Source organism: Vibrio sp. 10N.286.52.F8 (assembly GCF_041468745.1).
GTDB classification, from domain to species: domain Bacteria; phylum Pseudomonadota; class Gammaproteobacteria; order Enterobacterales; family Vibrionaceae; genus Vibrio; species Vibrio crassostreae_C.
Map to the genome: position 1 here is coordinate 173,015 of NZ_JBFRJF010000007.1, position 57,671 is coordinate 230,685.

The window sequence follows — 57,671 nt, forward strand, 5'->3', positions numbered from 1 at the left end:
GTGCTGAAACGTCACCTGAAATTTTCAATATGCGTGACGTAGAAAAGTACGACTCTGATCTTCGAGTGCTGCATGCTGAACTGGTGTCGTTAAAAGCCGATTTACAAAAAGTAAATTGGGCGCAAGAGAAAAAGACCATTAGAGCTGAGTTTGATGGTCAGGTATCGATAGTGAATATTGCTGAAGGTTCTGTCATGGGTAACATGCACCTCTACAACACCAGCAAAAAGTTTCTTGAGATGCGTATTTCAGACCAAACTTATGGCTATGTTCAAGTAGGAGACTTCGCTGAGTTCTTCGTTGATGCATACCCAGGCCACGTGTTCCGAGCAAAAGTACACAGCTTTAATGCCGGTACCGGTGAGTCGAGTATTTCTCCACTTCAGGGGCCACAAAGCGTCGGTCAACACGTGGTAAGAAACGGCAATGGTTTAGGTCGTACTATCGTACTTGAGATCATTGAACCAGAAGGTTACAACATCCCTATTGGTGCAACTGGCGCGGCTTGGATCTCAGCTGAGAAGCCACATCCGTTCTGGGGCTTCATCGATGTAATCGGTGCAGCAACGGTTCGCCTACAATCTTACAAGTCATACTTAGGTGCTTGGTAAACGATTAGCTCTTGATAAGCAATTAAATATTCAATGATTTGGCTGTTATTCACTCGTATCACAGCCACTCATGAACTAGCGACTAATTGTAAAACAAATGCCCTGAATTTCAGGGCATTTTTGTATCTATTGCAAGCTCATTTACTAATTGATTTAGATCAAAATTAATCGCCAATACAATCGTTTATCAAACAAATCATCGAAAAAACGATAGATTGAAATATTATTAGCGCGTAGATAGCGACCTCCCCCACCTCTATCATTTGGCTCAAGAAATCCAATTCCTGTATCCAAATATAAGGTCACTACCATGACTAATACATTCAAAAAAATGGCGCTTCCTGTTGCTATTGCGAGCACTCTACTTGCTTCTGGTTTTGCATCTGCAACACCGATTGTCGAAGCGACATCGAAAATAGGCCAAGAACTTCAGACATCAAATGCTGCGCAATACCAAAACATTGACCTTGATGCTCGCTACAAAAGCGAGGTTCTATTCGAACACAAATCAAACATGTTCTGGGGCACAGGCGAGCGTACCCAAGTTGTTTCTAAAACTGGCCACTCTCTGGCCTACACAGAAGAATCTGACCACGTTCATCCAACTCTAACTAAGCATGGCCGAAAAATGGACCAAGCAATCATCAAAGTTGATGACAACATTTACCTTGGTTACGGTTTTGGTCTCGATACACCAGTAATGATCGAAGGTACTGACGGTATCATTATTGTTGATCCAGGTGAGTCGGTAGAAATGGCTCAATCGGTTAAAGAGCAGTTTCGTCAAATCACCGACAAGCCAGTTAAAGCCATCATCTACTCTCACAACCACATCGACCACATCTCAGGTGTGCGTGCATGGGTAACGGATGAAGAAGTGGCATCAGGTGAAGTGAAAATCATCGCAGAAGAAGGCCTAACCGCGGCAGTGGCTAACTGGTCTTCAAACCTAGGTACTCTATTTGGTCACCGTACTTCTTACACAGGCGCTAAGCACGTAGAAGAAGGCGAGCACGGCACAGTAAACGATGGCCTTGGTCCACGCTTCATGCAAGGTGCTATCTCGTTCATTGAACCAAACCTGCTTGTACCAAGCCAAAGCCACATCGAAATCGAAATTGCTGGCGTGAAAATGCACATCGAGAACGTGCCATCTGAAACCAAAGATGAGCTAGTGGTTTACTTCCCAGAGCAAAAAATCCTGCACGCGGCTGAAGTACTTCAAGGTGAGAACTTCCCTAACCTTCACACCATCCGTGGTACTAAATTCCGTGACCCATCAATGTGGTTCAAGGGCATCGACGTAATGCGTAAGTTCGACACTGAGATCATGATTAACTCTCACGGTCGCCCTGTTGAAGGTAAAGAAGCGGTAGCTGACGTATTAACGGCTTACCGTGATGCGATTCAATACACGCATGACCAAACAATCCGTTACATGAACAAAGGTATGACGCCAGACGAGCTAGTTGAAGTGGTTAAACTTCCTAAGCACCTTGCAGAACACCCTTGGTTAGGTGAGCACTACGGCACTGTTGCACACGCCGTTCGCCAGATTTACGTAGGTTACAACGGTTTCTTCGAAGCGGATCCATGGCAGCTAGAGCCAATGGCTTACGAGCAACGCGCTAAAGCATTCGTAGAGATCATGGGCGGTCGTGACAACATCATCGACACAGCAAAAGCGGCGATGAACGCAGAGAACTACACCTTTGCAGCAGAGATTCTTTCTTACCCAATCACGGTAAACAAAGATGACATGGAAGCACGCTTACTGAAAGCACAAGCTTACAAAGCATGGTCTGCAGATCAAGTGAACATCAACTGGCGCAACTGGGCATTGAATGCTGCAGCTGAACTAGAAGGTACTCGTGATTTCTCTAACATGATCAGCTTCGCTTCTGTAGACGTACTAACTGCGCTACCAAGTAAGCAAATCTTCGATATGATGACCTCAACGCTTATCGCAGAAAACTCGTTAGACGTAAACATGATGCTAACGTACAACTTCTCTGATACGAACGAAGCATTCACTATCGAAATCCGTAACGGTATTGCTCAGTTACACGAAGAAGCAGTGAAAGGTGCAGACGTTCAAATCGACACTACTCGTGCCGTACTGAACCAAATATTGATTGCGGGTCCAAACGCTCAACAAGTGATTGGTACTAACCTACAGTCTGGTGCATTCAAGTTCTCGAATGGCGACATCAAAGGCTTCGGTCAATTCATGAGCTACTTCGATAAGCCAATGACTCCAGAAGAGATCATGCTCATCGTTCGCTAATAATCAAAGGCTGCTAAGGATGGCGAGTCGATAACTTAGGGACCCATTGTGGTCCCTTTATCGTTTATTTATTGGTACAGTTCGCAACCTTAACTCAACGATCTAGGTCTATTGTTGGAGTAAGGAAACTGCCCTGCTTCTTTTAAGGTTCACACATGCTAAAACGTTTTGTTCTTTTGCTTTCACTCAGTTCTTCTCTGGTATTAGCTTGCGGATTACACCAAGAAACCGGATTTAGTTTAGTGACAGAGCCCGGTTCACTGGAGGTATTTGGCAATGTCATCACAGCAAGGCAAGATGACGAGTTCGGAAACCTAGATAAACCGGATCATTTCAAACTGTTTTCGATAAAGTCAGCACTCGCAAAGGCGCATCCGAGTAAGATTGAATTCAACTTATTTGAAGCGATTAAAGGTCACTACAGCCAAATCAGCATTGAAAAAGGCGTGAACATTTCAGGAAGAGACACTTTGCCGACAGAGAACGATTTATTGCTTATTACAGAGCTCGACGTGTTCGATGCATTAGCGAACGGAACGATCTCTTGGGATCAAGCGACACTGAATGGATTAGTGGTAATCAATGGCCCTCAAGACAAACGAGAGCAGCTTGAAGATTGGCTTAGTGATATTTTTGAAGGGTAATAGCTTAAAGCGGGACAGATAAAAAGTCGTCAAACCCTCGGACTTCAGAACATTGAGGGTTCAACGACAAACTTAAATCAAAAAAGCGTAGGCAGCGGAATCAGTTCGAGCCCTAGTACGCCACTGATGCCCATCACCACCAGCAGAGAGACCTTGAAAACGGTCTTTGACCACTGAATGTAGTTGAGGCAATCGACCTTGCGGAATGTCACTTTGGTCCACATAAAGCAAACGGCCGCCGACACCGCTAGGTATTCATAACCCGCCTCTCCGAGTAAGAACAACGCCAGAGCAACTGCGCCAAACGCTACTACATACGCTTTCATGTGCTGATGTGCTTTGTCGACGCCCTCTTTCACCGGTAACACAGGTATACCTGCATCGCGGTAGTCTTGAATGCGGAACATCGCAATCGCATACGAGTGTGGCATCTGCCATAAGCAGAACATGATGAACAGCAGAACGGCTTCTAAGCTCAAGTAATTCGTCACACCAAGGTAACCAACTAATGGCGGAACTGCGCCAGAAATACTGCCAACTAAAGTGCCGTACACCGATGTACGCTTGTACCACATGGTGTAGAAAAAGACGTAAAACACATAGCCAAGCAACACCATGACCGCAGAGATCGGATTAGCGAACTGAAACAGAAGCGCTGTGCCTAAGAGCAGTAAAACCAAGGCATAAACGAACGCGACGTCCGTATTGATGTTGCCCTGAACCAATTCTCGATTTTGTGTGCGCTTCATCTTTTGGTCGATGTCTCGATCAAAGATGTTATTCACCACACAACCTGATGCAATCACAAGTCCCACACCCGCTAATGTTGTCAGTAACAACATCGCATTGGCTGGTTCTGTTTTTGCGGCGAGGAAGAACCCCGCCGCAACAGAAATCAGGTTGCCGAAAATGATGCCCGGTTTGGTGATAGACAGATATCTTTTCAGCATACCTAGCCTACAACTTCATGTTGACGTTCATGTTGTAGATGATCCATACCGAGCCAGCGATAAGAATCAATACAACAATGGCGGTAAACATCAATGACACCAAGTTCCAACGCCCATCGGGAGATTTCGCTTCCATGTGCAAGAAGTACTTAAAGTGGACAAAGATTTGCACCAGCGCACAGCCGAACAAGATCACGTAAGTTTCCGTACTTGGTAGCGCATGTGCCCACACAATGTAGAACGGAATAATGGTGAGAATTAGTGAAGCAATAAAGCCTTTCACGTAATCCGTTGCACCGCTGTCTAGATGCTGTTCCATTACATCACCCCCATTAAGTACACGATGGTAAATACACAAATCCAAACGATATCAAGGAAATGCCAGAACAAACTTAAGCACTGGAAACGCATCGACATGTTGTCGTTCAAGCCTTTGGTTGAAAGTTGGTGATACGCCACCGCCATCCAGATAAGACCGAACGTTACGTGCAAACCGTGTGTACCAACCAAGGTAAAGAACGCTGAAAGGAACGCACTCTCTTGAGGACCATAACCTTCTGCAATCAAGTGGTGGAACTCATACACTTCCATACAGATAAAGGCTAAGCCCAATACGAAAGTCACTTTGATCCATCGCTTCAGTCCGGTCACGTCTTTGCGCTTCATTGCAATCATTCCAAAACCAAAGGTGATGCTACTGAACAGCAGCATCATGGTTTCGACAAACACGAACGGCAGTTCAAAGATGTCTTTACCTGTCGGCCCTGCAATTGATCCACTCTCAAGCACGGCATACGTCGCGAAAAGCGTGGCAAACAGGACACAGTCACTCATCAAGTAAACCCAGAAGCCAAACAACTTATTCCCCGCAGCTTCGTGGTGATGATCATGCGAGTGTGCAAGATCATAAGTGTGTGACGGAGTATTAGCTTGCATACGTCGTCTCCAAGTCATCTTTTTTGTCGTTGTTATCAGTGTCAGCGCTGTTACCACGACCAGAATGGTCGCCTTTCACTGACTGTTTCTTCGCTTCTGCAAGCTGTGCACGTCGAGCCGCTTCAATCGCTTTGATCTCTTCAACTTCCACGTAGTAGTCCACATCGTCGTTGTAGCTGTGTTGAATACACGTCACCACGATGCCTACTAAGCTTGCAGCCGCTAGCCACCAGATGTACCAGATCATTGCGAAGCCAAATGCCAACGCCCATGCAGACACATAAATGCCTGTCGGTGTGTTCTTCGGCATGTGAATACGTTCGTATTCTTCTTCCTGAGTTGGATCAAACTCACCACTTTGCTTTTGATACCAGAACGAATCGATCTCATCGCCCTTAGGCAATTTTGCAAAGTTATAGAACGGTGGTGGTGACGATGTCGCCCATTCGAATGTACGTCCGCCCCAAGGGTCACCCGTTAGATCTCGGTTTTGGTCGCGGTCACGAACACTCACGTAAATCTGAACGAACTGACACACCACACCCATCGCAATCACGCCCGTACCTGCAGCCGCAACCGCCAATAGTGGGAAGAACTCAGGGTTAATGTCTTGGCTCAAACGACGCGTCATGCCCATAAAACCTAGAGCGTAAAGCGGCAAGAACGCCATCAAGAAGCCGATGATCCAGCAGTAGAACGCGCGTTTGCCCCAAAGCTCGTTCAAAGTGAAACCGGTCGCTTTCGGGAACCAGTAACCAATCGCAGCGAAACAACCGAACACTACGCCACCGATGATTACGTTGTGGAAATGCGCAATCAGGAATACTGAGTTATGCAGAATGAAGTCTGCACCCGGTACTGCCATTAACACGCCCGTCATACCACCAACGGTGAAGGTGATAAGGAAGCCAACTGTCCACAACATAGGTGTTGTGAAACGGATACGACCTTTGTACATGGTGAACAGCCAGTTGAAGATCTTAACCCCGGTCGGGATAGAGATAATCATGGTTGCGATGCCAAAGAAGGCATTCACATTGGCGCCTGAACCCATGGTAAAGAAGTGATGCAGCCAAACCACAAACGCTAAAATAGTGATAGCCACCGTCGCCCATACCAGTGAGGTATAACCAAACAGTTTTTTGCGAGAGAAGGTTGCAGTCACTTCAGAGAACACACCGAAGATAGGCAAGATTAGGATGTACACCTCAGGGTGTCCCCATGCCCAAATCAGATTCACATACATCATCACGTTGCCACCAAGGTCGTTGGTGAAGAAGTGCGTGCCGATGTATCTATCCAACGTCAGAAGCGCGATGGTTACCGTTAGGATTGGGAAAGAGATGATGATCAGGATGTTGGCACACAGAGATGCCCAAGTGAATACTGGCATCTTCATCATTGGCATAGACGGAGTACGCATGCGCAAAATGGTCGCAAAGAAGTTCACACCCGTTAGCGTAGTACCCACACCGGATATTTGCAGCGCCCATATCCAATAATCGACACCCACCCCCGGGCTTGCCTCAATACCGGAAAGCGGCGGATACGCCAACCAACCCGTGCGGCCAAACTCACCTAAGCCCAGTGACATGTTGGTTAGGATAATACCCACCACAAACAGCCAGAAGCTCAGGTTATTCAGATAAGGAAATGCAACATCACGAGCACCGATTTGCAACGGCACGATGATGTTCATCAAACCGATAACCAAAGGCATCGCTACGAAGAAAATCATGATCACGCCGTGAGCCGTGAAGATCTGGTCGTAGTGATGTGGCGGCAAATAGCCCGTTTCACCGGCTGCAGAAAGCAATTGCTGGCTACGCATCATGACCGCATCGGCAAAGCCACGAACTAACATCACCATCGCTACCGCAATGTACATGAAGCCTAGTTTTTTGTGGTCTACAGACGTAAACCATTCATTCCAAAGGTATTGCCACTTACCGGCTTTTGTTACCGCATACACCACTAAACTACCCACTAAAGCGATCATGGTTAAGGTGATCAAAATAATGGGTTCGTGGTAGGGAATTGAGTCTAGAGTTAATCTTCCAAACATGACGATTATCCTTGGGTTTCCGGCAGACAGTTCATTGAACCAGGGTGCTGGGTCACGACATCAGTGAATAAAAATGGTGGGATACTAGAAAACAGCGTCACAGGTTCAGCCACACTTGGCGCGGCCAATGAAAGGAACTGCTCCCAATCTTCAATGCGATCAGGGCTTGCTTTCACTTTCTCCACCCAGTTTAAAAACGCCACTTGATCAGGCAGAGCTGATGCGGTGAATTTCATCTGTGAGAACCCTTTGCCACTGTAGTTCGATGCAAAGCCTTTGAAGTCACCTTCGTGGTTTGCAATCAAATTCAACTTGGTCACCATTCCCGGCATCGCGTAGATCTGCGAACCAAGACGCGGGATAAAGAATGCGTTCATGATGTTGTCTGAAGTCAGCTTAAACGTCACCGGAACATCTTTCGGGAACGCAACATAGTTAACCGTCGCAATGTTTTGCTCCGGATAGATGAACAGCCATTTCCAGTCCAGAGAGACCACTTCGATCACCATAGGCTTAACGTCACTCACCAGAGGCTTTGATGGCTCTAATTCGTGTGTTGTTCGCCAAGTGATGGTGGCTAGAATCGCGATGATGATGATTGGAATCGTCCATACCACCACTTCAATCTTGGTTGAGTGTGCCCAGTCAGGTGCATACTCTTCCGTGGTATTGCTCTCGCGGTATCGGTAAGCAAAGTAGATGGTCATCAGAATCACTGGGATGACGACAATCAACATCAGCAACAGAGCCGTGATAATCAGCTCTTTTTCCTGAACGCCAACGCTACCTTTTGGGTCGAGCAATGCGGAGTTACATCCTTCGAGCATCAGAACGGTTCCCAGCAAACCAATCTTCGACAAATTTGTCCTCGATAAAATGCGTTTATATCTTGAAGCTTCCATTAACTTTCTCGATGGTTATCCAGCCTCAGAACGAACGTCTGAGTACTGGTTGTCATGATCATTAGAATATTTATGTGTTGAGCATGTGAAACGCCGCATCTCAAAAAGCAATGCAATAAGGTTCGTTACTGCTGGGTTAAAACCACACAGAAAACATGACTTAATTGTTACACTTTGAAATACATTGTTACATTCGGCGCATTATGAAGAGTTGAAATTGAAAGCTCACCAAACAAACTTGGAAACTAACCTTCCATTTATGAAGACGAAAACTAAGAAGCAGTAAGCGATTAAGACACACATCAATAGCGTGCTACACAGATGGAGCCAGTACTGACAAGGGATTTAGAAAAAGTAGATAAACACTCGCGCGTCACCACTGCTCAGGGCAAGTTCAAGGTACATTAGAAAGAGCGAATAAATAGAAGTGTGACGCCCATCAAGATTGTGAATTCACATACCATTTACAAGGTATTCACTGGTTAGATTATTCAAAATACCCACTCATTCACCAGCAAGATAACCAAGCATTCATCGATGTACTACTGTGACGAATTGAAAGAATATTATGACTAACAGAAAGGATAATTTGACTAATTGAGAACGTTATAGCGGTGAAAAGAACAACACAATGGTAGGAATTGGGATGAATTTATCGAGAATAACAACACCATAATCGAGCCAGATACGGCTCGATTATGGGCAATTGAAAAGCAGTTAAATTAAAAAACAGTTATGCCGCTTGAGTCGCGATGGTTTTTCGCTGATTTCGAGTCATCAAGTGATAAACCACCGGCACAAAGTAGAACGAGATAAGCGTGGTTAATACCGTTCCGCCAACAATCGCGACCGCAAACGGAGGCCAGAAACCACCGCCAGCGATGATCAATGGCATAAAGCCGCCAACAGTCGTTATCGTGGTTGAGCTGATATGGCGAGTACACGACATCACAGCTTCAACGACTGCATCTACATTCCCGGAGGAAGCCTCTTTATCGAGTTTCAATTCGGTCAAAATCACAATGGCCGCGTTAATCGCTAAGCCCGCAATCCCAAGCATCGCGATAATCACCGTAAAGCCGAACGGATAACCGAAGATCCATACCGACAACAGCCCTAGTCCACCAGCCAACCCTGCTACCATGAAGATGATGCTACTCATTCGGAACGAGTTGAACGACATCACCACCACCAACACCATCAATACCACCACGACTGCGACATTCGAAATGAGACTGTTGACTGAATTATCTCGTTCAGCGGATTCACCACCAAAACCAATGGTGTAGCCTGATGGCATCTGATAGTTTTCTAGGCGTTTTTGGAATTCATTGAGCACGGTTTGAGGCAAGACACCCGCTTCAATGTAGCCCTCAATGGTATTCACACGTTGCCCATTTCGGCGGGTTATCGCGCCGCGACTGGTCGTCAATTCCAGTTCTGCCAGAGTCGAAACATTGATCCCCGTTGAGTAGACATCAGAACTGATTGGCAAACGAATATTGCTTAAATGCGCTAAGTTCTCACGCGCCTCATCTGCGACACGAACACGGATTGGTACCGACTCACTGCCTTCAATCACAGAACCACTTTCACGACCTGTCAGCGTAGTTTGCAGCATACCTGCGAACTGGTTCAATGAAATACCGTTGAGTTTCGCGGTATCTTCATCGACCTTCAACCACACCTTCGGCGTACCCGGTTGCAGCGTTTCCCTTGTGTGCGTCACATGAGGAACACCCGCCAAAATCAATCGCACATCCTCACCAATCGCTTTCAACGTATCGAGGTTTTCACCATACACTCGCAGTTCAACGGGCGCGGTAAATGGAGGCCCTTGGTTAAGCTTACGTACCAAGATTTGTGCTTCCGGCACCTCTTCATCCAACACCTTTTGCAACTGTGGAATTAGCGCATTGGCTTGGTCAAAGCTCTCTGTTTTCACCATCGCTTGCGAGAAGTATGGCGCATTATTTTGCCTTGCTTGCAGGTTGTAATAGAAAGATGGGAAGTTAGCGCCCACTAGCCAATCAATGCGCTCCACTTCAGGGTAACGATGAATGATATCGTCTATTTTCTCAGAGGTATTCTTCGTCGCATAAATGCTTGCTTGCGGCGGCATGTACACCTGAATCTCAAACATATCTCGGTCTGATGGCGGGAAGAATTGCTCAGTCAGCTGAGACATACTCCAGTAACCAGTAAACGGAACCAACAACACCAAAGCAATCGTGATGATTGGATGCGTGACGCCAAAGCGAACAGAAGATGAGAACCAGCGCGTCAAAGCAGGAATTCTCAAACCCGTCATGTACCAATGGTGCTGCCCTTTCTTATCGACATCACTGAGTTGTTTCGGCAATAGCTTGGTCGCTAAGCCTGCGATTAAGGTGTGCGAGATGATGTAAGAGCCGATCAATGAGAAAGAAACGGTAATCGCAATTCCCCCCACGAACTCACCTGATGCACCCGGCATCAAGATAATCGGGGCAAACGCCAACACGGTAGTTAAAGTTGAGCCTAATAACGGCACCCATAAATGCTTCAATGCATTCATGGTCGCTTCTGCTCGTTGTTGCCCTTTCAAACGATAAGCTTGAATGGTATCGACCATCACCACCGCGTTATCAACCATGATACCGAGCGCCACAATTAGGCCCGTCACCGACATTTGGTTAATCGGCACACTGGTCATTTTCATGATCGACAGGGTCAATAATGAGGTTAACGGCAGAGAAATGGCCACTAAGATCGCGGCACGCACGCCTAGAGTGACAAACAACACAATCAAAATCAGACCGAAACCGATCATCAAGCTTTTGCCTAAATCGTCTAAGCGAGTTTCGGTATAACCTTGCTGATTAAAGAGCACGGTCACCTTAACGTTACTTGGTAACTCTTGCTCAAATTTACCAATCAGAGCATTAGCTCGCGACGTCCAGTTATCGACTCGCAGATCAGGGTGCATTCTTGCCGCGACAATCACACCCGGCTCACCATCAATAATGGCAATCTGGTCTTGTGGGGTTTTTTCACCACGTTTCACAGAAGCAATGTCTTCCATACGGATGATGTGACCATTTCTGTCGGTGGCTATTGGCACTTGCTTAATACGTTCAATAGAATCGAGTTCAGATTTAATTTCTAAGCCAAAGCGAGAATAAGCACTGACCAATTCACCGGCGGAGTTCTTGGCGTCTGCCCCTTCTAGCGACTCAGCAATATTGGCACTTGAACGCCCTAAGGCAGCGGCATCGGCCGTACGTAAACTGATTTGAATCTCTTCTTGTGGCATCCCGTATTCATCAACGAATTCAGTACCCGACAAAGTTCTTAGTCGCTTAGCGAGTTCTTTGGCATAGCGCCCGAGTGTTAATCGGTCAGGTTCACCTGCACCAGACCAAGTTAGAGATGCGATGGTTGTGAAAGCATAAGTATGGTCGCTATCGAGATCGGGAGAATGAGAGCCCGCAGGCAAAATGGATTCGATGTCAGATAGCTTGTCGCGAGCTTGAGACCAAACCGGCTCAGGCTCGGTGATGGTGTCATTCAATTCTAAGGTGACAATAGACACGCCCGGCCTTGACGTCGAGCTCACGAGTTTAACTTCACTCAGCTCACGCAGCTTGTTCTCGATAACTTCTGTTACCAAGGTTTCAACACGCTCGGCACTGGCGCCGGGGAAACTGGTAGTAATGTTCGCGTAACGGTTGATGATCACCGGATCTTCTGCACGCGGCAACGTCATGAACGCAGAAATACCACTCACCATCAGCAGTGCAGTCATTAAGATAAGCAGTCGAGTGTTGGAAATAGTCTCTATGATTTTCATGCTATTTCCTATTCAGCAGTAACGCTTGCTGGCTTCACGGTTTGTCCCGGAACTAAACGATGTAAACTACTGGCAATCACTTGTTCACCGTCTTCAATCGCCCCACTCACGTACGCTTGTTGATTGTTAGCAAACAACACTTGAACACTTCGGCGCTCAACTTTGTTGTCTTCACCAATCACAAAGATGTTCCACACACCGCGCAATCCATCAATCAAACCCGTTAATGGCACCCAGTAGCCTTGGTCGTCAATCTGTTCGTCAAATTTCAGATAGGCAAGTTGCCCTTCTAATACCGCTGATTGTTCTGGAAACAAATAACGCAAACCGACACTGCGAGATTGGGTGTCGACCATTGCGCCGGGATTCAATAGCTCCACGGCATAATCTGTTCTCCCAACTCGGATGTTAGGCGAAGAAAGTGAGGTGACTTTTTGCATTTGGTGAGCAGGAATACCGATGAAGGCCTCTTTGCCCTCAGAAGCGAGCAGTGTAAGAGTTGGATTACCCACATTCACCACATCTCCGAGCGAAACAAAGCGCGTCGCGATGGTTCCAGAATAAGGCGCAAGCACTGTCGACTTCACCAATTTCAGTTCGTTGCCTTTTACCGATGCATCGATGCGCAACAAGTTCGCCTGCAATACGCGTTGCTCACTGGTGAGAGAATCAATCTCCGCTTCGGCACTGAAGCCTTTCGCTTTCAATGAACGTTGACGTTTAAGGTTCGCTGCCACCAAACTCAATTGAGCTTTGACCTCTTCAGCCTGCGCTTTCAGTTGGCTAGACTCGGTTTCCAAAAGTTGAGTATCCAATCGGATCAATGGCTGACCCGTTGTGACTGTGTCACCGACATCCACCAGAATCTCATTGACCTTACCCGCCAATTCAAAACCCAAATTCGCCTGCTGCCCGGCCTTTACCACACCGACATATTCACGCTGTACCGCATACGATGGAGAGCGTTCCAAAGCGACAGTTTCTACTGTTAAGACTGTCGACGCTGCACTACTCGATTCCACTGCAGCATTATCTGCATCGGATGCTGTCTCGGCTTGTGTATTTTCACCACACCCGACAAGAAGAGTCGACAACGCCACTGCTACTGCGCTTCCCTTCATCAATTTATACATACTTCCTGTTCCTATGCGGTACTCAATTATGTTCTTTTTTTAGACTAACCAAACCAAACTAGACTGTCTAGTTTGATTATGTTAAAAATAAGTTTCATGGTTAGTGTTTGATAAAACCATCACAAAAAGCATAATGCTTAGCGCCAAATGAGACACCTATAGCGGAGTATCAATAGGCACTAAGCAAAGAGACAAGCTAGGTAACGACCCAACACCAAGTAACGAGAAGCAAGCACGTGACTAAAATCATCAAGAGTGAACAGAAGAGATCGCAGATCTTAACCGCAGCCAGCCAACTTTTCTCTGAACATGGCTTCAAGATCAATATGGATCAAATAGCCAAAGCAGCGAACGTTTCCAAGCAAACGGTCTACTCTCACTTTAAAAACAAAGACGAGCTTTTCGAAACCTGCATGCAAACTAAGTGTGCCGAGCGCGAACTCAGCCCTTCTGCTTTTGATATGAATGCCACTTTGGAAGACGAATTGGTGAAGTTTGGTGTGAAGTTTCAAGATTTGTTACTTGATGAGCAGTCCAGACAGACCTTTCAAAATGCTGTGAGCCAATCCAACACGCACCCAGAGATCGCCTCTATCTATTTAGAAACTGGGCCTCAGAAAACCACCAAATTACTTGCTGATTATTTGCAGTCGAAAATAGACTCTGGTGATCTCACACTGTCGACATCAAGCTCGCCAGTCATTGCAGCACGCCAACTGTTGCTGATGTTTCACGGCAAATCGGCGTATTGGGGATTCTTCGGACACGACAGCGGAGAATCTGAAGAAGAAAGACTTCACTACACTCGCGAATGTGTCGCGCTATTCTTGAACGGCAACCAGCCTCGTTAATTGTAGCTCTATCTTTGAATAAAAAAGGCACAGAGAAATTCATCCTCTGTGCCTTATCAATCATCAGTCACTCTCAGCAATAACAGCGATCGGTTTATTGGGTATGTTCCACAACGATCAGCTCATCGGTATTGAAGCCACGCTCTTTCGACATGGCTTTAAACTTCTCCATCACTTCTGGTGAGACTTCAGGCGTTCTTGCGAGTAGCCATAAGTAATCAGTGTCGGGCCCAGAAACAAACGCGTATTGGTAGCCCTCTTTGTCTAATTCAAACACGACATAAGCGCCGTAGAAAGGGCCAAAGAAAGACACTTTCAAATAGCCTTGTTCAGAGCCCTCAACGAAGTACGCTTTTCCTTCCGCTTCGTTCCACTCACCTTCTTCCGCCGAATAACCACGGTTAATCACCTTCACGCCGCCATCATCACGAAGGCTGTATTCAGCGCTGATGTTGTCTAAGCCACGCTCAAACGAGTGATCCAAACGAGCCACTTCGTACCATTTCCCTAGGTATCGTTCCAACTCAAACTGTTGAACAGGCTTTACCGTTTCGGGCATGCCAACACAACCACCCAATAAGATCACGCTAAGCAGCAATAATATTTTTTTCATCCTAACCTCGACTTGTTTTTATTAGTAATGCGAGTAAGTCTCTTGAAAACATAAACTTACATCCTTGGTAATACGTTAAATCCATTTTTATAGCTCACTTAACTGTAATTTATTCAGAACCTTATGTGAATTGTTTAGTCTGCGAATGGATTCGCAATCCTTTATTGACGAGCTGTATTCCCACAACCACCTCAAAAGGCACTGGAATTACATTCAAACAAGAGAGCAACCAAGGACACTTTATTATTAAAAATTCACGATATGATTCTCGCCACTCGCTTTCTATACTTACTAAACCGTGGAACATGGAAGACATAATAATGAATAACAAGCTCACTCTGCCACGTACTGCATGGATAGCATTACTCACAAGCTTATCGGCCGTAGCGCCGGTGCTTGCACAAGCCAACACCGTTGCCCAAGCGCAAACAGCAGTTCAAACACAAACACCAGTTCAAGCGCAAACATCTGTTCATAACCAAAGTGCTGACCAGATCTTTATCAATGCTGATATATACGGGCATCGTGAGTCGGACTCGATCGTTACCCACAAAGGCAAGATCATCTTCATTGGTAACCAATCACAGGCGCAAACTTTTCAAGGGCAAAGCACTGATGTCATTGATTTAGACAATGCCTTTGTCCTTCCGGGATTTATTGATAACCATAACCATGTGTTTGAAGCCGCCTCAGAGCTGGGTGGCAATTGTGAACTCGACTCTGAAGCAACGTTAGAAGAGCAAATCCCCTACTTAGAAGCGTGTAAGATCAATGCTGATACCGATGGCAGAGGTTGGCTTATGGGCTATGGTTTTTCTTTGGAAGCGACGCTCGATAGCGACTCTGACTACACGCCACTAGAGATCATCGACAGTGTCTTCCCTAATCGCCCCGTGGTGCTTATGGAGCAGACTTCACACTCGATGTGGGTCAACTCAAAAGCACTAAAAATCGCTCGAATCAGCCAACAATCTCCAGACCCACAAGGCGGTGTTTATTTAAAAGACCAAGACAGCAGCAAGCTCAATGGCATCTTGCTAGACAATGCTGGCGATCAAGTGATGGAGATGGCTTGGAATAGCCAAAGTGAACTGTTTGAGCAAAGCTACCAAGGCTTAATGTTCGGGCTTGAGGAAGCGGCAACCCACGGCATCACCACCATTGGCGACGGTCGCATGTATTGGAAACGAGGTTGGTATGACGTTTGGCTAGAGGCCGAGCAAAATCAAGACTTAACGGCGCGAGTATCGCTACGCCCTTGGGTGTACCCATCGATGGTGATGTCTTCTCAATTAGAAGTCTTTGAGAAAATGCATTCCGACGATAAAAGCCATCTGTTACTTGTCGATCAGGTGAAAATGTACAGTGATGGCATCTTTATCAATGGCACCGCCAAAACACTCGCGCCCTACTTAGATACTTATCTACCCCAGTCTCCTAATGGCTTGAACTATATTCCGCCAGAACAAATGAAAGAATGGTTAACTGCGCTCGAGAAAATCGGCTTTAGCGCCCACATTCATGCGATTGGTGATGGAGCGGTTCGTGAATCTCTTGATGCGATAGAAAGTATTCGCAAACAAGGTTCAACCAAACCCTACACCCTAACCCATGTCGAATTAATCAATGATGAAGATGTGCCACGCTTTCGCCAGTTAGATGTAACTGCAGATTTCCAAGTTGGCTCTGATTACGTTGCAAGGCATCAACACCAATGGGCCGAAGCTTTCCTTGGTGCTCGCCGTGCCAAAGCCATGATGAACCTCGATGCAATACTCAAGACCGACGCCAATATCACCTTAAGCAGTGATTGGAACGTACACGACATCAACCCATTGGTCGGCATCGCGAACAGCTTAATCATGGGCAAAACCGGCCTAACCGATATCTATACCGCCATCGACGCTTACACGCTCAATGCCGCCAAAAGTCTTGGGATTGAAGACGTAACAGGTTCTATTGAGGTAGGAAAATCCGCTGACTTCGCCATTCTCGACCGCGACATCACCACAGTGTCAGCAAGACAAATCGCCAAAACTCAGGTGTTGATGACGGTGTTACGCGGGAACGTGGTTTACGAAAAATAGAGCCAATTCGCGTATCGAATTGGTTATCGCAACTCAAACGAAAACGAGCCAGCTTATTCAACTGGCTCGTCTGTTATTCACATCTGTATTTTAGTTCTGTTACGCGTTGGTCTCTTTAAGCGCTTTCACATGTGAATCTTGTTTGTCATCCAGAGCAAAGTAGATCTTCGATACAATCACTTCAGCAACCAGAATCGTAAATACCACAGCGAAGAAAGCAACCACGCCGCCCCAAGGTCCTGTAAAACTCACCTTATCTCCGAACAGAAGGTTAATCGCTTCTAGCATCACGAATTTTGAGCCCACCAAGATAATGTAAGTGGTGATTGATCGGTACACCTTAGGTGCAGTGCCCGGCTTGCTTTTGAAGTGTTCAGCAATCTTGTGCTCTAAACCAATAGAGAGCTTCAATAATAGCTGCAACAACAACGCCGCAATCAAAGATATAGTGAAAGACTCAATGTTGACGAAGTCCCAGTACTCATCGAAGAAGTTAAGCACTACTAAGTCCACCAGCACGGCTAACGTGTAACCTACGAATAGACGTTGTGGTGTGTTGAACCCGTAAACTTTGTCTGATTTAGTCATTCTGTCTCTCTCTAATCTAATTTGATAAGTCGCCTTGATTTGAAATACATCTTAGCGTTCGAATCGAAGCAAAACTTACCATTTCATGACATCGCCAACATTCATTCCTCAAATTAATGATTCGACAAAAATCCCCTTTGCCTCTCTTATAGCAATAGCAAAAACACGCCCAATTCATCACTGTCACCAAATGGCCATTCATTAAATGCTGCGCCCCATAAGATGACTCCATCAGCGACACACACTCATTTCCAAAAGGTGCAGACTATGAAAAAGCTAATCACTAACGCGAACGTATTTAACGGTGTTGAGAGCAACTTAATCGAGAACGTATCGATCCTCATCGAAGATAACTTGGTCACTCAGATTGGAGAGATTGACCCAACGATTGCCGATGAAGCGATTGATGCTCAAGGTGGCACGGTCATGTCAGGCCTGATTGATGCGCACGTTCATATCACTTTATCTGCACCATTCAATGTCATTGATACCATGACGCGTGAAGAAGTGGCGATTCGCTCAGCAAAGATTTCTGAAGAGATGTTAATGCGTGGCTTTACCACCATTCGTGATGTAGCAGGTAACACGCTTGGCCTTAAAAACCAGTATCGACAACGGCTATGCCACTGGCCCACGTATTCTGCCTTCAATGGCAGCTATCTCACAAACCTGTGGTCACTCCGATTACCGTCAAAACCAAGCACAAGAGCGTTTAGCAAACGGCCATGAAGACTCACCTATGAGGAAGCTTGGCGCAATGAAAGTGGCAGATGGTCGTTCAGAAGTCTTAAAAGCGGTTCGCGAACGGCTATTTATGGGCGCATCCCAAATCAAGATCATGGCGGGTGGTGGCGCATCTTCAACGTTTGATCCGCTAGACACATTGCAGTTCACATCTGAAGAGATGAAAGCTGCGGTTGATGCCGCTTCAGATTACGGCACTTATGTCGCTGCGCCGAGCCGCTGAAGCGGGCGTGATGTCATTCGAACATGCGACTATCATGGACGACGACATTGCCGAGATAATTAAAGAGAAAGGCATTTGGGTGATTCCTTCTTACTTTACCTCTTCATTGATTGCAGAGCGTAAGATCCCGCTGCCGAATGAGGAGACATACCGCAAGACAGAACGTGTAGGTAAAGCCATGTTCAAATCGGCAGAACTGATTAAGAAATACGACATTCAGAACATTGCTTTTGGTACTGACTGTGTGGGCGAAACCAACGTTCATACGACACAATTAAATGAACTTGGTGCGATTGAGCAAGTATTCGATACCATCACCGCGCTTCGCATGGCGACATCAAACTGTGGACGTTTGTTCGAGATGTCGACTTATCAACACCCGTACCAAGAAGGCAAACTTGGTCAAGTGGTTGAAGGCGCGTATGCCGACCTATTGATCATCGATGGCAACCCACTGGACAGTGTTGCTTGTGTGGCAAACACAGAGACACAAAAACTGATCATGAAAGACGGCAAGGTATATAAAAACACGCTTTAGTGTTCAATATACTCACTAAGTAATGAAACCTCTCAGGCAAGCAAGCGAACTTTATAGTCGTTTGCTTGCCTTTTTATTAAGCGCTGTTTTATTGCTACTATTAAACTCAGGTTATTGATTTATGGATAAATCGGGGTGGGATAAGGATGAAATTAGAATGAAGCTATTACTTACTGCACGCTTAATCAGCACAGTGCTATTACTCAGTTCACTGCTGTCAGGGTGCGGTAACTTTAGAAATCTATCTAATGAGATACAAGCCATCGACTCCATAACCAATCAATACATGGTTACCTTGAATCAACATGCCTCCAGTTCTGCCGTGGTGATTGAACAAATCAAAGACATTAACAAAGGCGAGGTTGATGGCTACGATGGCATCATAGACAGTGACAGCATTCACTTACATGTATCGAATAACAACCACTACCTACTTATCTTTGAAGATAAGAATCAAGACCTTACCCTACAAGCCGATGAAGCTTTCAGTGTAATCAACCTACGTGATCACCAAGACAGATCAACAATAGAAGTCTCACTAACGGTTAATGAGAGTGAAGCCCCAAGAGCGTTTGTTGATCGTTCACTATCTTCACTGTTAAAAATCGAATTGGATTTGATCGACATAGGCACAGTCGTGAGCTTGGAAGCTCCACCTTTTGACAGAAAAAATGGCAAACTCGGCATGTGGCAGCCGCTGACCTTTTTGCTCGAAGATAACGCTGGGCTCTACTTTCTGTCAGAGTTCGACCCAAACAAAATCCCGATCTTGTTTGTGCATGGCATCAACGCCACTGCGTTAGATTTTGCCCCACTGATTGAAAAAGTCGACCAATCTAAATATCAGATCTGGGTCTTTAACTATCCTTCAGGCTTGTCTCTGGCTTTGAACTCCAAAGGCCTGAATAACCTCATGCACACGGTGTTAACGGAATACAAAATCCAACAATTACATGTTGTGGCACATAGTATGGGCGGGCTTGTCGCCACCAACAGTCTTCGCCAGTGCCGTATTGGGCAGCTATGCGATTTTGTAAGCAGCGTAGCCACCATATCTTCGCCGTTTGGTGGTGTCGAGTCTGCTAAACAAGGGGTCGAGTACTCTCCCGTAGTAATGCCGGCATGGGTTGATTTAAATCCAGACGGGAAATTTATCGCTGACTTATTAATTGACAGCAGTAAGATTCACATTCCCCACTTTTTAGCCTTTGGTTATAACTCGGGCGACCTATTTAATACCAACAGCAACGATGGTGTGATCAATTTATCAAGCCAATTGTCGCGCCCAGCCCAACTCCACGCGTCACAAATCCTCGGCTACAACGAAACCCATTTGAGCATCTTAGATAACGATGACCTTTTTGAAGACCTGTCCGAGTTTTGGTTAAGAGCTGAAGAAGCACATTGATTTATGATTCGGTGCACTAGGCGGCGTAGGTAAATCAGATATTAAAATTGGAACGCTTAGGCATTCCAATCTTTTGGGTGAAGCGTAATGTTTTTCTGAATTGAGAGCATTGATATCCTGTGCGTTCGGGCTGATTTCGAACACCCACCCCCTCTAACTCCCCCTCCAATTAAGTTTATCCCCCCTCTAGATTGACGACCGAGGGGGAGAACCTTCTTTAGCGCTGAATGTGTAACTGCACATGTAACGATCTGTATTCAGTTCCTCCCCTTTCTACGAACCACAATGGATTGTAGATACTGATTAAGGGGAGGCTAGGAGGGGATTTTTAGTAGGACTAACACGGATTTGCCCCTTTTCTACTTAGAGTTGATGCTCTTCGCTAAACTAGCTTGCTGAGATCGACCAAAGATTTCTAATGCTAAAATCTGGTATGCACGTAGGTGACGTTGAACCTGAATCTGTTTACAGTAAGATCTCATGCCCGAATGGAAAGATCTATATTGGAAAAGATCCCCCCAACAGCAGCAACCGTTGGGAAGGGGGATAAAAGTGAGTTAACTCTGTCAACTTACTAGGTGGGAGGATTTTGCTACCATGTTCTTGAAAAGCCTAAATAATTGAATGAGCGACTGTCGCTAAATAAAATATGAATATCATCAATAGCAAACCACCACCCAAGCGATGAATACTGTAAGCGGCCCGCTCCGTACTCGATGATTGTGATTTAAGTAAGGGAACAGTGAGCATGCCACCTAATACCACTGTTAAAAGAATCATGTAAGGGACATCTCGGCTAAAAACTTGATCTGGAATGATTAACTCTTTGCCTAATATCGAAGGTATAGCGATTACACCCAATAAATTGAAAATATTCGAGCCGATTACAGTAGCAAATACAATGTCGTACATTCCTCTTCGTACTCCAGCAATCGCTGCGGCTAGCTCGGGTAAGCTTGTCCCAAATGCAATTATAGTCAATCCAATGGTAAGTTCGCTTAAACCAGCAAATTGCGCCAAGTTAACGGCGCCCCATACCATTAACCGTGATGAGATTAAAAGCAGTAGCAACATGGCTAAACTTTCCCAACCCGCTCTTTTTTTAGTTAATGGCAAGAACTCGAGATCATCTTCAGAAACCTCACCTTGTCTTACGGACTTAGCTAAATAGAAACAGTATACGGCTAGAAAAATCACCAATAATAGACCGTCTGTAATATTTAGCTTTCCTGTGGACATCAGTGCGCTACAGATCAGCATTGATCCTGCCAATATCGGAAACTCTTTTTTGATAAAGCGCTTGTTAGCTTGGATGGGAGCCATTAACACAGCAATGGAAAGCACAAGACCAATATTAATAATATTAGAACCAATACCATTGCCTACAGCCAACTCTCCTGCATTATTTAAAGCAGCAACGGCGGATACGAGTAATTCGGGGGCCGATGTTCCAAACGCAACAACAGTCATACCTATAAAAATCAATGATATGTTGCAATGCTTGGCATAGGTTGCAGATGCAGAAATAAGCCGATCTGCACTGAATGCCACTAAAACTAAGCCGATTGATAACGCTAACGATGGGAGTAAAAAAACAGTCATAGAATAAGTATTCAGAGGGCTTATAACAAACACGAACAACCCCACACTTAGCCCTCGCATAAAGTGTGTAAGTTGTTCGAGTCTCGCTGGGTAGGTACTAAAAACTACTGGTTGCACCATGACGTCTGGTCAAATATGTTGACACAACCTTTTGCAATGCTAGCAAAGCAAAATAGCTACTCCCTCAAACTGGTGAAGACTATAAACGCATAGAGCTAGAAAAGCAATTTGCAGTACGTAGACTAATCCGTAATTTGCTAATTTAGCAAAACCGTTGACACACTTTTGTCCAGAAACGTTTTTAAAATTGATCAAACTCTATTGTCCTCCGACAACAATGGCTAGATATAGAGCGAGCATAGGGTCAGATAGAGTTTAAAAGTAGGTAGTGGTTAGGGGGGAGTTGGTGATCTTAATTACACATCCCTGTGTAACGTATTTTGAATGTCAGCTGGCTTTAAAGAGCTTCATAAATTGACTAAAGCGTGGAATCAGGTTTTGCACAGTCGGCGCATCTGGAATCTCATTTACAAAAATCATAAAGCGCTGTGCTTTACTTTTATCACCTTGAGCAGTCCCTGCTAGTATTGCTTGAGCTAAAATTACATGCTCAGCGGTAACGTCCTTATTCGAAAATTCGTGAATCAACATAGAAAATCCTAATAAGTATAAATACGGATATAATAATACAATATATTGATGTTTATATCGATAGCTTATGGCATTCATCAATGTCAGATTTGTGTAAAAACAATACTGGACAGTGAGCTTAGTGACTTTTCATACTTATGCTAATTCGTGATTTGCTAATACTTGGTTCTTCGAAACTCATTTATGTCCAGAAGCTTCGTAGGATGAATTTTCACCTTTGGCACTTCCTATCTCGAAAGTGCCTCAAACGTTTCATTAGGTATGGCACGAGTAATACAGCTAGCTAATGTGAAAAACAGGCACATTGCTCACCAAACAGCGATAAACAAAAATTCGTTTCCAAATTTTGAAATAGACCCAGTAAAGCGCAGTGTTATTTTTTGTTATTGTGGATCTACATGCCCAGAACAAGTATAGGACTGACCATCAACACCACGAATAGCGATCTGGTAGTTCAGCGCCAATCCATTGCCGACGATGTCTGACAGGCCCTCAGTTTCTGGATTGTTCATGCGATCGTGGTACATCTGACAAACGTGTTCTTCACCATGCCATTTTCTTTGGTCGTGATGATCGTCGTCGTCATTGATGTATAACGGATACCATCGATTTTCGAACTGGCTTCGGTAAGTTGGTCGTGGTCTGCGTGTGTGATAATTGGGTCAGACACGAATACGTTCGCAGCCTTTACCTTTAAGCTGGTACAGCCAGTAATTGTCATAAGTGCAAGTGCGATAGCTGTTAAACCAATGGTTTTGATTGAGGTCATTTCATTGTCCTGTTAGTCATTCTGTCTGGGATTTACTATAAACAATAAAACACTGTATTATTAGTTCAAACTATGAATGCTAACTTACCGATAATGGAAAGCCGCGACTAGGATTGGTTACTTGTTTAAGACTGCTCTAAGTCTAACTTTTCACGTGGTTGGTCGTGAATGTCCTTGGGGGTTCGTGCCATAAAGAGCTATGTTAGATCTGGCTTATCCATAAGCTTTGTTAATTTAGAAAAAGCGCAACTCAATTTTATCCAAATCCAGTTCAACACGACCCAAAAACAAAAAGGGATTGGTATCTCTACCAATCCTTTCACTACTTATTTATAAAGTAACGGCTCTTATTCTCTACAAACTCTCAATGGCTTTCTGTACCGCAGGGCCAATCTGACGCTTACGCGAAGTTACACCTTCTAGCGTCAACATATCGCTTGTTGGTTCAGCATTGAAAGCAGATTTGATGACTTGGTAGTCACTTTCATCCACCCAAAGTAAGTTTGCTTCTTTGTTCTTAGTGTCTGTGATAGAGAAGAACAGATAGTCTAGCCCGTTCTCTTCTTTGTAGGCTTTCATAGCCGCCAAAAGCTCATCTTTGCGGTCAATCAATTGCTGAGCCGTTAGCGTTTCAGCCACACCGATACCCACCTGTTTGCCACCGTATTTAAAGTTTTTGTAATCCAGCGTCAGAATGGTTTCAGAAGAAAGATGACTGAGATCCGACTTAGCAATCAGCATCTGTTGGCCGAAATCTTCGATATCTGAAATACCTGCAACTTTTGCCAGTTTTTCAGCATATTCACGATCATGCTCAGTCGTGGTTGATGATTGGAATACCACAGTGTCAGAAAGGATCGCGCCTAAGCCTACACAAGCAAGGTGCTTAGGTAGTGTCACATCCAGCTTTCAGCGTTGTCAGCCAGAATAGTTGCAGCCGATCCCCAACCTCGAATATCCATTTCGACAATTTGTGGGGTGTTAATCGGTGAGCCACCAATTGCGTGATGATCAACCACAGCAACAATCGATGCTTGGTCGATAGTTGGTGCTAGTTGAGTGACTTGATTGAAGTCCACCAGCCCCACTCGGTATGAAGAGTAATCTGTCTCTACGCGTGGTGATTCAGCATTACAGTAGTTCAAGATGAAGGTGGATTCTGGATTGATAGGCTCTGGTACTGTCGCTGTACCGCCATAGATATGAGCCGCGAGCATCGCAGACATTACCGTGTCGCTGTCTGGGCTTAGGTGCCCTGTCCATACGAGATCTTCACTGTTTTCATTGGCAGATTGTTGAAGACTGAAAGCATAGCTTGCTGAGCTAAAAGACATAATTAGGGCTGCAACGACAGGGGTTAGCTTCACGGGTATTTCCTTATTTGAATGCGATATAGAAGCCCATAAGCTAAACACCAAAAATTTCAGAACCGTGTCACTAATATTTCAGATTTACTTCAGTGAGTAACGAAATGTAATTTCCCTCTCTTTGAGAGTCTTCTTCTCCCATCAATTGTACCTCCCCCTTTCTATTACACGCCCGCCACAACCAATTTTGGATTAGTTCAGCTTTTCATTATTTCACAATAAATTTCAATGAACCCTAATGATAAGAAAGCTAAGATACTGATTTATTTACCTCATAACATCATCAACCCACATATTAGAAATAAGATAATCTTATTAAAAATGGATTATCGAAAGGCACAAATAAGGCTACAAAGCAGCCTTATTGAGTAAGCATAAATGAGCTATTGATTCACCGATATCGAGGTTTTTTTCCTCCCCTTCCCGTTGCTGGTAAGGGAGCGGAGATGTACACCAAGGGGAGGTTAGGAGGGGATTCTAGTGTTTGTATCGAAAGGTGTTGCTGTCATCAATAATCTCAATTTTGACTTTTACTACGCCTTTCTTAACGTCACCAATTTGAGAAAATGCTTTGTGGGAAAGGTCAATCACTCGGCCTTTTACGTAAGGGCCTCTATCGTTAATTTTGACATCGACTGACTTGTTATTGGCTGTATTGGTCACTCTCACGATAGTCCCAAATGGCAAGGTTTTGTGAGCGGCTGTATAGGCGTTTTTATTATACGTTTCACCACTTGCCGTCAGTTTTCCATGGAATTTATCGCCATACCAAGAAGCCACTCCCACAAGCGCATGTGAATTGGCATAGCCCTTTGTTTTTGAAGTATCGACGGCCGCATGTGACGAGCATCCGGCAAGCAAAGTAATAAGAAAGGCGGCAAAGATAAGGTTTAGTTTTTTCATGCTATTTCAGTAGATCTTCTTCATGTAATGTTTATCTATTTTCATTGTAGTGCGGTTCAGCAGTATTGAACTGAGTATTATGAGTTCTCAGCGAAGGCTATCACTAGTGTGATTGCGCAATGTTTTCATGAAGCACGCTCGCTTCAGTCATATTCATGAAAGGTTTTATCTTCAAAACGTCAACTTTAACAACGTCTTAAATCTGTATATTTCTTAATCACTTCATGTAGATAAGTCACTCAGCCAAACATCCAAATACAAAAAAGGATTGGTATCTCTACCAATCCTCTCTATGGGATGTTTCGTTTTTCTGCCTATGGTAGGTAGATAACGCAATTGTCCGTAATCAGTCACCTACGCTTCTTCTCGGCTGTATAAGTTACGCTTTACTGGTTTGTACCGAACTTGCCACAGGCTTAGCTTTAGTTTCAGGCACCAAAGACATCAACCCGGTAATCACAAGCGCAGCGATGCCCGACATGGTTACTGGTGAGCCAAATATGCTTTGCGCTAGCTTGGGTGCTTCTTTCAATAAGTCAGGCACTAGCATTACTCCAAGTCCTAAACCTAATGAGATGGCAATCGTCATGATTCTGCGGCGATCCAGCTTTTCATTTGCAATAATCTTGATGCCCGCTGCGGCAACTGTACCGAACATCACCAATGTCGCCCCGCCTAATACAGGTTTTGGAATCGTCATTAATACCGCGCCTAAGATGGGAAATAGCCCTAACAGAAAAAGAATGGCTGCAATGAAGTAGCCAATGTAGCGGCTCGCGACTCCGGTAAAATGAATCACACCATTGTTCTGGCTGAAGGTCGTATTTGGAAAAGTGTTAAATACCGCTGCGATGAGCGAGTTCACACCGTCACCTAGCACGCCCGCCTTGAGTCGATTGATGTATTTTGGCCCCTTAACTGGCTGCCCTGAGAACATACTGTTGGCGGTAAGGTCGCCCGTCGTTTCAATAACAGTAATCAAGTAAATAAAAGCAATAGGGAGGAAGGCTTGCCAATCAAAAGCGAAACCATATTTAAATGGGACAGGAATACTCAATAGCGGTTGAGATGCAAAAGAAACCATTGGCGCTTTACCCATCAGAATAGCAACGCCCCAGCCAACTACCAACCCAACTAAAATCGACGACAGCCTAACCATATTATTGTTACTCAGGTTAAGCACGACTATGGTTCCGAGGACGATGGCACCCAACATCAGATTGCTTCCAGAGCCAAAATCTTCGGCACCAACGCCACCAGCAATATCTGTGACGCCAACTTTAATCAAAGAGATGCCAATTGTGGTGATAACGATTCCGGTTACAACTGGGGTGATCACCACTTTCAACTTTTCGATAAAACGCGATAGGACAATTTCTACAAACGCACCGAAGAAACAAACGCCAAAAATGGTGGCGAGCATTTCATCCGGCCCACCGCCATTCGCTTTAACAAGGAAGCCCGCACCTAATACAGATCCCAAGAACGCAAAGCTGGTTCCTTGGACACAGATCATCCCTGCGCCAACTGGCCCTATTTTTCTCGCTTGAATAAAGGTACCGACCCCAGACACCATGAGTGCCATGCTGATCAGATAAGGAATGTGCTCACCCAACCCAAGCACACCGCCAATAATGAGTGTGGGCGTGATAATACCAACGAAACTGGCTAATACATGCTGCAACGCTGCGTAACTGGCAGCTCTGACTGATGGTCGATCGTCTAATCCGTAGATCAATTCACTGTTCTGTTCCATGTGATTTCCTTTATGTATTTTTTATTGTATACAATTTACATAAAGACAATAGAGCAACATATATGCCAATGGTTTAACATCATACTTATCAATCAGTTAAGTTTCATCTTTAGCCAGTGCTGCACTATAGAGCAACACTGTCGGCTTGTTTTAGTGCAACAAAGAGCACAAAGCACTCCTTTGACCAGGTTTATCCGTAACCTTCCACTCAATATCGCAGACACAAAAAAAGGATTGGTATCTCTACCAATCCTCTTTAGGGGGTGTTTCGGTTTTCTACCTTATGACAGGTAGATAACACTATTACTCGTAGTCAGTCGCGTAAGTGTCTTCGTATGTGTGCGAGTAGAATTCGAACAGGTTGCCAAACGGGTCTTCTAGGTAAACCATTTGTGCTTGTTTTAGTTCGTCTTCTGGGTGGTAACGCATGATGTCCATACGGACCTTACCGCCAAACTCTTCAACACGTTTAATCGCTGAATGAAACTGCTCTTTTGGAAGCTGTAGACAGAAGTGGAAAATACCTAGACGTGAGAAATCAACTTCGTGACGCTCTTGACGATCTTTCATTTCGAACAGCTCAACACCGATACCATCAGATGTTACTAGGTGTGCAATGTTGAAGCCTTTGAAGCCTTCGCCAAATACTGCGATACACATACGTCCGATTGCTGATTCACGCTCTTCCATAACCTTAGTGTTGTTCATTACGATTCTTAGACCCAGAGCCTTAGTGTAAAACTCGACTGCTTTATCCATGTCGCCCACCATGATGCCTACGTGATTCATTTTCATAACTTGCTCCAAATTCGTTTTTAATTCTGTGCTTTCCGAAGAGTAGCTTCGGTGTTTCGTTTCGATGGAGAGAGTATATGGAGATAATAAGATTAACTGAAATTATCATAATTTATATTAATGATAATTTTTTGTTATTTATAGATAACCATGAGATCTCAGAACACTTAAAGAAGCAGTATCTACATAGATGTTCACGCTATACATAGATGCTCACACTATAAATAGATGCTCACGCTAATAGAGATAAGCCTTATGTAGAGAACAACCTAAAAAGCGTAGCTACCCAAATAGAGCGGTGCCCGCTTTGATGGCTTTTGTTGATAACTTTTATCGATAGCCTTCTTCTATCAAAGATAGGATTTGCCTATTGAATCTATAGAAATGTCCGATTTCACTAATTTTCGGTGGCAATGCAATATATCTACATCGACGCGGGATAGCGTTAAACACTATAAATTAGAAAGAGAGTCAAATCATGATCAACACAGAAATCAAACCATTCAACGCAACAGCATTCAAAAACGGCGAATTCGTAGAAATCACTGAGCAAGACGTTAAAGGCAAGTGGGCTGTATTCTTCTTCTACCCAGCAGACTTCACGTTTGTATGTCCAACTGAGCTAGTTGACCTACAAGACAAATACGCAGAGCTTCAATCTCGCGGCGTAGAAGTTTACTCAGTATCAACTGACACTCACTTCTCTCACAAAGCATGGCACGATACTTCTGACAAAATCGGCACTATCGAATACTTCATGGTAGGCGACCAAACTGGCAACATCACAAATAACTTCAACGTTATGCGTGAAGGTCAAGGCCTTGCAGACCGTGCAACGTTCCTAATCGACCCTGAAGGCGTTATCCAAGCAATGGAAATCACAGCTGAAGGCATCGGCCGTGACGCAGAAGACCTACTACGCAAGGTTAAAGCAGCACAATACGTAGCCGCTAACCCAGGTGAAGTTTGCCCAGCTAAATGGAAAGAAGGCGAAGAGACTCTAGCTCCATCTCTAGACCTAGTAGGCAAGATTTAATCTAAGCCTAGCTAACAAGAATAGCTAAACGGTTCTACAGGCGCGCTTCGGCCCCCCTCCTAAAGGGCAGTCGCGCGCCACCCTTTCAAAACATCAACACCACAATATTTGCCGACTTGCGCCCCCTTTTTATTTTCCTTTTTCAGCAAGAAGGTATTGGTCAATACCAAGACACAGAATTTAAGAGCAGGCACGATTATGTTAGATCAAGCAATGAAGCAGCAGCTAAAAGCATACCTAGAAAACCTAAAAACCAATGTTCAGTTAGTGCTTAGCCTGGATGGCAGCGACACCGCGAACAAACTTCAAGATCTGGCGAATGACATCTCGTCTTTAACCGATAAAATTGAAGTGACTCGCGATGACAGCGCAAGCACTCGCAGCCCTATCATGCAGGTCGTGAACCAAGAGAAAGGCACCGCGATCGGTTTTGCCGGTTTGCCAATGGGTCACGAATTTACGTCACTGGTTCTAGCACTGCTTCATAGTGGTGGTCACCCTATCAAGCTTGAAGCGGACGTAATCGAGCAAATTAAAGAACTCGATCAAGAGCTTAATGTAGAGATTTTTATCTCGCTCTCATGCCAAAACTGTCCAGAAGTGGTTCAAGCCTTCAATATGATGTCGGCGATTAATCCTCTGGTTAAGACAACGATGATCGACGGCGCAGCATTCCAAGATGAAGTGAAGTCTCGCGACATCATGGCAGTACCAAGTGTATTCGTTAATGGTGAGCTATTTGGTCAAGGCCGTATGTCACTGGCTGAAATCCTTAACAAGGTTGATTCAGGCGCAGCGGAAAAGAAAGCAGCAAACCTAAACCAACAAGCACCGTTTGATGTATTGGTTGTCGGCGGCGGCCCTGCAGGTTCTTCAGCGGCAATTTATGCTGCACGTAAAGGCATTCGTACTGGTGTGGTTGCTGACAGATTCGGCGGCCAAGTGATGGACACCATGGCGATTGAGAACTTTATCTCAGTAAAAGCGACAACTGGCCCTAAATTAGTGGCAAGCCTTGAAGAGCACGTAAAAGAGTACGGTGTTGAAGTGATGACTGAGCAGCGCGCTGCAAACATCATTGCAGCAGAAGACACTGAAGACGGCTACATCCACGTTGAGCTAGAGAGCGGCGCAACACTACGAGCTCGCACGGTTATCACAAGTACCGGTGCTCGCTGGCGTGAAATGAACGTTCCGGGTGAGCAAGAGTACCGCAATAAAGGCGTCGCTTACTGCCCACACTGTGACGGTCCTTTATTCAAAGGTAAGAAAACAGCGGTTATTGGTGGTGGTAACTCAGGCATCGAAGCGGCAATTGATTTAGCGGGTATCGTTGAACACGTAACCGTACTTGAATTTGCAGACACATTGCGTGCCGACCAAGTGCTTATCGACAAAGCGAACGCAACACCAAACATCGAAATCATCAAGATGGCACAAACAACGCAAGTGATTGGTGATGGCAACCGTGTAACCGGTCTGGAATACAAAGACCGCAACACCGATGAACTTAAACAGATTGAACTCGCAGGTATCTTTGTTCAAATCGGCCTGATGCCAAACAGCGAATGGTTGAAGGGTTCGAAAGTTGAGCTCTCACCACGCGGTGAAATTGAAATTAACGCTCATGGCGCAACATCAATGAAAGGTGTGTTCGCAGCGGGTGACGTAACAACCGTACCTTACAAACAGATCATCATTGCGATGGGTGAAGGTGCGAAAGCAAGCTTAGGTGCATTTGACCACCTAATCCGTAACTCAGCTCCAGTTAAAGAGGCTGAAACCGCTTAACCTTTACACTGAAAAGCTTAAAGCTTTTAACTCAAGCTCCTTAAATATTTGTTAACTTAATTCTTTACTGTTAACGACTTAGTCGACATTTAGACGCCACTCCTATGGATTTAGGAGTGGTTTTTTTCTTTGTGATTTACGCCGGTTGATAAAGCATAAAGGCAACCACCATCGCTAAGCTTCCGCCCAAGCAACGGTTCACAAACATCATCTGTTTTGGTGATTGCAGTAGCTTTTTAAGCATGGTGCCGCAATACGCCCACACCAACATGCACGGTACACCGGTAATCACCATACCCGCGATAATGGTCACGACTTGAATCAAGTAATCTGCATTCGGAGTGATGAACTGCGAAAACACGGTTAATGACGCTATCCAACCTTTAGGATTTAACACCTGCACCAACACACCCGACACAAAGCCTGAACGATTGTCAGTGGTGCTTTCTTCGATTTGCATATTCGCAATCGACCACGCCATGAACAGCAAATAAGCCGCACCCGCGTATTTCAAAATGCTGTATAGCTCTGGGTAAAGGGTAAATAGGCTCACCAAACCGACACTAGAACCCGCCAATACGATGATGATGCCAACAGCGTTCCCAGAGATAAAAGGTAAAGTCGCAGCAAATCCATAACGACTTGAAATCCCAAGTAATGCGATATTGCCAGCCCCAGGGGTAATTGCAATTGATGTTGAAAATAGCAAGAACGCCAGCATTAATTGAGAGCTCATTTCCTCTCACTCCTAATAAGTAAAGTATTTATAGGGGGAGAGTTTACAGATTCGACTAGGAATTAAATTGCTATATAGGCTAATATTAATCCAAATTTGAGCAAGACTTTTCTAAAATAGCCATGAAACAGAAAGAATCCACCAAAGAAGTGTTAGATGACACAGATATCGCCATCTTAGAGCATATCCAGCAAGACGGACGCATGAGCAACAGCAAGCTCGCAGAGAAGGTCAACCTCAGCGAAACCCCATGCTGGCGTCGTTGGAAACGCATGGAGGAAACTGGCTATATCGATGGTTACGCCGCTAAGCTGAATCGTAAGAAATTAGGCTTTCATGTGGCTGGTTTTACTCTTGTGACCTTGGGTAACCATGAAGTTGAAAACACAGAACCATTCGAAGAATTTGTCGCGGTAACCGATTGGATTCCTATGTGTCACTGCATTGCAGGCGGCGCCGATTACATGGTGCAAGTGTTGGCCAAAGATTTGGAAGAGTACTTTGAGCGTATTAGCTCGATCAGACGAGTCAAAGGCGTGAGTGCGATTCAGTCGAACATCTCAGTAAAAGAGTTGAAAAACAGCTATCAGCTTCCTCTTGAGGACTAGTTCACTTCTTCTGATAGCCTTTTTCTTTTAGCAAAACAAAAGCCCAACACCCTAGGTTTCTAAAACTTAGGGGCTGAGCTTTGTTTATTTAGGTTCTGGAAGTGAGTGTACGCTAATTCCCCACACCACCGGTATTGTCTGGCTGAGTTTCTGGCGTCTTAGGTGGCCACTCTTTGAAGGTCGCTAGGTGTTGCTGTACCGCCGCTTGAGCCGGGCCAAATGCCCACATTTTTTGTCCCATCCATTTTAGGTACATGCCCGACTCTTCCGCCGCTCGCTCGTATGGGTCACGACGTAAGTTAAACAGCAATGGTGCGTTTAGCTCTTCTTTAGGGCCACTCCAACCGTGGTTTTGCACGATGAAATGCGCCTTCCAATCACCAACACGAACCGCTTGCAGCTTGTCTCGTTCGTAGTAGTAGATCTCTTTACGGTTTGACTCGCCTTTCTCGGTCAGCATATCCACTTGGTTGTAACCATCAAGGTGCGCTTTAAAGCCATCGTGACCTTTCAGCAGTTTTTCTTTTAGATCCGTTGGACCACCAGCCGCAGCGACAAGAGTGGGTAACCAATCCATACCATCAAAGATGCCATTGCCTACAGTACCCGCTGGGATTTTACCCGGCCAGCTAACCAATGCAGGGGCTCTTACGCCACCTTCCCAAGTTGTGCCTTTCTCACCGTGATAAGGTGTCATACCGCCATCTGGCCAAGTCATGATCTCTGGGCCGTTATCGGCAGTGAAAATGATGATGGTGTTGTCAGCAATACCGAGTTCTTCCATCTTCGCCATCATCTCACCGACGTGATCATCAAGATCTTTCATGACCACTTCTTGGAGTCCCCAACCGTTTTGACCGAGCATCGCTTCGTATTCAGGTGACAGGTGCGTCCAAACGTGACCGCGTGATGGACAGTACCAAATAGGTGTGAGATGGATAACGCAGATCAATAAGGATTGGAAGTTTCACGCAACCATTGATGCAGGGCTTGGTAGTGACACCAACTTTACCTCATCTCTGTTAACTGGCGTGCGATACCAGATAAACAGTTGGTCTGACTTAAATGTTGCCTACAAATCGACCTGGGTTGATTACGAAAACAAGGGGACCTTTGAATACGATACCGCATCGCAAGGGTTCCTGATTGGTTGGGCTGCTCATTTCTAGTCAAACAATAAGAGGTAAGCCTGATATCGTTAGGCTTACCTGACAATGTCAATCTTTCAAGAGTTAATGCCGGTTTTAACTAACGAACAAGCAAAACTACCCATCAACGACCTAGTTATTCACAGTGTTTGGAACTACGCACTCTTTCTTCATGATAGTTAAGCCGGCCTCGAGAGTTTCTGTCCAAGCTTGTTCGACGCTTTCATCGTAGTGAGGGTCATATTTTTTAACTGTATTGAGTAACGAATTGAACCACTCGTTGAGCTCAATCTCGGAAATATCCAGCCCTAGGTCTTTATGCCTTTTACCCAATTTCTTTACTGAGTTACGCACGCTTGGTAGACCCGCAGAGTTATAGATAAGAATGATCGAGGCTTTAAGCATCTTGGTTTGTTGCTCTAACCCTATATTTTCAAAACGTTCTGAAAACCTTGGGTTATGCTCGCAAAAATCAGCCAAAAACGTTTCGAGAAATTCTTGGTCAATCCGGCAGCGCTCAAAACTTTCATAAAACAGTTCGTTCGGTTTCATCTAGCCAGTCCTTTGCAAAATTTTGAGTTATCGGGAAGCTAACAAGTCCAGAGCCGCAACTTAGCCAACTCCGAACCATCAATATGATCTAAGTATACGCCACTGTGGCATAAAATGAACGATGGCATAACGTAAACTACGGCATAAAGTGCGTTGCACAAATCTTGTTTCCATCAGGATCTCGCAAATAAGCCATGTACAAGCGACGCTCGTCAGAACCTCTCGCTCCGGGGCCATTTTCAATGCTGGTACCGCCATTTTCGACGCCAACTCGATGCCACTCATCTACAACTTCAGGAGAAGGCGCAAGAAAACCCACCGTCATGCCGTTGCCGTGAGTCGCAGGCTGACCATCAATCGGCTTCGTTAAGCCCAACACACCCGTTTGGCTAACGTAAACACAGCGCCCTTTGGGATCAACAGAGCCTTCGCTATAACCAAGCACTTTCATGATTGGGTCATAAAAAGCCTTCGCGCGTTCAATATCATCGGTACCGAGAAAAACATGGCTGAACATAACTAACCTCTTCTTTTATTGAAAGAACCATCTAAACTAGACCTATAATTCGTGTTTGTCTAGGCACGCTATTCGGTCACAACTGTTGCTTAACCCATTGAGCAAACACCTGAAACTTAGTTCGCTGTTCCATGCCTTTCGGGAACTCAGTTAGTCTGTTCAACAATTCGTTGTGCGCCCTGCCCTTGGTCATGCAAGATATCATCAGGATTTAGCAAGTTGCACTTTTGCATACTCAAGCATCCGCAACCGATACAGCCGGTTAAGTTCTCTTGTAGCGATTTAATCTGCGCCATTTTACTGTCGAGTTGCCCCTGCCACTTCTTAGCAACGCGCTCCCAATCTCGCTTAGTCGCGGTATGGTTCATCGGCAGTGTCGATAATTCTTCGTTGATCTCTTCCAGCGTGAAGCCTATCGACTGCGCGACTTGGATCAACGCAATTCGTCTCAACATCGCCGACTGATAACGGCGCTGATTTCCGTTAGTACGAATCGAAGCAATCAACCCCTTGGTTTCGTAAAAACGTAACGCCGAAGGAGCCACGCCACTGCGCTCAGCCAACTGGCCTATGGTGAGGTATACGATGTTTCTCATTACGACACTATCCTTGAGATCATAAATATTTAAAGCTTACTTTAACTTTAGAGTAGCGACCTATTGTTACCTTAACCAATTAATGTCCTTAAACTTTGACAACGGGCGCAATGAAAAGCAATCGTGAACATGGCTGCTTTGTTTTATTGTGGTGTTCTCGCTCTCTAAATCTGACTCATGATCGATTTCAGGCTCTCGGCCATTTCGGCATTGATGATCTCACCCGTTTCTACATTAAAGTTGTCGTAGAAACTTGGCACCGACATCGACCCCTTCACATCTGCATCAAAGTAAGGTGCCGAATTTACCGCAGACGACAACACAGAGTTTGCGCCGCCTGGGCCTGGTGATGTGGAGAGCATCACAACAGGTTTGCCTTGGTACACTTTCATGTCGATTCGTGATGTCCAATCAAACACATTCTTAAAGGCTACTGTGTATGAGCCGTTATACTCTGCAAAAGAGATGACCACAGCATCTGCTTCGCCAATCTTGCTAAAAAAGCGTTGAGCGTGTTGATGAACACCTGAATCTTGCTCTCTTTTCTCGCTGTAAATTGGCATCTCGAAATCATTAAGGTCGAGCACCTCGACTTGCGCGCCTTCGACTAAACCTGCGGTGTACGCTGCAAGTTGTTGATTAATTGATGTTGTACTGTTGGTCGCGCCAATCGCTAATACTTTCATTGTTGATCCTTGTTCATTTTTCTCACCTTTTTGCACTCATGACTTCAATTACGGAGCTCAAAATTCATAACTGAAGATTCGTAACGTCTGTTTGATAACATCAAAACCTGCACTAGGCGACAAGGTGATAGATTGTGTTTTTAGATTGGGGATGATGATAAAACCTCAAGTTAACTTGAGGTAAAGCGATATTTTCAAAATATAGGAAATAGTTTAAAAACACTTATAAAGCAGTTGATTATGAAAGGTTTAACATAGGTTGGCATTACACAGGAAAAAGTCAGCACACCCAAAATACATTGAGTGTGCTTTATCGAAGTATTATTTACTTAAAGTGATTTAATGGACAGACACCAGAGTAAGCGACACCGGATAGCTCGGCCATTTCGCGATTCCATGTTGCCAAATCATGAGGGTTAAATTGATTCAAATGATCATGCCCACATGCCCTCGCCATCACTTGCATTAATTCTGTCGAGGCTTCAAAGAAGTTCTTAAGCTGGTTCGATGCTTTCTCGACATTCAAACGCTGACGTAAATCGGCTTTTTGAGTTGCAATACCAGCAGGGCAATTATTGGTGTTACACATTCTCGCCGCCACACAACCTATCGACTGCATGGCACTGTTTGAGATAGCGACACCATCAGCACCAAGCGCCATCGCTTTTACGAAATCCATCGGCACGCGCAAGCCGCCCGTGATGATCAATGTGACTCTGTCACTGACCCCTTGTTTATCGAGATACGCTCTAGCGCGAGCGAGTGCTGGAATAGTGGGAACACTGATATGGTCACGGAACATTTCTGGCGCCGCCCCTGTACCGCCGCCACGCCCATCTAAGATGATGTAATCGGCACTGGCATCAAGCGCGAACTGAATGTCTTCTTCGATGTGATTGGCACTTAACTTAAAGCCAATCGGGATACCGCCTGTCACCTCTCGAACACGGTCGGCGAACTTTTTAAAATCCTCGACCGTGTTAAGGTCGACAAAGGTGGGTGGAGAAATCGCTGCCGTGCCCGCTTCAATGCCACGCACCTCCGCGATCTTGCCTATGTTCTTCGCGCCCGGTAAGTGCCCGCCCGTTCCGGTTTTTGCGCCTTGCCCTCCTTTAAAATGGAAGGCTTGAACGTTTTTGAGTTTAGCTTCATCGTAACCAAACTGAGCACTGGCTAATTCATAAAAGTAGCGAGAGTTCGCCGCTTGCTCTTCGGGTAACATACCGCCCTCACCGGAGCAGATACCCGTCCCTGCGAGTTCGGCACCTTTCGCCAATGAGACTTTTGCTTCTTCAGATAGCGAGCCAAAACTCATATCAGACACAAACAAAGAGATGTCCAATTTGAGTGGCTTCTTCGCTTTGGGGCCAATAATCAGTTCAGTTCCAACGGGCACATTCTCCAGCAAAGGCTTGGTGGCCATTTGCGCGACCATCACTTCAATATCGTCCCAGTGAGGCAATAGATGTCTTGGAACGCCCATGGAGGTCATTGGCCCATGATGTCCAACCTTGGATAAACCATCACGCGCCAGTTGATGAATAAACTCGACGGTAGGTTCTTCTTTGGTTGCGCTCGCAGCTGGCGACAAATCTGGCGCAGCCGCTTGAATGTGAACCTCCGGGCCTTCTTGCCCAACTTGTTCCGCTGTGAACTGTTTATGTGTACCATCGCAAAAAGGGAGGTTGTTCGAATACTTACAGCGGCACAGGTAAGCGTCGCCGGTTTCCTCGGCCACGAAACTCTTTGGTTTGAAGCCCGTTCCTGCATGAGAACCATCACAAAACGGTTGGTTTTTCGATTTGCCACAGGTACAGAAGTAATACTCCTCGCCTTCGGTTAGCTCGACCTTAACGGGTTTGTTATCCGCTATTACTGGATTCTTCATAGTTCGCTCACCTTTTCTTTTTTATGATTTGATGACTGAAGCGATGACTTGCTCACAAGAGTAAAGTAAAGGTGAGATACGCGGCGAATTCAATAAATGAACCATAGAAAACAAGCTTAATGGACAGCCTCAAAACAGAAATCTTGCTGATTCAACACGAACAAAAATGGCCACCAAATCGGCAGCCATTGTGTTTTAAATCTGAGTGTCAGCTAAACGGGAAGGGTTAATCAAATAACTCGATGACTAACTTGTTGTCTTTAATCGCTAGATTAGGTTCCGATGACTTGATCAATGACTCTTGAACCTTGTTGCTGTCCAATTTGTAAACCGGTGACTGAGACAAAGCAAAGCCAATCATAGAAACGGCAGGCTTAAGTAACTTCTCTATCTCAGGAGAAAGCTGCTTTCCCTTTTCCTCAAAGCGCTCTAGTCGCAGCGACTTTAGATACACCTCACCACTCTCTTTGTCGTATTCGGGAATCGCGCTGAATTCGATATCCAGATCTAGCCCCATGTTTGGCATGTTAAACACTTGAATCTTTGCATTGGTATTCGCCAGAACAGACACACGCTCGGCATCAGCTCGACCAATTTGCACCGCTAAGTCATCAACCGCCACTTGCGCATACATAACGTTTTGCACACCGACTTCTTGTTCTAACATCACCGAATCTTGCAGGTAGTTCGTCATTTCTTGTTCAGTAACGCTGTAGCTGACACAACCACCTAGAACTAGCGCAGACGCTGCTAAAATGAACTTTTTTGCTACGTTAATTATCATCAATATCAGCTCTTTATCGTTAGTGATTAGCGCGGAGTTTACTGTGTGCTCATCAATAAATAAAACAGTAAAAACACGATATTCGTGAATACCTTTAATTAATAAGCACAAATATCAGTAAGTAAAGCACCTGATTGGCCTTCCTGCTTAAGACAACGCCATTTGTTAGTTCAAATTCGTCAAATTTGTGTAGTCGAATTAATTAAACTCTTCTAAGCTTATGGGATATTTAGGGGGCTTACTGTAGGTTTCATCATGGAGTCGAAACATGAAGAGTGAGCACAATGCCATCAGCGAGAGTATCACCTGAACCTAAAATTCGTTCTGTGGTTCTGCTATGTAACTCAACATGCCTGCACCATAATCAGTGGGCGGGAGAACTGCGCCTCCATAACTGGAAAGCTCAAATTGCAGAAACGACCGAACAAGCCATTCACTTGCTCAATTCCCACAGCCACTGCTGCGCACCAATTGTCGTTTCCTGTCTAACATCATCCTCGATCGACAAGCAATGTGAGCAAATATCAACGTTGAAGGCACGCTTTCCAAGTTTAAAAGCAATCGCTATCTTCAAACAACCACCAAGCCGAAACTTATCGCTCATTAAGCAAACCTATTGGGATTATTACCACCTACCAATTGATACAGAGTGGCTTTGTCGAAATTTAGGGCATGCGTATGGCATGGTAGACACCAAACAGAACAAACCTAAGCCTGCTTCATGCCATGAATATCAATTGGTGGGGAAATCCAGCACCATCCAACAACTTAAAAAGAAAATAACTAAGATCGCTAACAACGATTTCCCAGTACTGATTCAAGGGGAAACAGGTACAGGAAAAAGCCTCTGTGCACGTTTAATACATGAGGCCTCAGCCCGCTGTCAGAAACCGTTTATCGCTGTAAATTGTGGCGCAATACCACAGTCACTGGTTCACTCCGAGTTGTTTGGCTTTGAAAAGGGCTCGTTCACGGGAGCAAACAAGCGCTACGTCGGACATGTAGAAAGAGCGAATGGTGGCACACTATTTCTCGATGAGATCGGCGACCTGGAACTGTCGCTGCAAACTTACCTGCTCCACTTTCTAGAAAATAACTTGATAGAGCGATTAGGCAGTAACAACCAACTAACTGTAGATTGCCGTGTAATTTTCGCCACCAACGTCAACATAGAACAAGCCGTCGCGGCGGGTAAATTTCGAAAGGATCTCTTTCATCGGATCAATGTACTTCCATTGGATCTAGTGCCACTCAATGATCATAAAGAAGACATTGAAGATTTGATTCGATTTGAACTAAAACACAATTACGCATCCAAAATCAAACTGCCTAGTGACACCCTTGAGCAAATGAAACAGTACCATTGGCCGGGCAATGTCAGGGAGTTATTCAACTGCATAAAAAGAGCGATTGTTCTTTCTAACTCAAGCGCCCTTTCTACTCATCACATGGGGATTCAATTGAAAGGTGCATCGCTCGCCACTGAGAGTGACACTCGACTTTCTTCAAAAAATGTCCGTCGAGTGATTCAGCAACACCATTACAATATTTCCCAATCTGCTAAAGCGTTGTCTATTTCTCGGACAACCTTGTACAAGCTGATCAAAAAACATCAGATAGTAATTTAAGTCGCCTAGTTAGTTAATTACCTAACTAAAAAAAGCAGCCTAACGAACTAGGCTGCTTTAGAGTTTAGTTGTACTCAGTTAATGAAAGTACTTATGGCTCAGGAACAGTAAATGGACAAACATCACAGGTTGCAATGTTCGATGTTTCCATAAATGCTTCTTGCAAGAACAGCGAGTCAAACGTTGCTGTCACTTGATTCGATAGCATTCCGTCTACTCCAGTTGGTAACACATTTGGCGCATAAGTTTTGCTTACTTGTGTACACACTTGACCAATCGCATCACCAAAGTTCGGTATCCACTCTCCTTCACCCGTTTTACAAGCAAACAACTCAGGATCGGCACTTAATACGCTACATATATTACCAGCACCACACGTGGTCACATCCTCAAGATCATCACAAGGTAAAGCGAAGTCGAGGTAATAACTGCTGTTGACGACTTCGGTAGGTAAGTCAGAACGGCTCAAAGAGTCATCCTTAGAATCCACCAGCGATTCAATGGCCAATGGGATATCACCGGTATTACATATTTCAACATCATAGGTTTTCTTAAGCACAACTTGACCACTATCAACCTCTAAGAAGCTATTACATACCTTAGAAATCTCAACCATTGGACTCAAGTCGATTGGCGGACAATTGTAAGCCACAGGAGCTTGAGCATTCACGATAAGGCCATCAAGATCTACTGAACCATCGATCACACCAACGGCACCATTATTTACAGACAAGTAATTACCCATGAATGAGAATGACTCACCGACACTCCACACTTCATCACCGTTACCCACGACAGGAAGCGCACCTAATATTGGTGACTCAGATAAAAAGGCCACTTGGTAATCACCATTGGTGCCTAACGAACCAGGACCGGTGTTGGTGACCGTCACGGTGTAATCGATGTTAAACATGCCATCAACCGTAAAGCTGGTTGTGTTACAAGTCGCCGCTATACTGATGCTACATAAACTGAATGAACCGACAACGAAGTCAGCCAAAGATGCATCAATCGAACGTGAAGCTCGTGACTCGACTAAGAAGCTACTGAAGCAAGGAATATCCTCAATACCAAACTCATCATTCAACAGAGCTGACAAGTTTAATCGACCTTCCACAAAGCTCTCTGTCGGAATTGACGCTGTTTCACCAGTTTTAGCTAGGTAGTCCCAACCTTGCACGTTCGGTAGCGGTATTGCCCCGATAGAATCATCATTTGAAATCGCACATATCTTATCGACACCAACAGCGCCACTGCCACATCTTGCACCCACGAAATCATTCGATTTAGGGTCACCGTCTGTTTGGAAAATTCTCGTCATATTGTCGGTGACATCGCCATTATTTAAATCCCACTGAAACACTTCTATATAGGGATTACCGCCACTCGCCTGAGGAAATGAAATCAAGACAAGAATGTCTCCATTGACATGCTGCCCAACAAAGTCGCCCTTAGTTTGTCCATCTGGTAATCCTACTTGGTCTTGTAAGAACCAGAAACCAATATACATATCACCATTGTTGGCATATCGGTCTGCACCAAAGTAAATCAGCAAATCGCCTTCGCTTTCAAAGGCAGCAGCATACGCATTGGTAAAGTCATCTTTTGGTTGTGGTGACGCTGTACGGAACGCCCAATCCGTAATGTCGGAATCGTCTTTTGATCCCCCCTTCCAAAAAATTTGGTCGATACCATTACGGTCTTTTTGGAAAAATTCTGCAATCCCAACCATGCTGTTGGGATCATTTACATCGTCCCAATCAATACCACTATTATCACTGGTCGCATTACCATCAAGTTCCATCACATCAACCGTAGCCCACGCCAACTGGGGGCTACTAAACAACAAAAGCACACTGAGTAAATAATTTATAACCTTCATGTTCTCTCTCCATTTGTTCATACTTATGCTTTCAGGATGTTCTGCCCGCCCAAATTGGAGAAATCCTTTAGCAATTCGTAGGTTCGATAGAGCATATTCCAAGCCAACTTCAACTATCTGATTTGGTTGATGTTTATATATTTAAGGCACACCTCTATTGGACGTTTTGTTATCATTTGTCCATAAACAAGGGATTTGAGCAAATAATCAAGGACTTGAAAGGGTGAACAAAGTGTCAAAGTAAGACATCTTTAGAGCTTTGATTCGAGGAGAGTGATCTTTAAAAGGTACAATAGCGTAGCCATTTTAACATTCTAAAATAATACGCGATTGAACTTAAGGGTGCCGACTTAACGGTCAACTGAAGGTTCTTTTAAGCAAGCCACAGGCGAACAAACAATGACACAACTGAAGATATTTTATGATGGCACTTGTCCATTATGTGCAAAAGAGATGGCAGCACTGACTAAGTCTGATTCCAAAGATCAGATCCAGACCGTCGATATCTACAGTGAAGCGTTTTCAAACTACCCGCAAATAGATGCCGAGGCAGCCAATACAATCTTGCATGCACTGGACGAAAACGGAAAGCTGCTGCTCGGTTTAGACGTGACTTACCAAGCGTGGAAGCTAGTAGGAAAGGGTTGGCTGTATGCCCCGTTACGTTGGGCGATTTTTAAGCCAATGGCAGATTGGTGTTATCTACGGTTTGCCAAAAATCGATATAAGATTTCGTTTTGGCTAACCGGAAAATCACGTTGCAACGGTAACAGCTGCACAAAATAGTGTTGAGTTAAGACATGCCGCTGGCGACTTTGTAGTAAACGATGCCAAATAGGGCTGCGAACACCAATACCGTAACGGCCACTTTCAACCAAATAAATTTCATGCTTTGTCCTTTTAATTCTGTTTACTGTTCCACGCGACAAGTTAGCACAACAAAACATACGGTTGTGTAATGATTGATAGAACTTTGTAGTCATACCAATCACAGTAGGTAAGTGTCAAGAAATAGCGCAGGAAAAAAGCTTGAGAACAAGGCGGATTTTTTAGATAAGTAGTTATTCTACAATCAAAAAATCTAACGACTTTATCGAGATTTTTAACAAGCTAGGGTGAACAGTTATTTACTACGATTGGTATCAACCCTGATTCCCAGAGAGAACCTTTATGTCGGCAAAAGAGAGAAACCTTCCCACACATCGAATTTCTAGATTCAGTAAGTTCGCTTCGTTGGCGACAAGAGTCGCGGGTAACGTGCTAACGGAAGGCACCAAACAAATTGCACAAGGCAACAGGCCCAAAGCAAAAGACTTACTGTTAACGCCACAAAACATTGCTCGCCTGACCGATCAACTCGCACACCTGCGCGGTGCGGCTATGAAGTTAGGACAGATGCTATCAATGGATGCGGGTGATGTCTTAGAACCAGAGTTAGCCGACATTCTCTCTCGCCTGCGCTCCGATGCCGATCCACTGCCAACAAAACAGCTCAATCAAGTGTTAGAAAGCTCGCTCGGGAACCATTGGAAAACCGAATTCCTGTCCTTCAATTTTAAACCGATCGCCAGTGCATCTATCGGACAAGTTCACCAAGCCTATAGTGATGCTGGGGACAAACTCGCAGTCAAAGTCCAATACCCCGGCATTAGAAAAAGTATCGACAGTGATGTAGATAACGTGGGCACGCTGCTCAATATTGTTGGCTTGATACCAAAGTCGGTCGACTACAAAGGCTTGTTAGAAGAGGCAAAGAAACAGCTCCACGATGAAGCAGACTATGCTCGCGAAGCTGATTACGCAACTCGTTACCATGATGCATTGAAAGAATACTCTCACTTCGTCGTACCTAAGATTCATCCGCAAGTCTCTTCAGAATCGGTGCTCGCCATGGACTTCATCGAAGGCGTCTCGATAGAGCAAATCGAAAGTTACGACCAAAGCACACGTGACTTTGTAATGCACAGCTTACTGGAGCTTCTGTTCAGAGAGTTGTTCGATTTTAAGATGGTGCAAACCGATCCCAATTTCGCCAACTACCTTTATGTTGAAAACACCCGACAAATTGGCTTATTAGATTTCGGAGCAACCCGTGAGTACAGTGACCGCTTCAGCGAGGGTTATCGCTTGGCCTTTTCCTCTGTCATTAACAACGATGAGCAAGTGCTCAACCGAGCTTTAGAGCAAATAGGATTCTTTAGCGAGACAATTCTTCCCGAACAACGCCAAGCGATTCTAAATCTAGTGAAGATGGCCTGTGAGCCGATGTTAGTTGACGAAGAGTACGACTTCAAAGCCAGTGGATTGGCACAAAGGCTTCGTGAAGCAGGCACCATTTTGAGCATGGAACAAGAGTATTGGCATACGCCGCCCGCCGATGCGCTGTTCCTGCACCGAAAAATTGGTGGCATGTATCTATTAGCGGCTCGCCTTGGTGCAAAAGTGAATATCAGTCGCTTGGTCGCTCCATATCTTATCTCAGAGAGCAAAAGCACAACTAAAAGCGCGAGTTAATGAGACAGTAAATAATACGCAAAGTGATCATTTCATCGTGCTCAAGAGTAATAACCATTACGCCAACTAAAATGAGCCAACCCTATGAAATGTTCACTACTTTGCTCAACCGCACTGATTACAAGCCTCACGAGTTCCATCGCCTTTGCAGCGAGCTGTCCCGAAATACTTAATGGCAAACAGCGCTTGTTAAACTCAACCGAAGAAATCGCCTTGTGCGATGAGTTTCAAGGCAAAACTCTATTGGTGGTAAATACAGCGAGCCAATGTGGCTTCACTCCGCAGTTTGAGCAACTCGAGCAACTTCATCAAACCTACAAAGACCAAGGCTTCACGGTTATCGGTTTCCCAAGTAATGATTTTCGCCAAGACAAGGGAAGCGAAGAGAAGACGGCAAAGGTTTGTTACCTAGACTATGGCGTGACCTTCCCAATGATGGCGCGAGCTTCACTGTCTGGTAGCAACGCCAACCCCGTGTTTACAGAGATACAACAGCAAGCGGGCGTAACGCCTAAATGGAACTTTTACAAATTCTTGATCAGTAAAGAAGGTAAAGTCGTCGCCACCTTCCCTAGCTCCACATCTCCAGTGAGTGCCACGCTCAAAAACGCGATTGAGCAGCAGTTATGAAGGCGGATTACATGGCAACAACTCAAACCCGTAACACCATGGCCAAACTGGGGTACATGGGGTTAATTCCGTTTTTATTCGGTCTTCTCCTTTCGCTCACCGACAGCCAATTTATGGGGATAAGCGGTGAAACGCTGTTCATCACCTACAGCGTGGCAATTTTGAGTTTTCTTTCAGGGATCTTGTGGGCAAATGGCATCGAAAACTTTGAAAGCCAATCAAGTAACAAAGCACTGCTAATAAGCAACGCGATTGTGCTCATCGCTTGGCTGGCAGTATTGCTTGGCGAACAAAAAGAGCTAGTGACAACTCTGATTCTCATCTTTGGTTATATTGCGGTTTGGCGAGCTGAAAGGACGATGAGAGAAGAGAGCCAGAGCCAAGGTCCTGATGGCTACTTTGATATGAGGACTCGGCTGACCTCTAGTGTCGTGTTAATGCACGGTATCGTGATGCTAACCTAGAGCTACGAGATTGTCTTTGAAGTGTGAGCCTTTGATTTAGTTAAGCGCCTTTGTTAAAAACCGTTAGCAACAATCTAGATGATGAGCTTCATCACTAACCTCGTCTCATCATCACCAAAGTAGTTGTCTTCTTGCTTGATGGTAACGAACCCCATCGATGCATAAAGCGCAAGAGCCGATGTGTTATTTGGGTCTACAGTGAGCAAAAGCCTAGCATCTCGAGGCAACTGCTCAACCGCCTGTTGCATCAGTTTCCGGCCAACTCCCATGCCACGATAATTCTGGTCTACAGCCAATGATAGGACCCAAAACTCATTCTGCTTGTCTGTGGTTGTCGTTAAGGCATAGCCAGCAATCTTTGAGTCTTGCTTAGCAACCAATAAACCTTTTCCCCAGCAATCAAAGGCCTGACGAAAGAAAAACAGCGGATAGGCGTGAGCGCCAAACAAAGCATGTTCAAGCTGGTAGATATCAGCCAGTTCTTGTTTTTCCGCACAAACAACATTCATAGATAGACCTCATTTAAACCGAACCTCAAGTTTAAACATGCAAACTCAAAGGTGCTATTAATAATATATCAACAGCCTAAAGGCTTACGAACTACCTTAACGAAGATGCCACTTAACTAACGCCTGAGGAGTAGATTAGGTTACTTATGTTTTACTGTCGAATAACCAACAAATTTGCGCCAGATAACGCAAGAAAAACCGAGCACGCTTTGTTGAAACGTTTTGCCATTTGTGGCTTAGAGAACCAGTTTCTGAGGTATAAGCCAAATGCCGCGTAGATCGATATCGCGAGCATTTCTAACACTAGAAAGGTGCTACCTAAAACAAAGAATTGAGTATTTACGTTCGCTGAAACATCGACAAATTGAGGAAGGAATGCAGTGAAAATGAGTATCGCTTTTGGATTGCCAGCAGCGAGTGCAAATTCTTGTTTAAACAGACCAAACCAATTCTTATTTCGTTCGATATCCACGACCGGACTGGCGTGTGAGCGCCATAGGTTGAACGCGATCCACAACAGATACATCGCGCCAAATAGTTTGATCAGGAAAAACAGCGTTTCAGAAGTATAAAGCACAACCGCTAAGCCAGATGCAGCCAAAGCAATCATGCCAGAAAAAGCGAGGATTCTTCCTAGGTCTGCGACAAAGGCGGCCTGAAATCCGTAACAACGGGCGTTGTTCATTGATAACAAATTGTTTGGGCCCGGAGTCATGTTGAGCGCAAAACAAGCGGGGATGAATAGCATTAACTTCCAGATTTCCATTGGTGCTTCCTAATTGCCAAATGCCGTGATTATAAAATCCTTAAACAAGGTCTTATCGTTTATAACAGCATTTCATATCTTTTGTAACTGCATAAAAAATAAGCACCAAATCTATACAGTAAATTTTCAATCAGTTCTCAAGAAACTGTTCGTACTCGGGTGTCGCTAGATTTTCGGCGACACCAATCTCACCGACGAAATAGATAGCGCTCGCAATTGTATCTATCGTTGGGTTTGATTCTCGCTCTGGGAAGTCGCCAACAGCAGGAACAGATTTTGGCGCAGACACCGAACTACAAACAAGGCTATTACATACCCTGTTTTGATTTTCTAAGGAGATAGCTTCAGGAACGTCAAAGTGCTGAGTGAGTACGTCGTGGTTAGACAATTCAGACGAAGCGTACGATAAGGTTGAGAATAGAGCTGAGAGCACAATCCACTTGTTCATGTATCTTTCCATTGATGGCATTCATTGAATTTATAAATACTATCGGATCTCACACATTATGAACAGTGTTTTATTTTAATTTGCGTGAGACTGCTTACCCAGCATCAACTTGTCGAGCAGAGCTTGCGGGACAACGATCACTGAGTATTTAACAAAGGCCACCAGCGCGATTACACCAACAGCCGATCCAAGAATAAAGTCATGGACATCAACCAACACCAATCCCAGAAGTTGATCACTCGCTATCGCTACTAATGCGATGCTAACTGCGGTTACCCACTTGCTGTGTTCATAAGGTAATTGTTCCATCGCTTGGCTTACAACATACAGAAGCATGAGCCGCACAACATAAGTTGCACAAAGAACCGCGACAACACCCCACACGCCATAAATAGGCGTCACTGTGAAATAACCAATGGCCGCCAAGACCGCACATCCACCTTGAATCCACATTTGAGATTGACTCGAATCGCCACTGAAACAACCAAGGTTAAGATAATCACCTGCATTTTTGATAACGCTAATCGCAAGCAGCGCAACAACAATGGCCCCCGCGTAATGATAACTGCTCGGTAAAATGAGAGAAATAAATCCGGGTACCGTTAGAATCATCAACGAACCTAAAACAATGGCGAGGTTCACTCCGACTAACGCCCTATCGGCACACATCTTACTGCCACCCGGCTGTTGAAGCATCGCCACACGGTTTGGAAACCACCAAAGCGCGTAAGGCTGCAACAACAGACCAAGAATCAACGCGAACTTTCCGCTAACCGCATAAATCGCGAGTTCTTCGACACCGACGAAGCTTGCCATTACCCAGCGGTCGAGCCCCATGATCATATACATTGATGCACCGCCAACCAGAACGGGCAGTCCGAATTTTAAGATCTTCGCCGAGTATTTGAAGCAACCAAAAGATCCCATCTCTTGCCATTGATAACGCACTAAACAAACCATTAGCAACACACTGGATACCGCAGCTGAAATCAACACGCCATCTATACCGTATCCAGCCTCAAGCAAAACAAAAGTCATGATGGCTTGAACACCGGCTTTCAACACATTGAGCATGCAAAAACGTTTCGCCATCGCGTTCATACGCATCAGCGTTAGCGGGATAGAAATCGCCCCATCGAGCATGGTAGGAATAAGCAGAAGCAGTATCTGGTAAGGCTGGAATTCAACTGGCAACATTAAGATTAACAACGGCATACTGAGGGCAATCAAGGCGCCCCCAAGCACGCACACCAGCACGCTCAATGTGAAGCAGTTCGAGACGAGCTTTTGCTTTTCATCACCTTCGGCGACACCCACATAACGATACATGGCATCGACAATACCGAAGCTGAACAATATCGTCCCAATGTCTGCCAGCAAGACAATGGCTTCTAAGGAACCATACTCTGCCAACGTCATATTGTGCGTAATGTACGGGATCATCACCAATGAAATCCCTTTCATCATTAATATACCGATGGCGTAGTAAGCCGACTGCTTTAAAGAACCCATAGTCGTCACCTTTTCCTTACCAAGCTGGCTTTAGGAAACTTTTACAGTCTCCAATTAGGTGTCGCAATGTGCGTTTTTGAGGTGACATGACCAAAGAACGGAAACTGTAGGCAATAGCCTGTCTATTCTGTTGTAAACCTCGATAATAGTCAGCATAACCTTCCAGTATTCTCGCCTTTGCGATTTTGAAGCTAGAAGTGGGTAGATTCCATCGTTGACTGTCATTTTGGTAATGTTGAAGAATAGTCTCTATAGACTGCAAATTTCTCAATTTAAGACTTTCAGTTTGGGTAACAGAGCTCGCTCTCATCAAGTAGCCAACCTGCACCGAGTTCAACACACCGATCTGATGGTTTTCACTCATTCGAAGCCACAGTTCCCAATCTTCCCCATACTTGATGTCAGCATTGAAACTGTCTGTTTGAGAAAACACATCCGCTTTCACCATGACCGTTGATGTTCCAATCACGTTATTTTCTATGATGAACTCCAACGGGTTCTCGATATTGATGAACAGCTCATCTTGATCTTGAAACTGCGACCAGTAACTAAAGCAGTCGACTATTACTTGGTAATCTTCAGTAAGATGCTCGTAGTTAGTAAAGCTCATCGCGAGATCAGGGTAACGTTGATGAAATTCGAGTTGGCGCTCAATTTTTTCAGGAAACCAGAAATCGTCTGCGTCTAAAAAAGCGATGTATTCACCGGTCGCCTTTTCAATCCCTAGGTTTCTCGCTTGAGGCGCACCAACACCCAATGTGGACAACGTAATAATGCGTTCATCGTCTATAGAAGCAAGATACGTCGACGTTCCATCGTTACTGTTATCGTCAATGACAATCAGCTCAACATCTTGATGAGTCTGCTTTAGTACACTGCCAATCGCTTTCGGCAGGTAATCCAAACAATTGTAGGTAGGAATAACAACACTTACTTTAGCCATAATGACGCCCTCAGATTTATACGTTATATGGCTGACGTTGCATGTTCTATGCCGAGAGTGTCTTGCTATGAAATCACATCTAGATCAGCCACCTACGCGTCCATTCTCAAAATGACGACCAAACACAGATGTTCAAAAAAACTGCAACTCCAATTTGATTATCAATTTGAGAAAACGAGCCACCTCTTAAGGGGTAACCTTCGAAAAGCAATCAGAAAGCCCTCCAAAGCTACGATTCGATCTTGGTTCGTATCTTGCTTTATTGGTTATTACCTTGGCTTGATAGCTTTAGTCATATGGATTTGAGGAGTAAGGAATGAAGAAAGTAGCATTTGTGGCGCCAACCTACCCAGTACTCAGTGAGACCTTCATTCAAACAGAAGTCGACTCTGTGAAAGCGTGTGGGCACGATGTTTGTGTAATGACGTTCAAAATTGAAAACAGCGAAAAACAGTTCGACTACGACATTGTCGAAATAGGTAAAAATGTTCGGATGGGTAAAGTCGCCAGCATTAACTGGATAGGGTTCATCAAGGCTGTCTCATTTATTTCTAAGCAAACCAGCATGCCGAAAAAGTCACTGTTCGCTTATGGGTTTAAATTAGCGCTGCAACTCGCGGAAAACGACGTCGAACACGTACATGCGCATTTCTGTCAGCACACCACAGCTCACGCCATCGTCGCGGCAAAACTGCTGAATATCACCTGCTCGTTCGTTGCTCATGGTCATGATGTTTATGAGTTCGCTTATGACATTGAACATAAAATTTCATCGAGTGATTTTGTGGTTGCAGTGTGTAAAGACATGCTTGCTGACTTCAACATCATGGCGAAAGGAAACATTAAACTCTTGCATTGCGGAGTTAATACCAAACAATTCCAACTCAACCCAAAAATCGAAACGAAGCAACTTCGCTTTGTTTTCCTTGGCCGATTAGTGGAGCAAAAAGGTATCCACCATCTTATTGATGCATTGGCGCCGATTGCCGAACCTCTCGATATTCATCTCGATATCGTCGGTACTGGCGATTTAGAGCAACAGTTAAAATTGCAGGTCAAAGAAAAAGGACTTGCTCGAAACGTGACCTTTCTTGGAGCGAAACCTCACGAATGGGTAAAAGAAAAACTATCGAACTATGACAGCCTAATCGCGCCCTTCTGTTTTTCCGAAACCGGATGTGTGGATACAGGGCCTCTGGTTTTAAAAGAAGCGATGGCTGTGGGAACACCAGTCATTACCACCAACATCATGGGATGCAAAGAGATCGTCTCACCAGAGACAGGCTTTGTGGTTAGCGAAAAAAACGTGGAAGAATTAAGAGAAGCGATTGAGCGTTTCGCGCAGCTAAGCAGCAACGATAAAGCATCGATGGGTTTAAAGGCACGTGAGAGAGTGAAAGACAGTTTTAATTCGATCAAACAAGCTCAGCAATTATCTCGTTGGATAGAGAACCCAGCTCAATAAGGATTAACTCAGGCAGTAAGCATCGCAAGGGCTGCTACGTCTCACAAGAACGACTAAGCACCATAAGAAAGCGGAGCACCACAAAACAAAAGAGCGCTACATCAATTTGAAATGTAACGCTCGTCAAACACTGCCCAATGATCGCGACTTATGCTTTCAGTAACTTTCATTAGCTTTTCATTAGCTTTTCATTAAGAAGCCTAACTAGCCTGCTCGCAGTGCCAAAATAGACTCAATATCTTCGATGTCACGATATTGAGCGAGTTGTTGCTCTTTCGATGAAATAGCCACAATCGACATTCTATCGGCCAGTTCGTTACCTTCAATACCAACGTGTCCGTTCACATGGTAGATGGTAATTTTTGAAGCCAGTTCTTGGTAGAGCGCATATGCAGGCTTAATAATATCGAGGTTTTTGATCTCGCCGCCAGACTTGGTCCAGCCCTTTTTCTCCCAACCCGTTGCCCACTTAGTAATACAATCTATCGAGTACTTAGAGTCACAATAGATCGCTACAGACAGACCCGCGTTTAGCTTCTCTTTTGCGAGCAAAAACGCCTGTTTAAGGCCATGCAACTCAGCGGTATTATTGGTACCAACAGGTTGATACAAGCCATACCACAATTCGGTTAATTGGTTGTTTTGGTATACCGCTAACCCCGTCCCTGCTTCACCAGGGTTTGGTTCACACGCACCATCGGTAAAGATCTTGATATCAAAAGGCATATCTGTGATTTGCTGCTCCGAAAGAGGCGGCACCTTAGCTTTCGTCGCCTTACCCGCAGAGTTTGGCTTTGTCGCTGTAGAACCTGACGCAGACGACGTTTTACCACCGAAAGCAGACTCAGCCTCGCCTAGTGTTGGGAACGATTTATATCTCGCACCAGCAAAGCCATCGACTTGAGACTTACAGTCATTCCAAGTGGTAAAAATACCCGGTGTGCGACCTTTCCAAACCACATAATATTTCTTAGCCAAACTAACTCCTTACCAAAACCTAAATACACAATACCCACACCTAAAATGATTCAGCTATGGGGTAGTAATTATGCCTGATTACGCTTGAAACACATAAATCATTGCATGAAATGCAGCGTGTGTTTCAAGAATATCTACGTTATCGACCAAGTATAGAGCGTTATTTCTAATCACAAACCTAACGGCTTCTGATCAAGAACCTCTATGTGCTTCAAGGTCTTGTTTTAGTTTGGTCGTTAACTTTTGAACTTTTGGGAGAACTTGTTGCATTAACGACTGAGTCATGATCATTGACTCTGTTGTCACGGTTGGCATTTTTTTCAGAATGCTTTTTCCATGTTCTGTTTTGTAGAAATCGATCATTGCACTGAGCTCTTCTTCAGTGAATTGATTGCTGTAAATCGTTACAATTCCTGGCTCTAGCTTTTGCCAGCTAACCTCCTCTTTCATTAAGTCGTTCATGCCCTGATAGTAATCATCAAAAATAGCTTGTTCTGACTCTGAAACCCCTAGGTCTTTAGACATATTAGCCATCATGCTATCCATTTGAACGTATACCGCGTCCAATGTGGAATCGACATCCATAATCTGAAGAAGCTCTTTTATCAGAGCTTGCCTATCATCTTGTGCCGCTGATAATTGCAGCGGTACGAGTAGAAATAAAATTGCGAAAAATCTATACATTTTGAGGTCCCTTTAGCTTTGTAAAACAGCTGAAATATCTTTCCAAACATCTCAACACATTGAATTACCTGCAAATTTACTCACTTTTCATCCATAAGTAAAACGAATTAAACAGTACAAAATAATATAAAATCAATTGCATTTGAATGTGAGGAATTTATTGGACAGATATGAGGAAGGCGAAGAGAGGAACAGAGCGCTTTTGAATAAAGAACCACAAGAGAACTAGAGCCTAAAAGCACTCGTTTCAAGTAATGAGTCATACACTTGAAACGAGGATAACTAATGGCGTGACACGACGTATCAATTGAGCTACGAATCAGTTAAAAAGGTAATCAACCGCAACGAGGTTATAGAACAAAAACACCGCCATGCTGACGCCGATAGTAAGTAGCACATTGCCTGTTTTCCAAATCAACAGACCTGTGACCAGCGCGCCTATCAAGTATGGGTTTTCAAAGCTTGGCCAAAATGTCTGCTCTGGTGCAAATACAATCGGCCCCCAAATTGCAGTAAGCACAGCTGGGCTTGAATAGCGTAACAGGCGACGCGTGGTTTGATTTAATCGAAGCGGGATTGCTGGCTCTAGAAACAGATACCGACTAAAAAAAACAATCGCTGTCATAAGGAATATCGTTAACCAAATCATCTCTATTTCCCCTCCACAATTGTCTTGTTACCGTTGTTTCGCTCTTGGAACGATTCGCTGATAAAGCCCGCTAACATACCGGCAATCGCTGCAATCATTAGCCCGCCCTCAATATTGTTAACCGACATGGCAACCGAAGTGACCAGTGAAACCACCACACACACCACGACGGGTAGAGTTCGGATTAATGGGAACACCAAAGCGATAAAGGTTGCTGCGACCACGAAATCGAGCCCAATTTCATTGAGTGAAGGAATTTGGCTTCCCGCGACAATGCCAACGAAGCTCGCAATATTCCAAACGAGATAAAAACCGCCGCCTACACCCGCAGCATACCAGCGATTAAATTCATTCTGAGACTGCCCACTACAAATCGCGAACAGCTCATCGGTGAGCCAAAATCCGAGTAATAGACGCCAACGCGCAGGAAGATGGCTGATTTTGTCACGCATCGATACGCTATACAGAAAGTGTCTTGAGGTGATGAACAGTGTGGTCAACAACATAGTGCCTAAACCAATACCCGCTTTGAACATACCCGCAGCGACAAGTTGCGCTGAGCCAGCAAACAAAATAGCCGACATCGCTTGCGCTTGAAGTTGATTCAATCCGGCATCTATCGCATATGAACCGGCTAGAATTCCCCAAGGGATCACCGCAATGCTCAAGGGCATTCCCGCTAAAACGCCCTTCCATAACTGTGTTCGTCTATCCATTCTTTCACTATCCATATAGTTCTTTTCTCTTTTCACATTAGCTATTCAATGTAAGAGGAGTTGAGTCGGTTCGATTGTACAAACTTGCTCGATTTCGCGAACGAATTAGAGCATTTTAATGTATTGCCCCGGCGTGTAGCCATTGGCCTTTTTGAAGTGTCGATGAAAATGGCTTTGATCATGAAAGCCACACTCTTGCGCGGTATCTGAAATGGTATGTCCTTGTTTCAATAACTTACGCGAAAGCCTTAACCGAGATTGGATTTGATACGCATGTGGCGGAAGACCAAACTCTTTTTGAAAAGAACGCACTAAGTGAAACGGGCTCAATGCCGCCAGTTTAGAGAGTTCTTCTAGAGACACATCGGCTTGTGGAAAGTCATCTAAGAACTCTTTCACTAAGACAAGCTGGCGCTGAGTTTTCCCATCGAGTTGAGGGTTAAGCGGCGATTTTCCGTGTCGGCTAATCAGTTTAACCAACATTCCGTACATCAAGGTTTCTCTTAACAAGCGATTGTCAGATTCATCAATCGTGTTAAAGACTAATCTCAATTGATTAGCGAGTTCAGGGTCTTCAACAACCGCTCTTGGGAAGTAAGGCGCGCCGTAGTTCGGTAGGTTAAGCTCTTGAGTGATCTTGGCAAGTTGCTCTGGGAGTGGATACATGGCTCGATATGCCCAACCACCTTCAGTGGCAGAGTGACCGCTATGAACTTCGTCGGCATTGACCAGAATAATCGCATTTTGTGGCGCAATATGATGCCCGCCCGTTCGATAGAAACGCTGAGCGCCCTGCTCGATGACTCCCAGCGTGTAGCCCTCGTGGCTGTGGCGCGAGAAGTTCTGCTTTTCGTATTCAGCATTAAGAATTTCAAGGCCGCCGAGCTCTTCGGTTATCTTATATTCGGCCTTCTCTTTAGAGCGTTTCTTGTTCTCCATAACAATTCCCAAGCCTGTTGATTATCGAGCGACTTATCAGTCTACTCTATAGGCTCTTTCAGCTTTTGTACAAAATTGCGCTTTTGTTTGTTAATACTGTTTTTATCGTTGGCTTAATAACGCTTTCTAACTGGGAGGAAAGTCTTGGTCTATAACTAGTTGGCGAGAAATTGACAAATTAGTGTGGCAATCATGGCAATACTCTCTTCAAATCATCGGCAATAGACCTGATACACCATGAAAAATACGCTAATCCTTTTCTTTTTCCTGAGCCTAACAGGATGTACTCATAACCAATCAAAAGCACTGAGCATGAACTCCTCGTCGGTTAACACATACCCACAATCGATGTCGAACCTGCAACTGTGCGACACCTTGTATTACGGGCGCTCAAGTAACCAGACACTCGCAGCAATTGGCAGTGAATTCAATCGAAGAGGGTTATCCAAGAGTTGGTGTGACACCGAAACCAACAAGCTTTATCTAACCAAGACAATTGATTGGGTTGCTGACCAAGTAGAAGACAAAGAAGATTCAGAGGAAGAAGCGTCGGCAGTGGTGTTGCCAGCGAATTAGAACGGGTTAGCAATGTTGTTTGCTTATTAGCCGAGCTACCTAGTCAGGACTAGCCGAACTTACTTTATTGTTCAGGCACATCATTGATATGTTGTGACACACGAACTAGCTTACTGGTTTTAAAACCCATGCTCTGCGCCCGTTCAATCAGCGAGTCTAAGTCTTGTTTGGTGAACTCTGCAGTGCGATACAAGATCTGTAAGGTATTTTTGGTAGGACCCACCAACAAAGCCTGAGTGTAATCTTCATTCAAGAAAATTACCTTTCTCTGCTTCTCATAAGGGCTATTCGCTTCGACTGAAAACCACGCTTCGGTTTGAGAGCCCTTAAATGTTGCGGCTTGTTCTTTGGTCTTCCACTCATTCTTTTTCGCGTTGTAGCCTCGAGTTGTCAGCTTAAGATTACCGTCAGATTCAAATAAAAAGCTAAACGACAAAGAACCGAGCTTTGATTGCAATGGATGCGGGATAAAACAAGCGGAATACCATGTACCAGCGAAGCGTTCGGCATCAAAGTCAGAGGCGGGGATTTTAGACGTAGGTTTACTGCCACGAAACGTAAACAACAGCTTAATCATTAGCATCGCTAATATTTTGTATGTCATGTCACTTACTCTTTATTCGATTGTTATTAGACCCACACCTTCGATCGCATAATCAGTCGACGAATTGGTCTGTTTTTACAAGCTTAGCCAACAAGATCTTTAACTGCTTGGATTCGTCTTCACTCAACGCACTCTGAAACTGCTCGCTGATACTATCGACCATAGGCTCACAATATTCGGCAAGCTTCTTGCCCTCTTCCGTTAAAGAAAGAAGTTTTACCTTTTTGTTCGTTTCACTCTTGCTGGCCTCAATAAGGTTCAGCTTAATCGCGTTATCAACCAAACGCTTGGTCACAGAGCGATTTCGAAGCAAGTAATTGGTTAACTCTTGCTGAGTGATTTTGCCATGCTTATCTAACACTCGAAGCGCACCAAACATCTCTAGAGAAATGCCCGAAGTGGTGCCCATCTCAGCGGTGACTTGAGCTCGAAACTGTTTGTAAGCAAAGCCCATTAAGAACATAGGATTGCTGTCGAGTGCATCAATTCCGGTGATGGATAATGCTGGTTGATTTTCCATATATAATTCCTTGGCAGACCACTAATAATACCAACACGATGGACATTAACTCTGCACGAAAGTAGGTATCTTGCAAACCAAGATCGGTTGCTGAAACATAGAGTTGCAATGGTAGCATAGTTCCTAACATCGCTTCAGTATGCATACCTCGCACGCCACCACGACTGCCGCTGATCCAAATTGCTATCATGGTCACCAAGCTTGTTAGTCCAATGATATACACCCAATTATAGGAGTGTTGCCCCGCTAACAAGGTTACGAAGACCAACGCCAATGCACAACCACCAACGTGGGCTTGTAAACAGTTTTTCACCACCATTTGATAGTTCATGCGTTCACTTTGCGCAGCCGCAATAATCACAGGCATCATACAGAACGTCGCGGCAATCAAATCGACCATCATCAAAAATGCTAAACCAACTCCAAGCATGACCACATATATCACTCGCTGCTGGTACGTCACAGGAACACTTTGCATTGGCAGCGGCGACATCGCTTTGGGCGGCTTTAAGAACAGCATCACAAATCTCACCACAACCATGGTCGTCACCATGCTCACTGCTATATCGCGAACCCAGTCCGTCATCGGCATTGGGCCATGTTGTGCAAACACAATCACCAAAAACCAATTGAGCAATGGGATGTAG

Annotated in this window: 54 protein-coding genes and 4 pseudogenes (2 of these 58 running past the window's edge); 19 read left to right on the top strand and 39 right to left on the bottom strand. The window is 44.7% G+C overall.

Features of this window, described 5'->3' with window-relative positions; genetic code table 11:
* The 3 genes from AB4133_RS03055 to AB4133_RS03065 all read left to right on the top strand — a co-directional run.
* Positions 1 to 611, top strand: partial view of an HlyD family secretion protein gene (locus AB4133_RS03055; protein ID WP_372223936.1) — the 3' portion only. 379 nt of this gene lie to the left of the window's left edge; 611 of the gene's 990 nt are visible here — the last part of the coding sequence; the start codon falls outside the window, past its left edge; it ends in the stop codon at positions 609 to 611.
* A gap of 310 nt (positions 612 to 921) precedes the next feature.
* On the top strand, positions 922 to 2,898 hold the full coding sequence (locus AB4133_RS03060; protein WP_372223937.1) for an alkyl sulfatase dimerization domain-containing protein: 1,977 nt from the start codon (positions 922 to 924) through the stop codon (positions 2,896 to 2,898).
* Positions 2,899 to 3,053: 155 nt separating this feature from the next.
* Positions 3,054 to 3,542, top strand: a complete 489-nt coding sequence (locus AB4133_RS03065; protein ID WP_017060200.1) for a hypothetical protein — start codon at positions 3,054 to 3,056, stop codon at positions 3,540 to 3,542.
* A gap of 77 nt (positions 3,543 to 3,619) precedes the next feature.
* On the opposite strand, the gene cyoE is transcribed toward AB4133_RS03065, so the two are convergent.
* From cyoE to AB4133_RS03100, 7 genes are all read right to left on the bottom strand, one after another.
* Positions 3,620 to 4,492, bottom strand: coding sequence for a heme o synthase (gene cyoE / locus AB4133_RS03070; RefSeq protein WP_372223938.1), 873 nt, complete (start codon positions 4,490 to 4,492; stop codon positions 3,620 to 3,622).
* Between the two features lie 7 nt (positions 4,493 to 4,499).
* Positions 4,500 to 4,811 carry a cytochrome o ubiquinol oxidase subunit IV gene (gene cyoD / locus AB4133_RS03075; protein ID WP_017066633.1) on the bottom strand — a complete coding sequence of 104 codons (312 nt, stop codon included), beginning with the start codon at positions 4,809 to 4,811 and terminating at the stop codon, positions 4,500 to 4,502.
* The gene (gene cyoC, locus AB4133_RS03080; protein ID WP_080967339.1) at positions 4,811 to 5,446 is read right to left on the bottom strand and encodes a cytochrome o ubiquinol oxidase subunit III; all 636 of its coding nucleotides are present in this window, start codon (positions 5,444 to 5,446) and stop codon (positions 4,811 to 4,813) included. Before cyoC ends, cyoD begins: the two co-directional genes overlap by 1 nt.
* The gene (gene cyoB / locus AB4133_RS03085; RefSeq protein ID WP_372223941.1) at positions 5,418 to 7,493 is read right to left on the bottom strand and encodes a cytochrome o ubiquinol oxidase subunit I; all 2,076 of its coding nucleotides are present in this window, start codon (positions 7,491 to 7,493) and stop codon (positions 5,418 to 5,420) included. Before cyoB ends, cyoC begins: the two co-directional genes overlap by 29 nt.
* Before the next feature lie 5 nt (positions 7,494 to 7,498).
* Positions 7,499 to 8,395, bottom strand: coding sequence for a ubiquinol oxidase subunit II (gene cyoA / locus AB4133_RS03090; protein ID WP_372223943.1), 897 nt, complete (start codon positions 8,393 to 8,395; stop codon positions 7,499 to 7,501).
* Between the two features lie 733 nt (positions 8,396 to 9,128).
* Complete coding sequence (locus AB4133_RS03095; RefSeq protein ID WP_372223944.1) at positions 9,129 to 12,227, bottom strand: efflux RND transporter permease subunit; 3,099 nt, start codon at positions 12,225 to 12,227, stop codon at positions 9,129 to 9,131.
* 8 nt (positions 12,228 to 12,235) lie between these two features.
* A complete protein-coding gene (locus AB4133_RS03100) occupies positions 12,236 to 13,360 on the bottom strand; it encodes an efflux RND transporter periplasmic adaptor subunit (protein WP_372223945.1) in 1,125 nt (374 codons plus the stop codon).
* Between the two features lie 236 nt (positions 13,361 to 13,596).
* On the opposite strand from AB4133_RS03100, the gene AB4133_RS03105 reads away from it, so the two are divergent.
* Entirely contained in the window at positions 13,597 to 14,211 is a 615-nt protein-coding gene (locus tag AB4133_RS03105) for a TetR/AcrR family transcriptional regulator (RefSeq protein ID WP_050634724.1), read from the top strand.
* Between the two features lie 94 nt (positions 14,212 to 14,305).
* On the opposite strand, the gene AB4133_RS03110 is transcribed toward AB4133_RS03105, so the two are convergent.
* Positions 14,306 to 14,824, bottom strand: a complete 519-nt coding sequence (locus tag AB4133_RS03110; RefSeq protein WP_102321372.1) for a lipocalin family protein — start codon at positions 14,822 to 14,824, stop codon at positions 14,306 to 14,308.
* 320 nt (positions 14,825 to 15,144) lie between these two features.
* On the opposite strand from AB4133_RS03110, the gene AB4133_RS03115 reads away from it, so the two are divergent.
* A complete protein-coding gene (locus AB4133_RS03115) occupies positions 15,145 to 16,911 on the top strand; it encodes an amidohydrolase (RefSeq protein WP_372223947.1) in 1,767 nt (588 codons plus the stop codon).
* A 99-nt stretch (positions 16,912 to 17,010) separates the two neighbouring features.
* On the opposite strand, the gene AB4133_RS03120 is transcribed toward AB4133_RS03115, so the two are convergent.
* The gene (locus AB4133_RS03120) at positions 17,011 to 17,499 is read right to left on the bottom strand and encodes a hypothetical protein (protein WP_372223948.1); all 489 of its coding nucleotides are present in this window, start codon (positions 17,497 to 17,499) and stop codon (positions 17,011 to 17,013) included.
* 267 nt (positions 17,500 to 17,766) lie between these two features.
* Here AB4133_RS03120 and AB4133_RS03125 point away from each other — a divergent pair.
* The 3 genes and pseudogenes from AB4133_RS03125 to AB4133_RS03135 all read left to right on the top strand — a co-directional run bounded on the left by AB4133_RS03125 (position 17,767) and on the right by AB4133_RS03135 (position 20,962).
* Positions 17,767 to 19,004: pseudogene (locus tag AB4133_RS03125) on the top strand (amidohydrolase family protein).
* Between the two features lie 157 nt (positions 19,005 to 19,161).
* A complete protein-coding gene (locus AB4133_RS03130) occupies positions 19,162 to 20,412 on the top strand; it encodes a lipase family alpha/beta hydrolase (protein ID WP_372223950.1) in 1,251 nt (416 codons plus the stop codon).
* 418 nt (positions 20,413 to 20,830) lie between these two features.
* Positions 20,831 to 20,962 carry a hypothetical protein gene (locus AB4133_RS03135; RefSeq protein WP_372223952.1) on the top strand — a complete coding sequence of 44 codons (132 nt, stop codon included), beginning with the start codon at positions 20,831 to 20,833 and terminating at the stop codon, positions 20,960 to 20,962.
* A 62-nt stretch (positions 20,963 to 21,024) separates the two neighbouring features.
* Here AB4133_RS03135 and AB4133_RS03140 read toward each other — a convergent pair whose 3' ends face one another.
* The 8 genes and pseudogenes from AB4133_RS03140 to AB4133_RS03175 all read right to left on the bottom strand — a co-directional run bounded on the left by AB4133_RS03140 (position 21,025) and on the right by AB4133_RS03175 (position 28,255).
* Positions 21,025 to 22,047 (bottom strand): calcium/sodium antiporter, encoded by a 1,023-nt coding sequence (locus AB4133_RS03140; RefSeq protein WP_372223954.1) that lies wholly within the window; start codon positions 22,045 to 22,047, stop codon positions 21,025 to 21,027.
* Positions 22,048 to 22,461: 414 nt separating this feature from the next.
* Positions 22,462 to 22,665 (bottom strand): pyrophosphatase, encoded by a 204-nt coding sequence (locus AB4133_RS03145; protein ID WP_102420170.1) that lies wholly within the window; start codon positions 22,663 to 22,665, stop codon positions 22,462 to 22,464.
* Positions 22,666 to 23,048: 383 nt separating this feature from the next.
* Positions 23,049 to 23,192 carry a hypothetical protein gene (locus AB4133_RS03150; protein ID WP_258186473.1) on the bottom strand — a complete coding sequence of 48 codons (144 nt, stop codon included), beginning with the start codon at positions 23,190 to 23,192 and terminating at the stop codon, positions 23,049 to 23,051.
* Positions 23,174 to 23,434, bottom strand: coding sequence for a hypothetical protein (locus tag AB4133_RS03155; RefSeq protein ID WP_372223956.1), 261 nt, complete (start codon positions 23,432 to 23,434; stop codon positions 23,174 to 23,176). The genes AB4133_RS03150 and AB4133_RS03155 overlap by 19 nt, the downstream gene beginning before the upstream one ends.
* A 354-nt stretch (positions 23,435 to 23,788) precedes the next feature.
* Positions 23,789 to 24,801, bottom strand: a pseudogene (locus AB4133_RS03160) (manganese-dependent inorganic pyrophosphatase).
* Positions 24,802 to 25,278: 477 nt separating this feature from the next.
* Entirely contained in the window at positions 25,279 to 25,704 is a 426-nt protein-coding gene (locus AB4133_RS03165) for a septal ring lytic transglycosylase RlpA family protein (protein WP_017068116.1), read from the bottom strand.
* A gap of 379 nt (positions 25,705 to 26,083) precedes the next feature.
* The gene (locus AB4133_RS03170) at positions 26,084 to 27,460 is read right to left on the bottom strand and encodes a uracil-xanthine permease family protein (protein ID WP_372223958.1); all 1,377 of its coding nucleotides are present in this window, start codon (positions 27,458 to 27,460) and stop codon (positions 26,084 to 26,086) included.
* 303 nt (positions 27,461 to 27,763) lie between these two features.
* Positions 27,764 to 28,255 (bottom strand): VOC family protein, encoded by a 492-nt coding sequence (locus AB4133_RS03175; protein ID WP_010439712.1) that lies wholly within the window; start codon positions 28,253 to 28,255, stop codon positions 27,764 to 27,766.
* A gap of 478 nt (positions 28,256 to 28,733) precedes the next feature.
* Here AB4133_RS03175 and ahpC point away from each other — a divergent pair, with 478 nt between their 5' ends.
* Both ahpC and ahpF read left to right on the top strand, forming a co-directional pair.
* Complete coding sequence (gene ahpC / locus AB4133_RS03180; protein WP_016798107.1) at positions 28,734 to 29,291, top strand: alkyl hydroperoxide reductase subunit C; 558 nt, start codon at positions 28,734 to 28,736, stop codon at positions 29,289 to 29,291.
* A gap of 198 nt (positions 29,292 to 29,489) precedes the next feature.
* A complete protein-coding gene (gene ahpF / locus AB4133_RS03185; protein WP_017065983.1) occupies positions 29,490 to 31,082 on the top strand; it encodes an alkyl hydroperoxide reductase subunit F in 1,593 nt (530 codons plus the stop codon).
* Between the two features lie 136 nt (positions 31,083 to 31,218).
* On the opposite strand, the gene AB4133_RS03190 is transcribed toward ahpF, so the two are convergent.
* Positions 31,219 to 31,818 (bottom strand): LysE family translocator, encoded by a 600-nt coding sequence (locus tag AB4133_RS03190; protein ID WP_017071831.1) that lies wholly within the window; start codon positions 31,816 to 31,818, stop codon positions 31,219 to 31,221.
* A 122-nt stretch (positions 31,819 to 31,940) separates the two neighbouring features.
* Between AB4133_RS03190 and AB4133_RS03195 the strand changes: the two genes are divergently transcribed.
* Entirely contained in the window at positions 31,941 to 32,426 is a 486-nt protein-coding gene (locus AB4133_RS03195; protein WP_102320540.1) for an Lrp/AsnC family transcriptional regulator, read from the top strand.
* 112 nt (positions 32,427 to 32,538) lie between these two features.
* Here AB4133_RS03195 and AB4133_RS03200 read toward each other — a convergent pair.
* Positions 32,539 to 33,348: pseudogene (locus AB4133_RS03200) on the bottom strand (sulfatase-like hydrolase/transferase); the annotation flags it as partial.
* On the opposite strand from AB4133_RS03200, the pseudogene AB4133_RS03205 reads away from it, so the two are divergent.
* Positions 33,344 to 33,595, top strand: a pseudogene (locus AB4133_RS03205) (DUF481 domain-containing protein); the annotation flags it as partial. The pseudogenes AB4133_RS03200 and AB4133_RS03205 overlap by 5 nt on opposite strands.
* A 111-nt stretch (positions 33,596 to 33,706) precedes the next feature.
* On the opposite strand, the gene AB4133_RS03210 reads toward AB4133_RS03205, so the two are convergent.
* The 6 genes from AB4133_RS03210 to AB4133_RS03235 form a co-directional block, all read right to left on the bottom strand.
* Complete coding sequence (locus AB4133_RS03210) at positions 33,707 to 34,126, bottom strand: globin (protein ID WP_017071826.1); 420 nt, start codon at positions 34,124 to 34,126, stop codon at positions 33,707 to 33,709.
* A 136-nt stretch (positions 34,127 to 34,262) separates the two neighbouring features.
* Positions 34,263 to 34,643, bottom strand: a complete 381-nt coding sequence (locus AB4133_RS03215) for a VOC family protein (RefSeq protein WP_372122029.1) — start codon at positions 34,641 to 34,643, stop codon at positions 34,263 to 34,265.
* Positions 34,644 to 34,789: 146 nt separating this feature from the next.
* Positions 34,790 to 35,239: a redox-sensitive transcriptional activator SoxR gene (gene soxR, locus AB4133_RS03220; protein WP_372223960.1), complete on the bottom strand. Its 450-nt coding sequence runs from the start codon at positions 35,237 to 35,239 to the stop codon at positions 34,790 to 34,792.
* A 164-nt stretch (positions 35,240 to 35,403) separates the two neighbouring features.
* On the bottom strand, positions 35,404 to 35,925 hold the full coding sequence (locus AB4133_RS03225; protein ID WP_229648047.1) for an NADPH-dependent FMN reductase: 522 nt from the start codon (positions 35,923 to 35,925) through the stop codon (positions 35,404 to 35,406).
* A 325-nt stretch (positions 35,926 to 36,250) separates the two neighbouring features.
* Positions 36,251 to 37,813: a glutamate synthase-related protein gene (locus AB4133_RS03230; RefSeq protein ID WP_372223962.1), complete on the bottom strand. Its 1,563-nt coding sequence runs from the start codon at positions 37,811 to 37,813 to the stop codon at positions 36,251 to 36,253.
* A gap of 226 nt (positions 37,814 to 38,039) precedes the next feature.
* The gene (locus tag AB4133_RS03235; protein ID WP_372223964.1) at positions 38,040 to 38,597 is read right to left on the bottom strand and encodes a DUF1439 domain-containing protein; all 558 of its coding nucleotides are present in this window, start codon (positions 38,595 to 38,597) and stop codon (positions 38,040 to 38,042) included.
* A 284-nt stretch (positions 38,598 to 38,881) separates the two neighbouring features.
* Between AB4133_RS03235 and AB4133_RS03240 the strand changes: the two genes are divergently transcribed.
* A complete protein-coding gene (locus tag AB4133_RS03240) occupies positions 38,882 to 40,225 on the top strand; it encodes a sigma-54-dependent Fis family transcriptional regulator (RefSeq protein ID WP_136974205.1) in 1,344 nt (447 codons plus the stop codon).
* Positions 40,226 to 40,316: 91 nt separating this feature from the next.
* Here AB4133_RS03240 and AB4133_RS03245 read toward each other — a convergent pair whose 3' ends face one another.
* Complete coding sequence (locus AB4133_RS03245; RefSeq protein WP_136974206.1) at positions 40,317 to 42,107, bottom strand: hypothetical protein; 1,791 nt, start codon at positions 42,105 to 42,107, stop codon at positions 40,317 to 40,319.
* 399 nt (positions 42,108 to 42,506) lie between these two features.
* On the opposite strand from AB4133_RS03245, the gene AB4133_RS03250 reads away from it, so the two are divergent.
* The 4 genes from AB4133_RS03250 (at position 42,507) to AB4133_RS03265 (ending at position 45,715) form a co-directional block, all read left to right on the top strand.
* On the top strand, positions 42,507 to 42,893 hold the full coding sequence (locus AB4133_RS03250; protein WP_136974207.1) for a thiol-disulfide oxidoreductase DCC family protein: 387 nt from the start codon (positions 42,507 to 42,509) through the stop codon (positions 42,891 to 42,893).
* A 384-nt stretch (positions 42,894 to 43,277) separates the two neighbouring features.
* The gene (locus AB4133_RS03255; protein ID WP_065584895.1) at positions 43,278 to 44,621 is read left to right on the top strand and encodes an AarF/ABC1/UbiB kinase family protein; all 1,344 of its coding nucleotides are present in this window, start codon (positions 43,278 to 43,280) and stop codon (positions 44,619 to 44,621) included.
* 84 nt (positions 44,622 to 44,705) lie between these two features.
* The gene (locus tag AB4133_RS03260; protein ID WP_017062212.1) at positions 44,706 to 45,251 is read left to right on the top strand and encodes a glutathione peroxidase; all 546 of its coding nucleotides are present in this window, start codon (positions 44,706 to 44,708) and stop codon (positions 45,249 to 45,251) included.
* Complete coding sequence (locus AB4133_RS03265) at positions 45,248 to 45,715, top strand: DUF3429 domain-containing protein (RefSeq protein WP_372223965.1); 468 nt, start codon at positions 45,248 to 45,250, stop codon at positions 45,713 to 45,715. Before AB4133_RS03260 ends, AB4133_RS03265 begins: the two co-directional genes overlap by 4 nt.
* Before the next feature lie 74 nt (positions 45,716 to 45,789).
* Here the strand turns inward: AB4133_RS03265 and AB4133_RS03270 are convergent, their stop codons facing one another.
* From AB4133_RS03270 to AB4133_RS03290, 5 genes are all read right to left on the bottom strand, one after another.
* Positions 45,790 to 46,224, bottom strand: a complete 435-nt coding sequence (locus tag AB4133_RS03270) for a GNAT family N-acetyltransferase (RefSeq protein ID WP_372223966.1) — start codon at positions 46,222 to 46,224, stop codon at positions 45,790 to 45,792.
* 151 nt (positions 46,225 to 46,375) lie between these two features.
* On the bottom strand, positions 46,376 to 46,990 hold the full coding sequence (locus AB4133_RS03275; protein WP_372223967.1) for a LysE family translocator: 615 nt from the start codon (positions 46,988 to 46,990) through the stop codon (positions 46,376 to 46,378).
* A 130-nt stretch (positions 46,991 to 47,120) separates the two neighbouring features.
* Positions 47,121 to 47,438 (bottom strand): hypothetical protein, encoded by a 318-nt coding sequence (locus AB4133_RS03280; RefSeq protein WP_372223968.1) that lies wholly within the window; start codon positions 47,436 to 47,438, stop codon positions 47,121 to 47,123.
* Positions 47,439 to 47,513: 75 nt separating this feature from the next.
* Positions 47,514 to 48,950, bottom strand: a complete 1,437-nt coding sequence (locus AB4133_RS03285; protein ID WP_017067059.1) for a lipopolysaccharide biosynthesis protein — start codon at positions 48,948 to 48,950, stop codon at positions 47,514 to 47,516.
* Between the two features lie 16 nt (positions 48,951 to 48,966).
* Positions 48,967 to 49,893, bottom strand: coding sequence for a glycosyltransferase (locus tag AB4133_RS03290; RefSeq protein ID WP_017062218.1), 927 nt, complete (start codon positions 49,891 to 49,893; stop codon positions 48,967 to 48,969).
* Between the two features lie 316 nt (positions 49,894 to 50,209).
* Here AB4133_RS03290 and AB4133_RS03295 point away from each other — a divergent pair, with 316 nt between their 5' ends.
* On the top strand, positions 50,210 to 51,358 hold the full coding sequence (locus AB4133_RS03295) for a glycosyltransferase family 4 protein (RefSeq protein ID WP_372223969.1): 1,149 nt from the start codon (positions 50,210 to 50,212) through the stop codon (positions 51,356 to 51,358).
* A gap of 204 nt (positions 51,359 to 51,562) precedes the next feature.
* Here AB4133_RS03295 and AB4133_RS03300 read toward each other — a convergent pair whose 3' ends face one another.
* The 5 genes from AB4133_RS03300 to AB4133_RS03320 form a co-directional block, all read right to left on the bottom strand.
* Positions 51,563 to 52,336: a viroplasmin family protein gene (locus AB4133_RS03300; RefSeq protein ID WP_136974212.1), complete on the bottom strand. Its 774-nt coding sequence runs from the start codon at positions 52,334 to 52,336 to the stop codon at positions 51,563 to 51,565.
* Positions 52,337 to 52,528: 192 nt separating this feature from the next.
* A complete protein-coding gene (locus AB4133_RS03305) occupies positions 52,529 to 53,020 on the bottom strand; it encodes a DUF2059 domain-containing protein (RefSeq protein ID WP_017065236.1) in 492 nt (163 codons plus the stop codon).
* A gap of 319 nt (positions 53,021 to 53,339) precedes the next feature.
* Complete coding sequence (locus tag AB4133_RS03310; protein WP_017078861.1) at positions 53,340 to 53,669, bottom strand: AzlD domain-containing protein; 330 nt, start codon at positions 53,667 to 53,669, stop codon at positions 53,340 to 53,342.
* Positions 53,670 to 53,671: 2 nt separating this feature from the next.
* Complete coding sequence (locus AB4133_RS03315; protein WP_372223970.1) at positions 53,672 to 54,400, bottom strand: AzlC family ABC transporter permease; 729 nt, start codon at positions 54,398 to 54,400, stop codon at positions 53,672 to 53,674.
* Positions 54,401 to 54,490: 90 nt separating this feature from the next.
* The gene (locus AB4133_RS03320; RefSeq protein WP_048614742.1) at positions 54,491 to 55,324 is read right to left on the bottom strand and encodes an AraC family transcriptional regulator; all 834 of its coding nucleotides are present in this window, start codon (positions 55,322 to 55,324) and stop codon (positions 54,491 to 54,493) included.
* Positions 55,325 to 55,561: 237 nt separating this feature from the next.
* On the opposite strand from AB4133_RS03320, the gene AB4133_RS03325 reads away from it, so the two are divergent.
* Entirely contained in the window at positions 55,562 to 55,900 is a 339-nt protein-coding gene (locus tag AB4133_RS03325) for a hypothetical protein (protein ID WP_017084570.1), read from the top strand.
* Between the two features lie 64 nt (positions 55,901 to 55,964).
* Here AB4133_RS03325 and AB4133_RS03330 read toward each other — a convergent pair whose 3' ends face one another.
* The 3 genes in view from AB4133_RS03330 to AB4133_RS03340 are tightly spaced (at most 52 nt apart) and all read right to left on the bottom strand, a layout consistent with a single transcriptional unit that may run on beyond the window.
* Positions 55,965 to 56,504: a lipocalin family protein gene (locus AB4133_RS03330; RefSeq protein WP_017062226.1), complete on the bottom strand. Its 540-nt coding sequence runs from the start codon at positions 56,502 to 56,504 to the stop codon at positions 55,965 to 55,967.
* 52 nt (positions 56,505 to 56,556) lie between these two features.
* A complete protein-coding gene (locus AB4133_RS03335; RefSeq protein ID WP_372223971.1) occupies positions 56,557 to 57,024 on the bottom strand; it encodes a MarR family winged helix-turn-helix transcriptional regulator in 468 nt (155 codons plus the stop codon).
* On the bottom strand, positions 56,987 to 57,671 hold the 3' portion of the coding sequence (locus AB4133_RS03340) for a DUF2955 domain-containing protein (protein WP_017070267.1). The gene runs 329 nt beyond the window's last position; only the last 685 of its 1,014 coding nucleotides appear in the window; the start codon falls outside the window, past its right edge — the gene reads right to left on this strand; the stop codon is at positions 56,987 to 56,989. Before AB4133_RS03340 ends, AB4133_RS03335 begins: the two co-directional genes overlap by 38 nt.

Excerpts from the sequence above, each read along its gene's own strand:
- AB4133_RS03240 (WP_136974205.1), top strand. The coding sequence starts at position 38,882 with ATGCCATCAGCGAGAGTATCACCTGAACCTAAAATTCGTTCTGTGGTT.
- AB4133_RS03135 (WP_372223952.1), top strand. The coding sequence starts at position 20,831 with ATGCTAAAATCTGGTATGCACGTAGGTGACGTTGAACCTGAATCTGTT.
- AB4133_RS03250 (WP_136974207.1), top strand. The coding sequence starts at position 42,507 with ATGACACAACTGAAGATATTTTATGATGGCACTTGTCCATTATGTGCA.
- AB4133_RS03260 (WP_017062212.1), top strand. The coding sequence starts at position 44,706 with ATGAAATGTTCACTACTTTGCTCAACCGCACTGATTACAAGCCTCACG.
- AB4133_RS03155 (WP_372223956.1), bottom strand. The coding sequence starts at position 23,434 with ATGACCTCAATCAAAACCATTGGTTTAACAGCTATCGCACTTGCACTT.
- AB4133_RS03270 (WP_372223966.1), bottom strand. The coding sequence starts at position 46,224 with ATGAATGTTGTTTGTGCGGAAAAACAAGAACTGGCTGATATCTACCAG.
- cyoA (WP_372223943.1), bottom strand. The coding sequence starts at position 8,395 with ATGGAAGCTTCAAGATATAAACGCATTTTATCGAGGACAAATTTGTCG.
- AB4133_RS03310 (WP_017078861.1), bottom strand. The coding sequence starts at position 53,669 with ATGATTTGGTTAACGATATTCCTTATGACAGCGATTGTTTTTTTTAGT.
- AB4133_RS03330 (WP_017062226.1), bottom strand. The coding sequence starts at position 56,504 with ATGACATACAAAATATTAGCGATGCTAATGATTAAGCTGTTGTTTACG.
- cyoB (WP_372223941.1), bottom strand. The coding sequence starts at position 7,493 with ATGTTTGGAAGATTAACTCTAGACTCAATTCCCTACCACGAACCCATT.
- soxR (WP_372223960.1), bottom strand. The coding sequence starts at position 35,239 with ATGAGAAACATCGTATACCTCACCATAGGCCAGTTGGCTGAGCGCAGT.
- AB4133_RS03150 (WP_258186473.1), bottom strand. The coding sequence starts at position 23,192 with ATGTACCACGATCGCATGAACAATCCAGAAACTGAGGGCCTGTCAGAC.
- cyoD (WP_017066633.1), bottom strand. The coding sequence starts at position 4,811 with ATGGAACAGCATCTAGACAGCGGTGCAACGGATTACGTGAAAGGCTTT.
- AB4133_RS03335 (WP_372223971.1), bottom strand. The coding sequence starts at position 57,024 with ATGGAAAATCAACCAGCATTATCCATCACCGGAATTGATGCACTCGAC.
- AB4133_RS03295 (WP_372223969.1), top strand. The coding sequence starts at position 50,210 with ATGAAGAAAGTAGCATTTGTGGCGCCAACCTACCCAGTACTCAGTGAG.
- AB4133_RS03065 (WP_017060200.1), top strand. The coding sequence starts at position 3,054 with ATGCTAAAACGTTTTGTTCTTTTGCTTTCACTCAGTTCTTCTCTGGTA.
- AB4133_RS03315 (WP_372223970.1), bottom strand. The coding sequence starts at position 54,400 with ATGGATAGTGAAAGAATGGATAGACGAACACAGTTATGGAAGGGCGTT.
- AB4133_RS03265 (WP_372223965.1), top strand. The coding sequence starts at position 45,248 with ATGAAGGCGGATTACATGGCAACAACTCAAACCCGTAACACCATGGCC.
- ahpF (WP_017065983.1), top strand. The coding sequence starts at position 29,490 with ATGTTAGATCAAGCAATGAAGCAGCAGCTAAAAGCATACCTAGAAAAC.
- AB4133_RS03280 (WP_372223968.1), bottom strand. The coding sequence starts at position 47,438 with ATGAACAAGTGGATTGTGCTCTCAGCTCTATTCTCAACCTTATCGTAC.
- AB4133_RS03225 (WP_229648047.1), bottom strand. The coding sequence starts at position 35,925 with ATGAAAGTATTAGCGATTGGCGCGACCAACAGTACAACATCAATTAAT.
- AB4133_RS03095 (WP_372223944.1), bottom strand. The coding sequence starts at position 12,227 with ATGAAAATCATAGAGACTATTTCCAACACTCGACTGCTTATCTTAATG.
- cyoC (WP_080967339.1), bottom strand. The coding sequence starts at position 5,446 with ATGACTTGGAGACGACGTATGCAAGCTAATACTCCGTCACACACTTAT.
- AB4133_RS03115 (WP_372223947.1), top strand. The coding sequence starts at position 15,145 with ATGAATAACAAGCTCACTCTGCCACGTACTGCATGGATAGCATTACTC.
- ahpC (WP_016798107.1), top strand. The coding sequence starts at position 28,734 with ATGATCAACACAGAAATCAAACCATTCAACGCAACAGCATTCAAAAAC.
- AB4133_RS03305 (WP_017065236.1), bottom strand. The coding sequence starts at position 53,020 with ATGTATAGATTTTTCGCAATTTTATTTCTACTCGTACCGCTGCAATTA.
- cyoE (WP_372223938.1), bottom strand. The coding sequence starts at position 4,492 with ATGCTGAAAAGATATCTGTCTATCACCAAACCGGGCATCATTTTCGGC.
- AB4133_RS03190 (WP_017071831.1), bottom strand. The coding sequence starts at position 31,818 with ATGAGCTCTCAATTAATGCTGGCGTTCTTGCTATTTTCAACATCAATT.
- AB4133_RS03325 (WP_017084570.1), top strand. The coding sequence starts at position 55,562 with ATGAAAAATACGCTAATCCTTTTCTTTTTCCTGAGCCTAACAGGATGT.
- AB4133_RS03170 (WP_372223958.1), bottom strand. The coding sequence starts at position 27,460 with ATGGAACAGAACAGTGAATTGATCTACGGATTAGACGATCGACCATCA.
- AB4133_RS03100 (WP_372223945.1), bottom strand. The coding sequence starts at position 13,360 with ATGTATAAATTGATGAAGGGAAGCGCAGTAGCAGTGGCGTTGTCGACT.
- AB4133_RS03195 (WP_102320540.1), top strand. The coding sequence starts at position 31,941 with ATGAAACAGAAAGAATCCACCAAAGAAGTGTTAGATGACACAGATATC.
- AB4133_RS03290 (WP_017062218.1), bottom strand. The coding sequence starts at position 49,893 with ATGGCTAAAGTAAGTGTTGTTATTCCTACCTACAATTGTTTGGATTAC.
- AB4133_RS03060 (WP_372223937.1), top strand. The coding sequence starts at position 922 with ATGACTAATACATTCAAAAAAATGGCGCTTCCTGTTGCTATTGCGAGC.
- AB4133_RS03210 (WP_017071826.1), bottom strand. The coding sequence starts at position 34,126 with ATGAAACCGAACGAACTGTTTTATGAAAGTTTTGAGCGCTGCCGGATT.
- AB4133_RS03175 (WP_010439712.1), bottom strand. The coding sequence starts at position 28,255 with ATGAAAATGAATCACGTAGGCATCATGGTGGGCGACATGGATAAAGCA.
- AB4133_RS03255 (WP_065584895.1), top strand. The coding sequence starts at position 43,278 with ATGTCGGCAAAAGAGAGAAACCTTCCCACACATCGAATTTCTAGATTC.
- AB4133_RS03110 (WP_102321372.1), bottom strand. The coding sequence starts at position 14,824 with ATGAAAAAAATATTATTGCTGCTTAGCGTGATCTTATTGGGTGGTTGT.
- AB4133_RS03165 (WP_017068116.1), bottom strand. The coding sequence starts at position 25,704 with ATGAAAAAACTAAACCTTATCTTTGCCGCCTTTCTTATTACTTTGCTT.
- AB4133_RS03130 (WP_372223950.1), top strand. The coding sequence starts at position 19,162 with ATGAAGCTATTACTTACTGCACGCTTAATCAGCACAGTGCTATTACTC.
- AB4133_RS03235 (WP_372223964.1), bottom strand. The coding sequence starts at position 38,597 with ATGATAATTAACGTAGCAAAAAAGTTCATTTTAGCAGCGTCTGCGCTA.
- AB4133_RS03230 (WP_372223962.1), bottom strand. The coding sequence starts at position 37,813 with ATGAAGAATCCAGTAATAGCGGATAACAAACCCGTTAAGGTCGAGCTA.
- AB4133_RS03285 (WP_017067059.1), bottom strand. The coding sequence starts at position 48,950 with ATGGGTTCTTTAAAGCAGTCGGCTTACTACGCCATCGGTATATTAATG.
- AB4133_RS03245 (WP_136974206.1), bottom strand. The coding sequence starts at position 42,107 with ATGAAGGTTATAAATTATTTACTCAGTGTGCTTTTGTTGTTTAGTAGC.
- AB4133_RS03120 (WP_372223948.1), bottom strand. The coding sequence starts at position 17,499 with ATGACTAAATCAGACAAAGTTTACGGGTTCAACACACCACAACGTCTA.
- AB4133_RS03320 (WP_048614742.1), bottom strand. The coding sequence starts at position 55,324 with ATGGAGAACAAGAAACGCTCTAAAGAGAAGGCCGAATATAAGATAACC.
- AB4133_RS03215 (WP_372122029.1), bottom strand. The coding sequence starts at position 34,643 with ATGTTCAGCCATGTTTTTCTCGGTACCGATGATATTGAACGCGCGAAG.
- AB4133_RS03145 (WP_102420170.1), bottom strand. The coding sequence starts at position 22,665 with ATGTTGATTCACGAATTTTCGAATAAGGACGTTACCGCTGAGCATGTA.
- AB4133_RS03275 (WP_372223967.1), bottom strand. The coding sequence starts at position 46,990 with ATGGAAATCTGGAAGTTAATGCTATTCATCCCCGCTTGTTTTGCGCTC.